Genomic DNA, 57,671 nt, shown 5'->3' with positions numbered 1-57,671 from the left:
TTCAGGAAGGACTCGAGAGCCCGCGCCGGGGCCTCGAGCAGTGCCTCGCCCTCCGGTGAGCTCAGGGCGATGCACACGACGCCCTGGCCATGACTGCGGGACGGCCAGACACGGACGTCGCCCGTGCCGGTGGGGCGGTGGAGACCTTCGGCGAGGAGGTCGCGGGCGAACACCCACTCGACGGTTTCCTCGGCTCCGGTGTGGAAGGTGGCGTGCACGGCGTAGGGGTCGGCCGTGTCGTACCGCAGGCCTGCGGGGACAGGCAGGGAGGACTCGCTCGACACAACGAGGCGCAGGTGCAGCTCGCAGCTGACCGTGGTGTTCATAAGCGCCAGGGCCTTTCGCTCAGTGTGCGCTCGGGGATTCGCACGTCGGCGAAATCGACATGCCACCTACGGTGCCGTTGTAAACCCCTCTGAGTGTTTTGCGTGTGTTTACGTAACTCTTCCGGCCGAGAGATCGCCCGGGTCGCGCGTCCATTCCGGTGACAGGTTTCGCTCCGGTAGTGTTTGGCCGTATGAACACGGGGAGTAACAAGCCCGGCGAGGCGGCCGTGGCGGCAGACCGTACGGGGACGGACGAGGCCACGGCCGAGCGAGCGCTCGGGTCGAGGGCGCCGGAATTCATCAAGGCGCGCCGCGCCCTGCACCTGAGCTGGCAGGTCGGCGTCTTCATCGTCGGACTGGCGGTCGTCCTGGCCGGCGCCGCCATGCTGGTCCTGCCGGGGCCGGGCTGGGTCGTGATCTTCGGCGGCATGGCGATCTGGGCGACCGAGTTCGTCTGGGCCCAGCTGGTGCTGCGCTGGACCAAGCGCAAGGTCACCGAGGCGGCGCAGCGTGCCCTCGACCCCAGGGTGCGTCGCCGGAACATCATCCTGACCTCGATCGGTGTCGTGATCATTGCCGTGCTGGCCGGGATCTACCTGTGGAAGTTCGGCCTGCAGATGCCCTGGAAGATCGAGGACCAGTGATCCGCGGCGGGGGCGCGACGGCCGGGTCCCCGCTGGTCACGGGCACCCCCTGACATGGGGTAATGTTCTTCCTGCGTCCGGGCGATTAGCTCAGTGGGAGAGCGCTTCGTTCACACCGAAGAGGTCACTGGTTCGAACCCAGTATCGCCCACCGGATCATCAGGCGGCCCGGCTCACGATCGTGAGCCGGGCCGCTCTGTCGTGCAGGTGTGTCCGGGCGGCCTCCCCGGGATCCGTTCGCGTGCCCGAAGCGGCCGCGCAGCCGTTCCGCTTCCGCCCGTCTTCATCCAACCGTGACCTTCCGGGCCGTCCGCGCCGGCGGGTCCGCCGATGTTCGGCGGGCCGGTCACGCCGCGCCGACCTGGGCATTCTCCGCCTCCATCGGCCGCGAGGCGAGGGCGACCGTCCACGCCGGACGCGTCCGGCACCCATGAATTCCTGTCCGAGTCATTGACGCGCCCCTGGGCCCTCCGTAGCTTGTGCCAGCAAGCGCTTACTTGAAACGATTCATGGGGCGGACGCGACGTTGCGGGGAGGCTCATATGCAGCAGGGCAGGAATGTGGAGAGGCGGACGATCCTCAAAGCGGCGGGGGCCTCGCTGGCCGTCGCGGGGCTGGGTGCGACCGCCACCGCGTGCGGTGGTGACAGCGGTTCGGGAGACGGAACGGTGACCATCCGTTACTCCTGGTGGGGTGCCGAGGACCGGGCCGAGCGCATCAACAAGACCATCGCGCTCTTCGAGAAGAAGTACCCGAAGATCAAGGTCAAGACCGACTTCCAGCAGTACACCGACTTCTGGAAGAAGTTCAACACGCAGGCCTCGGGCGGAAATCCGCCGGACGTCTTCCAGAACGCGATCGGATTTCTCCGCAAATACGACGCGAAGAACGTCCTGCTCGACCTGAGCGAGCAGGTCAAGGCTGGCAACCTCTCCATGGACGGTTTCCGGGCCGGCCTGGAGAAGTTCGGCGAGATCGACGGCAAGCTCCTGGGCGTCCCGGTCGGTTCCAACTCGATGGCCCTGGTCATCGACAAGCCCGTCTACACGCGGGCCGGCGTCACACCCGAGCAGGGCTGGACCTGGGACGACTTCGACCAGGCGATGACGAAGATCCGTGACAGGACCGGCCGGGCCGGGGACAGCGGCATGTACGGCGTCATGTACCTCTACGACCTGTACCTGCGCCAGAACGGCAAGGCGTTCTTCACCGAGGACGGACTCGGGTTCACCGAGGCCGACCTGACCCAGTGGTGGACCAAGGCGGACAAGGGCGTGAAGTCCGGCCTCTTCGCCGACGCCAAGAAGGTCGTCCAGGTCAAGCCCAAGTCAGCGCTCTCCGCGGCACTGGCCGGCAGCGAATACACCTGGGACAACTTCACCGTCCGCTACACCTCCGAGGGCAAGAGCGAGTACGGCCTCGCGCCCATTCCCACCACGGACGGCAAGAAGACCGGCCAGTACCTCGGCTCCCTGATGCTCAGCGGCTCCAAGCGCACCAAGCACCCCAAGGAAGTCGCCCAGTTCATCGACTTCATGGTGCACGACCCCGAGGTCGCCAAGATCATGGGCTACGACCGCGGTGTCCCCGCGACGCAGGCGCAGTACGACGCCTACCAGCCGACCGACCCGGTCAACAAGGCGATCGCGGCCTACGAGGAGTCCCTCGTGAAGGCGGGCGTCCTGGAGCCCATCACCCCGCACCCCGCCGGAGCCGACATCTGCGAGGCCGCGTTCCTGCGCATCGCCGAGGAGATGGCACTGGGCAAGCGGTCCGTGGACGACGCGGTCGAGCAGTTCTTCAACGAGTCGAAGACGGCTCTCGCCGGCTGATGGGAAGCGCCGTGACACACGCCCCTGCGACGGAGGACCTGACCCGGGACTCCGAGCCGCGGCACGGTCCGGTGAAGACCCCGCGCCCCGCCGCCCTGAAGCGGCGGCGGCGCCGGGACAACCTGGCCGGCTACCTCTTCATGTCCCCCTGGATCGCCGGTTTCCTGCTGCTCACGGCAGGACCGATGGTCGCCTCCCTCTACTTCGCGTTCACCGACTACGACCTGTTCGACTCGCCCCGGTGGATCGGCCTGGACAACTTCTCCGAGATGTTCGGCGACCCCCGCTGGCGCCACTCGGTCCAGGTCACGCTCTGGTACGTCGTCGTCGGCACGCCGATCAAGCTGATCGCCGCCCTCGGCGTCGCCCTGCTGCTGGCCCAGAAGCGGCGCGGGCAGGCCTTCTACCGGGCCGCCTTCTACGCGCCGTCGCTGATCGGCGCGAGTGTCTCCGTCGCCATCGTGTGGAAGGCGATCTTCTCGGACGACGCGGCCGTCGACCGTACGCAGCAGTTCTTCGGGATCGGCGCCGGCGGCTGGACCGGCGACCCGGACCTGATCATCTACAGCCTGGTGGCGCTCACCGTCTGGCAGTTCGGCGCCCCCATGGTCATCTTCCTGGCCGGCCTCAAGCAGGTGCCGCGCGAGCTGTACGAGGCCGCGAACGTCGACGGGGCGAGCAGGCTGCGGCAGTTCTGGAACATCACCCTGCCGATGATTTCCCCGGTCCTCTTCTTCAACGTCCTGCTGGAGACCATCCACTCCTTCCAGATCTTCAGCTCGGCGTACATCGTCGGCGGCGGCGCCGGGGGCAACGCCTGCGGTCCGGCCGACGGCTCGATGGTCTACACCTGCTACCTGTACGTCCAGGGCTTCGAGAACAGCCGCATGGGCCTGGCCTCCGCCATGGCGTGGATGCTGCTCGTCGCGGTCGCCCTGGTGACGGCGGTGCTGTTCTGGTCCCAGAAGCGCTGGGTGCACTACGAGGAGGGCGGCCGATGAGCGCGCAGGCCACCGACGTCACACCGGCCCCGTCCACGAGGGGGGCGCTGCGGCGCAAGCTGCCGGGCTCGCTCGCCTGGCACATCGGGTCGCTGGCGATCCTCGCGGTGATCCTCTACCCGGTGATCTGGGTCATCGGCGGCTCGTTCAAGAAGAGCGAGGACATCGTCGGCAGCCTGGACCTCTTCCCGGGCGACCCGATCATCTCCAACTACACGAGCCTCGCCGACGGCATCGCGGACATCTCGGTCTCCACGTTCTTCTTCAACTCCCTCTTCCTCGCGGTCGGCTCGGTGATCGGGATCCTGGTGTCCTGCTCGCTCACGGCGTACGCCTTCGCGAAGATCAGGTTCGCGGGCCGCAACCTGCTCTTCACGCTGATGATCGGCACGCTGCTGCTGCCCTACCACGTGCTGCTGATCCCGCAGTACGTGCTGTTCCGCAACATGGGCATGATCAACACCTACACCCCGCTGCTGCTGGGGAAGTACCTGGCCACGGAGGCGTTCTTCGTCTTCCTCATGGTGCAGTTCATGCGCAACCTGCCCAGGGAGCTGGACGAGGCGGCCCGCCTCGACGGCTGCGGCCACTTCCGCATCTACTGGTCGATCGTGCTCCCGCTGTGCCGCCCGGCGCTGATCACCAGCGCGATCTTCACCTTCATCAACTCCTGGAACGACTTCATGGGCCCGCTGATCTATCTCAACGAGCCCGGCAAGTACACCGTCTCCCTCGGCCTGAAGATGTTCGTGGACCAGGAAGGGCTGGCCAACTACGGCGGCATGATCGCCATGTCGCTCGTCGCGCTGCTGCCCGTCCTCGCCTTCTTCCTGGCCTTCCAGCGCTACCTGATCGACGGCATGGCGACGTCCGGTCTGAAGGGCTGAGGTGAGCCGATCATGACCGAGGCGCGCGCCAAGGCCCGTACGGAGCGGGGCGAGTCACGGCTGGCCGAGGGCTTCGCCCTGTTCGCCGAGTGCCTGCTCACCGGAGTGTGGATCGCGGTGGCCTCGCTGCCGCTGGTCACCTACCCCGCGGCGTTCGCGGCCGGCGCGCGGCACCTCGGGCGCCGGCTCGCCCACCAGCGCGGTGGCCGGCGGGAGTTCGCGGCCGACTTCCGGGCGGCGCTGCGCCGCGGGTGGCTCGTCGGGCTCGCCGGGTGGGCCGCCCTGGCCGCGGTGTGGGTGGACGTGCAGGCCGTACGGAACGGCCTGCCGGGCGGCCCGGTCGTGGGCGTCGTCGGGGTGCTCGCCCTGATCGGCGCGGCCGTGGCCGGGCTGCGCGCGACGGCGGCCTGGCGGCCCGGCGCCTCCTGGCGGTCCCTGCTCGCCGAGGCCGGCCGCCGCACCGTGCTCGACCCCGCCGGGTCCTTCCTGATCGTCGGCGGGCTGGCCCTGGTGGTCTGTTCCGCCTGGTTCAGCGTGCCGCTCGCGGTCGCCGTCCTGGGCGCCGTCGCGGCGGCGGCGGTCGCCGTGGAGGAGCGCTACCGGCGCCGCTGAGGGCGGTGCCCCCGCACCAGGGTCGGCGCCCGGCGTCGCACCCTCGGTCTGTCATGCCCTTGACAGTGCCATCTCCTTGCCCTGCATGCCCCTGCCCTGCCCTGCCCTGCATGCCATGCCCCCCATGCCATGCCCCCCATGTCCTTGACACCCCCCTGCAATCGCACGGAACGGAAAGGAAGGCCATGTCCCCCATCCCCCGCAGGTCCCTCCTCAAGGCGGCCGCCGTCGCCGGAGCCGCCGCCCAGTTCAGCTGGGCGCTGGGCGCGAAGAACGCCCAGGCCGCACCCGCCGCCAAGGACGGCGACGCCGACCCCGTCACCCTGACCTGGCTGGAGGACGGCGGCCTGGGCGCGGCCCCCGGCTCCACCGTCGGCGTCCCCTGGCCCAAGGGCACCTACCGGGAGGACCAGGCGTTCGCCGTCACGGACGCGGACGGCAAGGCCGTACCCGTGCAGTCCTGGCCGCTCGCGTACTGGCCGGACGGCTCCCTGAAGTGGACCGCGCACGCCGTCGGCTCGGGCAACGGCAAGCTCACGCTGGCCGCAGGCACCCCCGCCGCGCCCGCCAAGAAGGTCACCGTCGACCGGCGCGGCGGCACCATCGACATATCGACCGGCGTCATCACCGCCAGGATCGGCACCTCCGGCGCCACACTGATCAAGTCGGTCACCAGAGGATCCACCGAGATCGCGAAGAACGGCCGACTCGTGCTGCTGCGCCAGCCCGAGATCGAGGACGGCGACCAGGGCACGGTCAAGTACGAGCGCTTCGACGGCGCGATCAACGAGGTGAAGGTCGAGCAGGAGGGCCCCGTCCGCGCCGTCGTCCGCATCGACGGCAAGCACCGCAAGGGAGACCGGAGCTGGCTCCCGTTCTCCATCCGCCTCTACTTCTACGCGGGCGCCGACTCCTTCCGCATGGTGCACACCATCACGTTCGACGGGAAACAGGAGCCCGGCAAGGCGAGCGGCGACTTCATCCGCGGCCTCGGAATCCGCTTCACCGTGCCCATGCGCGACGAGTCCTACGACCGTCACATCCGCATCGGCGGCGAGGGCACCGGCCTCCTGCGCGAGGCGGTCAAGGGCATCACCGGGCTGCGCCGCGACCCGGGGGCGGCCGTGCAGGCGGCGCAGTTCGCCGGCGAGAAGCTGCCCGACCCCGCCACCTGGGACCAGCGGGTCACCACCCGCCTCCAGTACATCCCCGAGTGGGGCGACTACACCCTCTCCCAGCTCTCCGCCGACGGCTTCACCCTGCGCAAGCGCACCAAGAAGGGCCACGGCTGGATCGGCGCCGGCGGCGGCCGGCGCGCCTCCGGATTCGGCTACGTCGGCGGGGCGAGCGGCGGCCTCTCCTTCGGACTGCGCGACTTCTGGGAGAAGTTCCCCGCCCAGCTCGACATCCGCGACGCCCACACCGACGAGGCCGAGGTCACCCTCTGGCTGTGGTCGCCCGAGGCACAGCCCATGGACCTGCGCTTCTACCACGACGGCATGGGCCAGGACACCTACGCGGAACAGCTCGAAGGCCTCAACATCACCTATGAGGACTACGAGCCCGAGTTCGGCACCCCCTACGGCATCGCCCGCACCTCCGAGCTGCTGTTCTGGGCCAACGCCACCACCCCGAGCGCCGAGAGGCTCGCCGAACAGGTCGAGGCGGTGCGCGTCCTGCCGCAGCTCGCCGCCCCGCCGGGACAGCTCATCAAGGCCGGGGTCTTCGGACCCGGCCTCTACTCCGAGCCCGACCGCTCCACGCCCGCCAAGGCCAGGATCGAGGACCACCTCGACTTCCTCTTCACCTACTACAAGGACCAGGTGGAGAGGAACCGTTGGTACGGCTTCTGGGACTACGGCGACATCATGCACACCTACGACGCGGCCCGGCACGTGTGGCGGTACGACATCGGAGGCTACGCCTGGGACAACTCCGAACTCTCCCCGGACCTCTGGCTCTGGTACGCCTACCTGCGCTCCGGCCGCGCCGACATCTTCCGCTTCGCCGAGGCCATGACCCGGCACACCGGCGAGGTCGACGTCTACCACCTGGGCCAATGGGCCGGCCTCGGCACCCGGCACGGCGTCCAGCACTACGCCGACAGCGCCAAGCAGCAGCGCATCGCCAACACCACCTACCGCCGCTTCTACTACTTCCTCACCGCCGACGAACGCGTCGGCGACCTCATGCACGCCAACGTCGACTCCGACGAGACCTTCCTCGTCCTCGACCCGACCCGCAAGATCCGCACCGAGCCGTACACCCCCGACCGGAACGCCCTGTCGGTCGGCTTCGGCACCGACTGGAGCGGCCTGGTCTCGGCGTGGCTGACCGAGTGGGAGCGCAAGGGCCCCCAGTGGGAGAAGGCCAAGGCCCGCGTGCTGTCCACGATGGAGACCATCGCGGCGCAGCCCAACGGCTTCGTCCAGGGCAGCGGCCTGTACGACCTGGACACCGGGAAGTTCGCCGTCGCCGACGCCCCGAAGGTCGAGGTCTCCCACCTGTCGGCCGTCTTCGGACTGAACGAACTGTGCGCGGAGCTCATCGACCTCGTCGACATGCCGAAGTTCAACGAGGCGTACTACGACTACTGCCGCTACTTCAACGCCTCCAAGACCGAGCAGGCGGCACGGTACGGCGCCAACTTCGGCAGCCTGATCCTCTTCCAGGGCCACTCGCGCCTCGATGCCTACGCGGCCGTCCAGACCGGGGACGAGAAGCTCGCCAAGCGCGCGTGGGACAAGTTCTACAACTCCGACGGCTACAAGGAGTCCGCGCCCTGGAGGACGGAGAAGCTGAGCGGTCCCACCACGCTGGTGCCGGGCAGCGAGGCGAGCTGGGTGTCCACCAACGACACCGCGCTCTACGGCCTCGCCGCCATCGAGAACCTGGCACTCGTGGGGGACAGGATGCCGTAGTCGGCACGTGACGGACGCGGGTACGGGCACACTCCCCGGGTGGACTGGAACCATTACCGATTCCGCAGCCTGTGGACCCTGCCCGCGCCCGCCCCGGACGTCTACCGCTCGCTGGAACGGATCGAGGACTACCCCCGCTGGTGGCCCCAGGTGCGCGAGGTCACCCGGCTCGACGACACCAGCGGGGTCGTCCGGTTCCGCTCGCTCCTCCCGTACGACCTGACCGCGACCCTGCGCGACGGACGGCGCGACCCGGCGGCGGGGGTGCTGGAGGTCGTGCTGAGCGGGGACATGGAGGGCTGGGCACGCTGGACGATCACCCCGCGCGGCTCCGGCGCCCTCGTCCGCTACGACCAGGAGGTCGACGTACGCAAGCCGCTGCTGCGCCGGCTCGCGGTGCCGGGGCGGCCCCTGTTCCGGGCCAACCACCGGCTGATGATGCGGGCGGGACGGCGTGGGCTGGCCGCCCATCTGCAAGCGGTTTGATGGAAACGCGCGGGGGCCTGTATTGTTCAGTGCGTTCCCGGGCGATTAGCTCAGTGGGAGAGCGCTTCGTTCACACCGAAGAGGTCACTGGTTCGAACCCAGTATCGCCCACGCTCGGGAAAGCGACGTGTGTCCGCAGACCATGCGGACACCGTCGCTTTCTTCGTTTCTGCGCGGCTCCGTTTCACGCCGCCGCCGGCAGGTTCGGCCGCAGGGGCCAGGCCGGGTCCACCGGCTCCTCCGTCCCGTTGAGCGCGAACCACGCCTGCAGCCCCCGTGCCTGCCCCGCGTGCCACACCGCCTGGAGCGTGTGCAGCTCGGCGGGGGACAGGCGCTCCAGCCGGCCCGCGAAGCGGCGCCCCACCGCCCGTACGACCTCCAGCGCGGCCTGCGCGTCGGCCGCCGCGTCGTGCGCGCCCTCCAGCTCGACCTCGTAGTGCGCGCACAGGTCGGTGAGGGTGCGGCGACCCTTGCGGTACCGGTCGAGGTGCTTGTCGAGCACACGTGGATCGAGGACGTTCAGCGGCGTCCGCTCCAACCAGCGGGCCAGGGGCGAGGCGCGGTGCCGGCGCAACTCCCGGTCCAGCAGCGTCAGGTCGAACGGCGCGTTCATCACCACCAGCGGGCGCCCGACACGGGCCTGCTCGGCGAGCGCCTCGGCCATCTCCCACATCACCGGTGCCGGCCAGCGGCCGAGGCGCTGCAGATGCTCGTCCGTCAGCCCGTGCACCGCCGTCGCCGCCTGAGGCACCGGCACGCCCGGGTTCACCAGCCACCGGGTCACCCGCGGCCTGAGGCCCGCGGCGTCCTGGACGACGAGGGCCGCCGACACGATCCGGTCGGTCTCGACGTCCACACCCGTCGTCTCCGTGTCGAAGGCGGCCAGCGGCCCCTCGATCCAGTTCGTCATAGGGCACTCAACTCCTCGTCCCGCCCCGGCTGCTGACGCGCCGTCTTCTGTCCCGGTTCGGTGATACCCGGGCTGTTTGCGGCGTACGCCGGAAGGAGACAACAGGAGTACGGGTCTTTGCAGTTCAGGGACCCGCAGTGCAGACACACCAGTTCTGGAAGGCTGTTGGCCATGGCCATAGCGCAGCCCGAACGGGGCGGGCTGCTGCCCGAGCGCACGGCGCCCTCACGCGGCTCTCTCGCCACCACCGCCTGCATGGAGACCCTGCAGGTCGGCTACCTCCACGCGGTCGCCGCGGCGGCGGGCTGCTCGCTCTCCCAGCCCTTCCCGGACAACGGCATCGACTGGCACGTCAGCCACAGCGCCCCCGGGCACACGGTTGACGACGAGGTCACCATCAAGGTGCAGCTCAAGGCGACGTACCAGATCCCGCCGAACCCGCCGGGCCGCTTCTTCTCCTTCACGCTCGACAACGACCACCTGGCGAAGCTCGCCCGCACCCCGGTCTCGGTGCACAAGATCCTGGTCGTGATGATCGTCCCCCGGTCCCGGGACCAGTGGCTGCGCGCCGGCCACGACCGGCTCGACCTCAGGCACTGCTGCTACTGGACCAACCTCGCCGGACAACCGGTCACCGGCCGGCGACGCACCACCGTGCGGATACCGACCGCGCGTGTCTTCGACGACCGGGCGCTGTGCGAGATCATGACGCGGGTCGGGACGGGAGGGAAACCATGACGCACCGCCCGACCGGCGAGCCCCTTCGCCCGGTCCGCCCGCACTCCGTCCACCCGCCCGGCCGCACCGGCGCCGACAGCGGCCCGCCCGAGCCCGGCACCGTCGACCCGGCCGTGCTGACCGCGCTGCTCCACCGGCACGGCTGGCAGCGGCGCGGCGGCGCCCCCGGACGCTACGGCCGCTGGACCCCGCCCGGCCCGGACGGCGGAGCCATCAGCCTGCTGGTGCCCGTCAGCCGCGCCTTCCCCGACAGCGACGACCTGCTCGGCGAGGCGCTGGCCGCCCTGTCCCGCAGCGGCGTGCCCCGCGCCCGCGAGATCCTCGTCTCCCTCGCCGTACCGAGCGACGAGATCCGCTGGGCACGCGACGTACCGGCAGGGCCCGGCGGCAGCGCGTCCTGGACCGGCGAGGAACAGCTGCGCTCCGCGGCCCGCCGGATGCTGCTCGCCGGAGCGCTCGCCACGCGCGCCCGTGCCGGCTACTACGGCGCCCGGCACCGGCGCGCCGCCACCGCGGCCCTGGAGAACGTGCTGGTCGGCCCCGCCCCCGGCGGCCGCCACCTCACCGCGTTCGTGCCCGTCACCACCGGCCGCCCCCTCGCCGTACGCCTCCACCAGGCCCTCTTCGCCGCCCGTGAGGCCGTCGACTACCGGCGGGCCACCGGCCGCATGGACGCCTTCGACGCGGCCGTCACGGCGGGCGTCAGCCACGAACTCACCGACGCGCTCGTCGCCCTGGTCCGGGGCACGGAGGGCGCCCGCGTCGGCGTCGACTGGGCGCCGGCCGCCGGAGTCCCCGAGGGGTGCGCCGCCCTCGCCGAACCGGTCGAGTTCTCACCCGGCGACCTGCCCGCCCTGCGCGAGGCCGCCGCCCGCTACCTGCGCGCGGAACCCTCCGTACCGGTGCGGATCACCGGCACCGTCGTCCGGATGCGCCGGACCGGGCCGCGGGGCGCGGGCAGCGTACGGCTCCGCGTGCTGGCCGGTGCGGAGGTCCCACAGGTGCGGATCACGCTGGACGAGGAGGCCTACCGGATCGCCGGGCACGCGCACCTCGTCGGGCTGCCGGTGCGGGTCCTCGGCCGGCTGGAGAGCCGGGGCGGGTTCCGCCGGCTGACCGGCGCCTGCGAGATCGCGCCCGTGCAGGTCGACGACGCGGAGCGGGACCGGCTGCTGAAAGCGGTCCAGGAGCACATGGAGGTGGCGGCCTTCTTCGAGGAGGCCTGCGGAGGGGACTGCGGGGGCTGCGGGGACTGAGCACGGGGACCGGTCGCGGGGAATGATTTCGCGGTGGGCGGGCCGGGGTCGGTACGATCGCCCTCATGCGTGCGCTCCGGTATGGCGCCGCGGCCCCACTTCAGTCAGGAGAGACCGGTGTCAGACGTCCGTGTGATCATCCAACGCGATTCCGAGCGGGAAGAACGCGTGGTGACGACGGGCACCACGGCCGCCGAGCTCTTCGCCGGCGAGCGCGCGATCGTCGCCGCCCGCGTCGACGGCGAGCTCAGGGACCTCGCGTACGAGTTGGTGGACGGCGAGACCGTCGAGGGCGTCGAGATCTCCTCCCAGGACGGCCTCGACATCCTGCGCCACTCCACCGCGCACGTCATGGCCCAGGCCGTCCAGGAGCTGTTCCCCGAGGCCAAGCTCGGCATCGGCCCGCCCGTCAAGGACGGCTTCTACTACGACTTCGACGTCGAGAAGCCCTTCCACCCCGATGACCTCAAGGCCATCGAGAAGAAGATGCAGGAGATCCAGAAGCGCGGCCAGCGCTTCTCGCGCCGCGTGGTGACCGACGACGAGGCCCGTGAGGAGCTCGCCGACGAGCCGTACAAGCTGGAGCTGATCGGCCTCAAGGGCTCCGCCTCCCACGACGACGGCGCGGACGTCGAGGTCGGCGCCGGCGAGCTGACGATCTACGACAACCTGGACGCCAAGACCGGCGAGCTGTGCTGGAAGGACCTCTGCCGCGGTCCCCACCTGCCCAGCACCCGGAACATCCCGGCGTTCAAGCTCATGCGCAACGCCGCCGCCTACTGGCGCGGCAGCGAGAAGAACCCGATGCTCCAGCGCATCTACGGCACCGCCTGGCCGACCAAGGACGAGCTGAAGGCGCACCTGGAGTTCCTCGCCGAGGCCGAGAAGCGCGACCACCGCAAGCTCGGCAGCGAGCTCGACCTGTTCTCCATCCCGGAGCAGATCGGCTCCGGCCTCGCCGTCTTCCACCCCAAGGGCGGCATCATCCGCCGGGTCATGGAGGACTACTCGCGGCGCCGCCATGAGGAGGAGGGCTACGAGTTCGTCTACACCCCGCACGCCACCAAGGGGAAGCTCTTCGAGACCTCGGGCCACCTGGACTGGTACGCCGACGGCATGTACCCGCCCATGCAGCTCGACGAGGGCGTGGACTACTACCTCAAGCCCATGAACTGCCCGATGCACAACCTGATCTTCGACGCGCGCGGGCGTTCGTACCGTGAACTGCCCTTGAGGCTCTTCGAGTTCGGCACGGTCTACCGCTACGAGAAGTCGGGCGTCGTGCACGGCCTGACCCGGGCCCGCGGCTTCACCCAGGACGACGCGCACATCTACTGCACCCGCGAGCAGATGTCCGAGGAGCTCGACAGGACGCTCACCTTCGTGCTGGGCCTGCTGCGCGACTACGGTCTGACCGACTTCTACCTGGAGCTGTCGACCAAGGATCCGGAGAAGTTCGTCGGCTCGGACGAGGCCTGGGAAGAGGCCACCGAGACGCTGCGCCAGGTCGCCGAGAAGCAGAACCTGGAGCTCGTGGCGGACCCGGGCGGCGCCGCCTTCTACGGCCCGAAGATCTCCGTGCAGGCCAAGGACGCCATCGGCCGCACCTGGCAGATGTCGACCATCCAGCTCGACTTCAACCTGCCGGAGCGCTTCGGCCTCGAGTACACGGCCGCGGACGGCACCAAGACCCGCCCGGTCATGATCCACCGCGCGCTGTTCGGCTCCATCGAGCGGTTCTTCGCGGTGCTCCTCGAGCACTACGCGGGCGCCTTCCCGGCGTGGCTGGCGCCGGTGCAGGCGGTGGGTGTCCCGGTGGGCGACGCCCACGTCGAGTACCTGGAGAAGTTCGCCGCGGAGGCCAAGCAGAAGGGCCTGCGGGTGGAGGTCGACTCCTCCTCGGACCGTATGCAGAAGAAGATCAGGACGGCCCAGAAGCAGAAGGTCCCGTTCATGATCATCGTGGGTGACGACGACATGAACGCGGGCACGGTGTCGTTCCGCCACCGCGACGGCTCGCAGGAGAACGGCATCCCGCGTGACGAAGCGCTGGCGAAGCTCGTTGACGTCGTGGAACGCCGCGTACACGTGTGATTGCTCCCCGCGACAGCGGGGATGATCCCAAGATGCGCAAGGCCCACAAGCGCACGGTGCCGTGCTCCCCGCTGAAGCGGGACTCCAGGCCCCCGGGACCTTCCCGGGGGCCTTTCTCCGTCACCGCACGCGACGCCATATGCTGCACGTATGACGAGTGAGCCGGAGCAGCAGTTGGGAGTGGGGACGCAGGACGCGTTCCAGCGCCTGTGGACGCCTCACCGGATGGCCTACATCCAGGGCGAGAACAAGCCGAGCGGCCCCGGCGCCGACGACGGCTGCCCCTTCTGCTCGATCCCGGCCAAGTCCGACGAGGACGGGCTGGTCATCCGGCGGGGCGAGCACGTGTACGCGGTGCTCAACCTCTACCCGTACAACGGCGGCCACCTGATGACCGTGCCGTACCGGCACGTCGCCGACTACACCGACCTGACCGGCGCGGAGACCGCGGAGCTCGCCGAGCTGACCAAGCAGGCGATGAGGGCGCTGCGCACCGCCTCCGGCGCCCATGGCTTCAACATCGGCATGAACCAGGGCTCGGTGGCCGGCGCGGGCATCGCCGCCCACCTCCACCAGCACATCGTGCCCCGATGGGGCGGCGACACGAACTTCATGCCGGTCGTCGGCCACACGAAGGTGCTGCCGCAGTTGCTGGGGGACACCCGCAAGATGCTGGCGGAGGCGTGGCCGACGGGCTGATGCTCGGCTCGCGCCGCGTCGATCAGCCCGTCCGGCGCGACGGTCATGCCGGCCGCGCCCGCACGCCTCCGGCCGAACCGCCGGAGGCCTACGCGTCGTACAGGTCGGCCTTCCGCGGCGACGGATCCTGCACAGCCGTACTGAGGAACGCCGACCGCGACCCGAACTTCTCCGTGTCCACGCCGTTCTCCCCCAGCACCTTGATCGCCGCCGAGTGCACCACCCGGAGCACCGGCGCGGCCGCCCGCAGCGCGTCGTCGGCCATGAAGCGGTGCCGCCACGGCTGGTCCGCCCAGGCGTGCCGCAGTCCGAACGGCTCCGGCAGTCCGATCGTGCCGCCGAGCCAGTTCAGCAGCGGCGGGTACCAGGTGAGCGGGGCGCGGACGGCCAGGCGTACCACCTCGTTGGCGGTGACCAGCGGGAGCATCACCTTGCGCGTCTCCCACGGCTTGAACGACTTGGCGACCTCCTTGGAGGGAGCCTCCGGCTTGGTGGTGAAGAGGGAGTTCACCGGACCCAGGGCGTGACCGGTGACCTCGATGCGCAGCGTCGAGTGCAGCACGGTCACGGTGATCAGCATGGTGATGACCAACTGGCCGTCCCACAGCGTCCACTGGACGCCCAGGTAGTGCCGGTCGCCCGCGCCGAACTGCTGCTTGTTGCAGATGTCCTGTATCGCGTGCGACTTGACCTGGTACGCCTCGACGTCCGTGCCCTCCGGCCGGGACACCGCCTTGGCGTTCTCCCCGATCGGCGTGACGATCCAGTGCCGTATGGAGGGCTTCGTGAAGCCGCCGGTGTGCAGTGGTCCGCGTTCCAGCATGCGCAGTTGGTCGTGGATGGAGCGGATGACGTCCCAGCTGCGGAACGGGTGGATCTCCCGGGTGGGGTCGGCCGGCACCAGCTCCTCGGCGAGCTGCCAGCTGCCCCAGCGCGTGCCCATGCCGAGTATGCCCTTGGGGCCGGCGTAGAAGACGGAGTTGGACTGCTGCTCGGCGCCGAGCTTCGCCAGGGACTGGCGCAGCTTCTCGGCCGCGGTCTCGCCCGGGTTGCTGGGCACCGCCTCCGGCACCTTGGCGCCGACGCCGCTGCCCGACAGGAGGCCGTCCCAGCGCTCCCGCAGGTCCTTCGCCGTGCTCTCGCAGATCCGCTTGGCCCAGAACCAGCCGATGACGGGCATCACGACCGCGGCTCGCGCGTACCAGGCCCAGAAGCCGGAGAAGGGCATCTTGACGAGGAACAGCACGGCCAGCGCGGCGATCGCCACGAGTACGGCGGTGCCCAGCGCCCCGGCCTGCTTGTTCTCCGCCTTGGCGACGGTGGTGCGGATCTGGAAGCCGAGCAGCCAGACCAGCATGCCGGGCAGGAACAGCAGGCCGCACAGCACGATCACCATGGACAGCCGGGCGTCGCGTGCCTTACGGATGCCGTTGGCCGCCAGGCAGTGTTCGACGACCACCTGCGGCTCGGCCCCGAAGGACTGGATGAGTGGCTTGCGGTCACCGCCCAGCATGCGGTCGGCCACCGCGCGGGAGAAGGCCTCGCCGAGGTTGGGGCGGAAGATCGTGGCCCAGGACCGGCCCGCGTTGACGGCCGTCTGGTGCCACTCGTTGTCGGCCTTCTTGATCTCCTCCATCGGGTTGTCCCGGTAGGCGGCCGAGGCCAGCGCGAAGGTGGCCGTCTGCCCCCCGTCGTCCGTACGCGGCACCTGCGGTCCGAAGAAGTCCGCGTAACCGCCGTCAACGGTCATTCCCGCCCCCGATCGCCACCACTGTCGCTCCTGCGGGCCTTCCCGACTTGCCTGCCCCGCACACCTGTTGATCAGGTCATCAGCGTATCCGCCGGGAACGGCGTGCGTCACCGGACGCCCAAAGGCGCCTCTGCGTGCGCGGGTTGCCCGCGCGGTGCGCCGTCGCGCGCCGGGGGTGCGCGTCCGGCGCGGGTGGCCCCGCGCCGGTCCGCGAGGCGCCGCTACGACGCCGTCCGCACCTCCTCGCGCAGCCGTTCCGCGATCTGTGCGGGCATCGGCTCGTGCCGAGCGTAACGGCGGTCGAAGCGTGCGGTGCCGTGCGAGAGGGAACGCAGGTCCACCGCGTACCGGCCGATCTCGATCTCGGGCACCTCGGCCCGGATCAGGGTCCGCCCGCCGTTCGTCTGCTCGGTGCCGAGGACCTTGCCGCGCCGTCCGGACAGGTCGCTCATCACGGCGCCCACGTAGTCGTCGCCGACCAGGACGCCGACCTCGGCCACCGGCTCCAGCAGGTGGATCCTCGCCCCGGCAGCGGCTTCCCGCAGGGCCAGCGCGCCGGCCGTCTGGAAGGCGGCGTCGGAGGAGTCCACCGAGTGCGCCTTGCCGTCGAGCAGCGTGATCCGCACGTCGATCAGCGGATGGCCGGCGGCGACGCCCTTGGCGGCCTGTGCGCGGACGCCCTTCTCGACCGACGGGATGAACTGCCGGGGCACCGCGCCGCCGACCACCTTGTCCACGAACTCGATGCCCGAGCCGCCCGGCAGCGGCTCCACCTCGATCTCGCAGATGGCGTACTGCCCGTGCCCGCCGGACTGCTTGACGTGCCGGCCGCGTCCGGCCGCCCTGTTCCCGAACGTCTCCCGCAGGGAGACCCGGTGGGGTACGACGTCGACCTGGACGCCGTACCGGCTGCGCAGCCGTTCCAGTGCGACGTCGGCGTGGGCCTCGCCCAGGCACCACAGGACGACCTGGTGCGTGTCCTGGTTCTGTTCCAGGCGCATGGTCGGGTCCTCGGCGACCAGTCGGGCCAGGCCCTGGGAGAGCTTGTCCTCGTCGGGTTTGCTGTGTGCCTGGATGGCGAGCGGCAGCAGGGGGTCGGGCATCTCCCAGGGGGCCATGAGCAGGGGGTCGTCCTTGGCCGAGAGGGTGTCGCCGGTCTCCGCGCGGCTGAGCTTGGCCACGCACGCCAGGTCGCCCGCGATCACGTGCGTGACCGGCCGCTGCTGTTTGCCGAACGGTGTCGACAGGGCGCCGATCCGTTCGTCGACATCGTGGTCCTCGTGGCCCCGGTCGGCCAGCCCGTGCCCGGAGACGTGCACGGTCTGGTCGGCGCGCAGGGTGCCGGAGAACACGCGGACCAGCGAGATCCGGCCGACGTACGGGTCGGAGGACGTCTTGACGACCTCCGCGACCAGTGACTCGTCCGGATCGCACATCCGCAGTTCGCGCGCGGCGCCCTCGGGCGTGGTCACCCGGGGTGCCTCCCGCTCCAGGGGCGTCGGGAAGCCGCGTGTGACCAGCTCCAGCAGCTCGACCGTGCCCAGTCCTTGCCGGGCGCCCTCGGCGGCGGGGGCGGCGGCCAGGACGGGGAAGAACGCGCCGCGTGCCACGGCTCGCTCCAGGTCCTCGACGAGCGTCTTGACGTCGACCGGCTCGCCGCCCAGGTACCGCTCCATGAGGGTCTCGTCCTCGCTCTCCGAGATGATCCCCTCGATGAGCAGGCCGCGGGCCTCGTCGATCAGCGGCAGCCGGTCCTCGTCCGGCTCCGACTCCTTGCGCTCGCCGGAGGCGTAGTCGAACAGCCTCTGCGACAGCAGTCCGATGAGCCCCGTCACGGGCGCGTGCCCGTCGGGGGCCTGCGGTCCGCGCAGCGGCAGGTACAGCGGCAGTACGGCGTCGGGGTCGTCCCCGCCGAAGGCCTCCGCGCAGATCCGTGTCATCTCCTCGAAGTCCGCGCGGGCGGACTCCAGGTGCGTGATCACGATGGCGCGCGGCATGCCGACGGCGGCGCACTCCTCCCACACCATGCGGGTCGATCCGTCCACCCCGTCGGAGGCCGAGACGACGAAGAGGGCCGCGTCCGCCGCGCGCAGACCGGCCCTCAGTTCACCGACGAAGTCGGCGTACCCCGGGGTGTCCAGGAGGTTGATCTTGATGCCGTCCCATGCGACCGGCACCAGGGAGAGCTGTACGGAGCGGTGCTGCCGGTGCTCCATCTCGTCGTAGTCCGAGACGCAGCCGCCGTCCTCCACGCGGCCCGCCCGGTTCACCGCCCCCGCTGTCAGCGCGAGGGCTTCCACCAAAGTCGTCTTGCCCGCCCCGGAGTGGCCGACCAGCACCACATTCCGTACGGACGTGGGACGGTCGGCCGCCGTTGCCCTTCCGGCGGCTCCGGGATGGGTGTGTGTCTTGTCGCCCATGTCCTTGCCTCCCGTGCACGGTGAGGTCACTGTGGGCGCGGACACGCGGGACCGCGTGCACTGGCGGCTCCGGCGACGCCCGCGGTCCTTCGAGCTTTCCACTCCCGTCACGCCGCGTCCATACGACGGGTCCGATCCCGGCGCCCACCGGCCCCTCCGCGAGGGGGGGCAGGGTGCCCGGCCGTCACCCACGCGCGCGCGTGACTACGATGGGCCAGCCGGTGGCCAGCAGGGGCCGCGCGGCCACACCGACCGTCGGGAAGGCCATGCTGAACAAGTACGCGCGTGCATTTTTCACGCGTGTCCTCACACCGTTCGCCGCGTTTCTCATCCGCCGGGGGGTCAGCCCCGACACGGTCACGCTCCTCGGCACCGCCGGTGTCGTCGCGGGTGCGCTGGTCTTCTACCCCATGGGTGAGTTCTTCTGGGGCACGGTGGTGATCACGCTCTTCGTCTTCTCCGACCTCGTCGACGGCAACATGGCCCGCCAGCTCGGTCGCTCCAGCCGCTGGGGCGCCTTCCTGGACTCCACGCTGGACCGGGTCGCCGACGGAGCGATCTTCGGCGGCTTCGCCCTCTGGTACGCGGGCGGTGGCGACGACAACGTGCTGTGCGCCGTGTCGATCTTCTGCCTGGCCAGCGGCCAGGTGGTGTCGTACACCAAGGCGCGCGGCGAGTCGATCGGCCTGCCGGTCGCCGTCAACGGACTGGTCGAGCGCGCCGAGCGCCTCGTCGTCTCGCTGGTCGCGGCCGGTTTCGCGGGGCTGCACAAGTTCGGCGTGCCGGGCATCCAGTACCTGCTGCCGATCGCTCTGTGGATCGTCGCCGTCGGCAGCCTCGTCACGCTGGTCCAGCGCGTCGTCACGGTCCGCCGGGAGGCCGCCGAGGCGGATGCCGCCGCGCATCGGAGCCAGGGCTCCGAGGCGGCCAAGTGAGCGTTCAGGAGCGGCTGGCCGACACCCTGTACGGGGTCGGCTGGAGCACTGTGAAGAAGCTCCCCGAGCCGGTCGCCGTGCGTCTCGGCCGCACCGTCGCGGACCTCGCCTGGAAACAGCGCGGCACGGGCGTGCGGCGGCTGGAGGGCAACTACGCGCGCGTGGTGCCCGGTGCGAGCCCGCAGCGGCTCGCGGCGCTCTCGCGCGCGGGCATGCGTTCGTACCTGCGCTACTGGATGGAGTCCTTCCGGCTCCCGGCGTGGAGCGCCGAACGCGTCAGGGCGGGCTTCGCCCCCAAGGACCTGCACCACCTGACCGACGGCCTGGACGCGGGCAAGGGCGTGATCCTCGCCCTCCCGCACCTGGCCAACTGGGACCTCGCCGGCGCCTGGGTCACCACGAAGCTGGGCATCCCGTTCACGACGGTCGCCGAGCGCCTGAAGCCGGAGACCCTCTACGACCGCTTCGTCGCCTACCGCGAGGGCCTCGGCATGGAGGTCCTGCCGCACAGCGGCGGCTCGGCGTTCGGCACGCTGGCCCGGCGGCTGCGCGACGGCGGCCTGGTCTGCCTGGTCGCCGACCGCGACCTGTCCGCCTCCGGCGTGGAGGTCGACTTCTTCGGCGAGACGGCCCGCATGCCGGCCGGCCCCGCACTGCTCGCGCAGCAGACCGGCGCGCTGCTGCTGCCGGTGACACTCTGGTACGACGACTCGCCCGTCATGCAGGGCCGGGTGCATCCGCCGGTCGGGGTTCCCGAGTCGGGCACGCGGGCCGAGAAGACGTCTGCCATGACACAGGCGCTGGCCGATGCCTTCGCCACGGGGATCGCCGACCACCCGGAGGACTGGCACATGCTGCAGCGCTTGTGGCTGAAGGACCTCGACCCGGCCAAGGCACCCGCCGCCGGCGAGCGGGGCGCCCCGTGAGGATCGGCATCGTCTGCCCGTACTCCTGGGACGTGCCGGGTGGCGTCCAGTTCCACATCCGCGACCTCGCCGAGTACTTCATCGGCCTCGGTCACGAGGTGTCCGTCCTCGCACCCGCCGACGACGACACCCCGCTGCCCCCGTACGTCGTCTCGGCCGGCCGCGCGGTGCCGGTGCCGTACAACGGCTCGGTGGCCCGCCTGAACTTCGGCTTCCTGTCGGCGGCCCGGGTGCGCCGCTGGCTGCACGACGGGTCGTTCGACGTCATCCACATCCATGAGCCGACCTCGCCCTCCCTCGGCCTGCTGACCTGCTGGGCGGCGCAGGGCCCGATCGTGGCCACCTTCCACACGTCCAACCCGCGCTCCCGCGCGATGATCGCCGCGTACGCGATCCTCCAGGCCGCCCTGGAGAAGATCAGCGCCCGGATCGCGGTGAGCGAGTACGCCCGCCGCACGCTCGTCGAGCATCTCGGCGGGGACGCGGTCGTCATCCCCAACGGCGTCGACGTCGGCTTCTTCGCCGACGCCGAGCCCAAGCCCGAGTGGCAGGGGGACACGATCGGCTTCATGGGGCGCATCGACGAGCCCCGCAAGGGCCTGCCGGTGCTCATGCGGGCCCTGCCCCGGATCCTCGCGGCCCGCCCGCAGGCCCGGCTGCTGGTCGCCGGGCGCGGCGACGAGGTGGAGGCCGTGGAGAGCCTGCCGAAGGAGCTGCGCTCCCGGGTGGAGTTCCTCGGCATGATCAGCGACGAGGACAAGGCCCGCTTCCTGCGCAGCGTCGACCTGTACGTGGCGCCCAACACCGGCGGCGAGAGCTTCGGGATCATCCTCGTCGAGGCGATGTCGGCGGGCGCCCCCGTGCTCGCCTCCGACCTGGACGCCTTCGCCCAGGTCCTCGACCAGGGGGCGGCCGGTGAACTGTTCCCCAACGAGGACGCCGACGCGCTGGCGGACGCGGCGGTACGGCTGCTGGCGGACCCGGAGCGCAGGGCCGCGCTGCGGGAGCGGGGCAGCACCCACGTACGGCGCTTCGACTGGTCCACGGTCGGCGCGGACATCCTGTCGGTCTACGAGACGGTGACGGCGGGCGCGGCGGCGGTGGCCACGGACGACCGCGCGACAGGGCTGAGGGCACGATTCGGACTGGCCCGGGACTGACCGGGCAGCCCGTCCGGCGTTCGAGGACGAGGGCGTCCGGGCCGAAGGGCGGCCCGGCGGGCGCAGCCCCCGACGAGGCACCCGACCACCCCGGCGGAGCGCCCCCGTAGGCTTGCGGCCCGTGACCGCAACCCTGATCTGGATCCTGGTCGTCCTCGTCGCGATCGGCCTGTACCTGAGCTGGACGGCGGGACGGCTGGACCGGCTGCACGCCCGGATCGACGCCGCCCGCGCCGCGCTCGACGCGCAGCTGCTGCGCAGGGCGTCCGTGGCCCAGGAACTGGCCACCTCGGGGGTCCTCGACCCGGCCGCGTCGATCGTCCTGTACGAGGCCGCGCACGCCGCCCGGCAGTCGGAGGAGGAGCAGCGGGAGGTCGCCGAGAGCGAGCTGAGCCAGGCCCTGCGCGCCGTGCTCGCCGATCAGCAGCAGGTGGACGCCCTCCGTGAGGCGCCCGGGGGCGAGGAGGCGGCCCACGAGCTGGCCGAGGCCGTACGGCGCGTGCCGATGGCCCGGCGCTTCCACAACGACGCCGTGGGAGCCGCGCGCCGGCTGCGCGAGCACCGCAAGGTCCGCTGGTTCCGCCTCGCCGGTCACGCCCCGTTCCCGCTGGCCTTCGAGATGGACGACGAGCCGCCGACGGCCCTGGTGGAGCGGGCCGCGTAGGGCGCCGGCGGCGGGTCTCGCGCCGAAAAGGATCCACCGCCTTCCCATTGGCCCTTGCTGTGGCCTGGCCCCCTCGCGTTTCCTCGGTGCTGCAGAAACCCCCCTTTTCCCTCAGCGAGGTACCCGTGTCCAGCACGTTCTCCGAAAACCAGAACCCCGAGACCGGCACCGCCCGGGTGAAGCGCGGCATGGCCGAGCAGCTCAAGGGTGGCGTGATCATGGACGTGGTCACGCCGGAGCAGGCGAAGATCGCGGAGGACGCGGGCGCCGTGGCCGTCATGGCCCTCGAGCGGGTCCCGGCCGACATCCGCAAGGACGGCGGCGTCGCCCGTATGTCCGACCCGGACATGATCGAGGGCATCATCGACGCGGTGTCGATCCCGGTGATGGCCAAGTCCCGTATCGGTCACTTCGTCGAGGCCCAGGTCCTGCAGTCCCTCGGCGTCGACTACATCGACGAGTCCGAGGTCCTCACCCCGGCCGACGAGGTCAACCACAGCGACAAGTTCGCCTTCACGACCCCCTTCGTGTGCGGTGCCACCAACCTCGGTGAGGCCCTGCGCCGCATCGCCGAGGGCGCGGCGATGATCCGCTCCAAGGGCGAGGCCGGCACCGGCAACGTCGTCGAGGCCGTCCGGCACCTGCGTCAGATCAAGAACGAGATCGCCCGGCTGCGCGGCTACGACAACAACGAGCTGTACGCCGCCGCCAAGGAGCTGCGCGCCCCCTACGAGCTGGTCAGGGAGGTCGCCGAGCTGGGCAAGCTCCCGGTGGTCCTCTTCTCCGCCGGTGGCGTCGCCACTCCGGCCGACGCCGCGCTCATGCGCCAGCTCGGCGCCGAGGGCGTCTTCGTCGGTTCCGGCATCTTCAAGTCCGGCGACCCGGCCAAGCGCGCCGCCGCCATCGTGAAGGCGACCACCTTCTACGACGACCCGAAGATCATCGCGGACGCGTCCCGCAACCTCGGCGAGGCCATGGTCGGCATCAACTGCGACACCCTGCCCGAGGCCGAGCGCTACGCGAACCGCGGCTGGTAGGACGAGGAAACCGAGAAGGACACCGAAACGATGAGCGACACCCCCGTCATCGGCGTCCTGGCCCTCCAGGGCGACGTACGGGAGCACCTCGTCGCCCTGGCCGCGGCCGACGCCGTGGCCAGGCCGGTCAGGCGCCCCGAAGAACTCGCCGAGGTCGACGGCCTGGTCCTGCCCGGCGGCGAGTCCACCACCATCTCCAAACTGGCCGTCCTGTTCGGGGTGATGGAGCCCCTGCGTGCGCGCGTGCGCGACGGCCTGCCCGTCTACGGCACCTGCGCCGGCATGATCATGCTGGCCGACAAGATCCTCGACCCGCGCTCGGGGCAGGAGACCGTCGGCGGCATCGACATGATCGTGCGCCGCAACGCCTTCGGCCGGCAGAACGAGTCCTTCGAGGCGGCCGTCGGCATCAAGGGCGTCGGGGGCGGTCCCGTGGAGGGCGTCTTCATCCGCGCCCCCTGGGTGGAGTCCGTGGGCGCCCGGGCCGAGGTGCTCGCCGAGCACGACGGCCACATCGTCGCGGTCCGCCAGGGCAACGCGCTGGCCACGTCGTTCCACCCGGAGCTGACCGGCGACCACCGGGTGCACCGTCTCTTCGCCGACATGGTGCGCGCGAAAGGGACGGCGGAGTCCTTGTAGGATTCCTGCGTTCGTTCAAAGACGGGTTACGCGAAGGAGACAGGCAGATGTCCGGCCACTCTAAATGGGCCACGACGAAGCACAAGAAGGCCGTCATCGATGCCAAGCGCGGCAAGCTCTTCGCGAAGCTGATCAAGAACATCGAGGTCGCGGCCCGCATGGGTGGTGCCGACATCGACGGCAACCCGACGCTGTACGACGCCATCCAGAAGGCGAAGAAGCAGTCGGTGCCGAACAAGAACATCGACTCCGCGGTCAAGCGCGGCGCCGGCCTGGAGGCCGGTGGCGCCGACTACGAGACGATCATGTACGAGGGCTACGGCCCCAACGGTGTCGCGGTGCTCATCGAGTGCCTCACCGACAACCGCAACCGCGCCGCCTCCGACGTACGCGTCGCCATGACCCGCAACGGCGGCTCCATGGCCGACCCCGGCTCGGTGTCGTACCTGTTCAACCGCAAGGGTGTCGTGATCGTCCCCAAGGGCGAGCTGGGCGAGGACGACGTCCTCGGCGCCGTCCTGGACGCGGGCGCCGAGGAGGTCAACGACCTCGGCGAGACCTTCGAGGTCATCAGCGAGGCCACCGACCTCGTCGCGGTCCGCACCGCCCTCCAGGACGCCGGCATCGACTACGAGTCCGCCGACGCCAACTTCGTCCCGACCATGCAGGTCGAGCTGGACGAGGAGGGCGCCCGGAAGATCTTCAGGCTGATCGACGCGCTGGAGGACAGCGACGACGTGCAGAACGTCTTCGCGAACTTCGACGTGAGCGACGAGATCATGGAGAAGGTCGACGCGTAACGCGTCCCCTGCGCAGCGGGCCGACGGGGGCACCCCCGTCGGCCCGTCGCTTTGTCAGTGGCACCCGATAGCCTGCACAAACAGGTGATCGACGGGAGGGCGTGGGCGTGCGCGTACTGGGGGTGGACCCGGGGCTGACCCGCTGCGGGGTCGGTGTCGTGGAGGGCGTCGCGGGCCGACCGCTCACCATGGTCGGCGTCGGGGTCGTCCGCACACCCGCGGACGCCGACCTCGGCCACCGCCTCGTCGCCGTCGAACAGGGCATCGAGCAGTGGCTGGACGAGCACCGCCCGGAGTACGTCGCGGTGGAGCGCGTCTTCAGCCAGCACAACGTGCGTACGGTCATGGGCACCGCCCAGGCCAGCGCCGTGGCGATCCTGTGCGCCTCCCGCCGTGGCATCCCGGTCGCCCTGCACACCCCGAGCGAGGTCAAGGCCGCCGTCACCGGCAGTGGCCGAGCGGACAAGGCGCAGGTCGGCGCCATGGTCACCCGCCTGCTGCGGCTGGCCGCGCCCCCGAAGCCCGCCGACGCCGCCGACGCCCTCGCGCTCGCCATCTGCCACATCTGGCGCGCCCCCGCGCAGAACCGGCTCCAGCAGGCCGTGGCCCTGCAGGCCGCGAGAGGCACCCGGGCCCACCGAGCCCCACAGGCTTCGAAACCACCGCAAGCACCGAAAGGCCGTACGGCATGATCGCTTTCGTCAGCGGCACCGTCGCCGCCCTCGCCCCCGACACCGCGGTGGTCGAGGTCGGTGGCGTCGGCATGGCCGTCCAGTGCACGCCCGACACGCTCTCCACCCTCCGTGTCGGCCGGCCCGCCAAGCTCGCCACCTCGCTCGTCGTCCGCGAGGACTCGCTCACCCTGTACGGATTCGCCGGCGACGACGAGCGCCAGGTCTTCGAGCTCCTCCAGACCGCCAGCGGCGTCGGCCCCCGCCTGGCCCAGGCGATGCTCTCCGTGCACAGCCCCGACGCCCTGCGCAGAGCCGTCTCCACCGGCGACGAGAAGGCGCTCACCGCCGTCCCCGGCATCGGCAAGAAGGGCGCGCAGAAGCTGCTCCTGGAGCTGAAGGACCGCCTCGGGGAGCCGGTCGGCGCCCCCGCGGTCGGCTCCCCGGTCAGCACCGGCTGGCGCGACCAGCTGCACGCCGCCCTGATCGGTCTCGGGTACGCCACCCGCGAGGCCGACGAAGCAGTCTCCGCCGTGGCGCCCCGGGCGGAGGCCGCGGAGGGCACGCCGCAGGTGGGGCAGCTGTTGAAGGCGGCCCTGCAGACCCTCAACCGCGCCCGCTGACCCGCGCCCGCTGACCCGCGCCCGCCGACCCGCGCCCGCCGACCCGCCACCCACCGACCCGAGGCACACGACATGAACTGGGACGACACGACCGACACCGGTGCCGCCGCCGAGCGGCTGGTGGGCTCCGCCGCCGACGGCGAGGACCAGGCCGTGGAGGCCGCCCTGCGCCCCAAGGACCTGGGCGAGTTCATCGGCCAGGAGAAGGTCCGCGAGCAGCTCGACCTCGTCCTGCGCGCCGCACGCGCGCGCGGGGCCACGGCCGACCACGTCCTGCTCTCCGGAGCCCCCGGCCTCGGCAAGACCACCCTCTCCATGATCATCGCGGCCGAGATGGACGCCCCCATCCGCATCACCTCCGGCCCCGCCATCCAGCACGCCGGTGACCTCGCGGCGATCCTCTCCTCCCTGCAGGAGGGCGAGGTCCTCTTCCTCGACGAGATCCACCGCATGTCCCGGCCCGCCGAGGAGATGCTCTACATGGCGATGGAGGACTTCCGCGTCGACGTCATCGTCGGCAAGGGCCCGGGCGCCACCGCTATCCCCCTGGAACTGCCCCCGTTCACCCTGGTCGGCGCCACCACGCGCGCGGGCCTGCTGCCGCCCCCGCTGCGCGACCGCTTCGGCTTCACCGCACACATGGAGTTCTACGGACCGGCCGAACTGGAACGCGTCATCCACCGCTCGGCGGGACTGCTCGACGTCGAGATCGACGCCGCCGGCGCCGCCGAGATCGCCGGCCGCTCCCGTGGCACGCCCCGCATCGCCAACCGTCTGCTGCGCCGGGTCCGGGACTACGCGCAGGTCAAGGCCGACGGCCGGATCACCCAGGAGATCGCGTCCGCCGCCCTCGCGGTCTACGAGGTCGACGCCCGGGGCCTGGACCGCCTGGACCGGGGCGTGCTGGAGGCCCTGCTCAAGCTGTTCGGCGGCGGTCCGGTCGGCCTGTCCACGCTCGCCGTCGCCGTGGGGGAGGAGCGTGAGACAGTGGAAGAGGTCGCCGAACCCTTCCTCGTCCGGGAGGGCCTCCTGGCCCGCACCCCGCGCGGACGGGTCGCGACCCCGGCGGCATGGGCGCATCTCGGCATGACCCCGCCGCGTTCGCAGAGCGCCGGAAACGGACAAGCGGACTTGTTCGGGGCGTGACACACCCGGGACGGCCCCGTCACGGCGAGCACATTCGCCGGTGCAGGAACCCCGGTGCGATGCTGAGCGTTGTTCCATGCGCGCGGACTCGCTTAGACTCCGCCGATGCCGCCCTTGTCGGCGGCGTACACACCCCCAACCATCAGGCCGCTCACCACCGCGGTCGTGTGAAGGAAGTACCGACCCGTGAGTCTCGTGACCCTCCTCCCGTTCATCGTGCTCATCGGGGCCATGTTCCTGATGACCCGGTCGGCGAAGAAGAAGCAGCAGCAGGCCGCCGACATGCGGAACCAGATGCAGCCCGGTTCCGGTGTCCGCACCATCGGGGGCATGTACGCCACGGTCAAGGAGGTCAACGAGGACACGGTCCTCCTCGACGCCGGCCCTGGCGTCGAGCTGCTCTTCGCCAAGAACTCCATCGGTGCCGTCCTCACCGACGACGAGTACAACCGCATCGTCCACGGCGTCGAGCACGACCTGAAGTCCGACGCCGACATCGTCCCCGACGATGCCTCCTCCCTCACCGAGACCGACGCCTCCGCCGACGACGCTGCCGACGCCCCCGACTACAAGCCCGTCGACCTCGGCAAGAAGGACGCGGACGACGAGCCGACGGTCGACGCCGCTCCCGCCGAGGCGAAGACGGACGAGCAGGCGAAGAAGTCCGACGGCGGTTCCGAGGCGAAGTAGCCGTGCCCCGGGGGCGTGGGCCGTTCCCGCGCCCCCCGTGTGACGCGCGGCGCGCACGGATCTCCGACACCATGTGATGGCCGCCGGTGACGCCTACCCGGCGCGAAGCGGCCCGAGAGGGAGTACGCAAAGGTGGTAGCACCTAAAAAGGGAAAGAATGCGAGCGCTCAGAGTAAGCCCGGGCGCTCGCTGGCCCTGATTCTGATCGCCATCGTGGCGCTCACCGGAGGCATGTACGCCTCCGGTCACACGACTCCGCGTCTCGGCATCGACCTGGCCGGCGGCACCAGCATCACGCTCCGGGCGGTGCCCGAGGCGGGCCAGGAGTCCGCGATCAACAAGACCAACATGGACACCGCGGTCGAGATCATGAACCGCCGTGTCAATGGTCTGGGTGTTTCCGAGGCCGAGGTACAGACCCAGGGCGACCGGAACATCATCGTCAACATCCCCAAGGGGACGAACTCGAAGGAAGCGCGGCAGCAGGTCGGCACCACCGCCAAGCTCTACTTCCGTCCGGTCGTCGCCACCGAGCTCTCCGGTGCCGCGGCGACGGGCAGCCCCTCGCCGAGCGCCACCGGCGACGCCTCGGACAAGGCGACCGACGAGGCCACGGACAAGGCCACGGACCAGGCGGGCGACAAGGCCACCGACAAGGACGAGGCGAGCTCCTCCCCGTCCGGCTCCGCCTCGGCGAGCTCCACCACCCAGGGCCGCGCCGCCAGCGACGCCCTGAAGGCCGACCCCAGCCCGTCCGCCACCGCCTCCGACGGCGCCTCCCCGTCCCCGAGCGCCAGCGCCTCCGGCGACGACGCGACCGCCAAGCTCCAGGCCCAGTACGCGGCACTGGACTGCACCGACAAGGCGGCCCGCGCCAAGGCCGGCGACGGCTCCAAGCCCGGCGACTCGATGGTGGCCTGCGGCCAGAACTCCCAGGGCCAGTGGCAGAAGTACATCCTCGGCCCCGCCGAGGTCGACGGCACGGACGTCGACAAGGCCGACGCCGTCTTCAACACGCAGACCGCCGCCGGCTGGACCGTGACGATGGACTTCACGGACAAGGGCGCGAAGAAGTTCGCGAGCATCACCGGCAAGCTGGCGCAGAACCAGTCCCCGCAGAACCAGTTCGCCATCGTCCTGGACAACGAGGTCGTCTCCGACCCGTACGTCAGCCAGGCGCTCACCGGCGGCAACGCGGAGATCTCCGGCAACTTCGACCAGGAGGAGGCCCAGGGCCTCGCCAACATGCTGTCCTACGGCGCTCTGCCGCTGACCTTCAAGGAGGACAGCGTCACCACCGTCACCGCCGCGCTCGGCGGTGAGCAGCTCAAGGCCGGTCTGATCGCCGGCGCGATCGGCCTCGCCCTGGTCGTCCTCTACCTGCTGGTCTACTACCGAGGCCTGTCGTTCATCGCCGTCGCCTCGCTGCTGGTCTCCGCGGGTCTCACGTACGTGATCATGTCGCTGCTCGGTCCGACCATCGGCTTCGCGCTGAACCTGCCGGCCGTGTGCGGTGCCATCGTCGCCATCGGCATCACGGCGGACTCGTTCATCGTGTACTTCGAACGCGTCCGGGACGAGATCCGCGAGGGCCGCTCGCTGCGACCCGCCGTCGAGCGGGCCTGGCCGCGCGCCCGGCGCACCATCCTGGTCTCCGACTTCGTGTCCTTCCTCGCCGCCGCGGTGCTCTTCATCGTCACCGTCGGCAAGGTGCAGGGCTTCGCGTTCACCCTGGGTCTGACGACCCTGCTCGACGTGGTGGTGGTGTTCCTCTTCACCAAGCCGCTGCTGACGCTGATGGCCCGGCGCAGGTTCTTCGCGAGCGGTCACAAGTGGTCCGGCCTCGACCCGAAGGCCCTGGGTGCCAAGCCGCCGCTGCGCCGCACCCGCCGTCCGTCCCGTCCTGCCGCCGGCCCTGTCGACCCGAAGGAGGCGTGAGAGATGTCGAAACTCGGCAACCTCGGCGCCCGACTGCACCACGGTGAGGTCGGCTACGACTTCGTCAAGAACCGCAAGCTCTGGTACGGCATCTCGATCCTCATCACCATCACGGCCATCGTCGGCCTGGCGGTGCGCGGCCTGCACATGGGCATCGAGTTCCAGGGCGGCGCGGTCTTCACCACCCCGAAGAACATGTCCGCCTCCGTGTCCCAGGCGGAGACCTACGCGGAAGACGCCTCCGGCCACGACGCGATCGTCCAGAAGCTCGGCGACGGCAGCCTCCGCATCCAGATCGCGGGCACCGACACCGATGCGTCGGACCAGATCAAGGACCAGCTCTCCAAGGACCTGGACGTCCCGGCGGAGAAGATCAACGCCGACCTGGTCGGCCCCAGTTGGGGTGATCAGATCGCGAACAAGGCCTGGCAGGGCCTCGGGATCTTCATGGTGCTCGTGGTGATCTACCTGGCGATCGCGTTCGAGTGGCGCATGGCGCTCGCCGCGTTCGTCGCGCTCATCCACGACATCACCATCACGGTCGGCATCTACGCCCTCGTCGGCTTCGAGGTCACGCCGGGCACGGTGATCGGTCTGCTGACCATCCTCGGTTACTCGCTCTACGACACGGTCGTCGTCTTCGACAGCCTCAAGGAGCAGACCAGGGACGTCACCAAACAGACCCGCTGGACCTACGCCGAGATCGCCAACCGCTCGATCAACAGCACCCTGGTCCGCTCCGTCAACACCACCGTGGTCGCCCTGCTGCCGGTGGGCGGCCTGCTGTTCATCGGTGGTGGTGTCCTCGGTGCCGGCATGCTCAACGACATCTCGCTGTCGCTGTTCGTCGGCCTCGCCGCGGGCGCGTACTCGTCGATCTTCATCGCCACGCCGCTCGTCGCCGACCTCAAGGAGGCCGAGCCGCAGATGAAGGCCCTCAAGAAGCGCGTTCTCGCCAAGCGCGCCCAGGCCGCGGCCACGGGCGAGCCGGTGGAGTCCGCCGCCGACGAGCGGCCGTACGCCGACGACGAGCCCGAGGACGAGGCCGCCGCGGTCGTCGGTCCCCGCAACCAGCCCGCGTCCCGTGGCAGGGGCCGCGGCCGACCTTCGGGGAAGCGCCGATGACCGAAACGACCGACATCACGGAGCTGCTGCTCAGCCGGATCCGGGACGTGGCCGACTACCCGGAGCCGGGCGTGGTGTTCAAGGACATCACCCCGCTCCTGGCGGACCCCGCGGCGTTCACCGCGCTCACCGAGGCTCTCGCCGAGGTCGCCGCACGCACCGGCGCCACCAAGATCATCGGTCTGGAGGCCCGGGGATTCATCCTCGGCGCCCCGGTCGCCGTCCGGGCCGGGCTCGGGTTCGTCCCGGTGCGCAAGGCGGGCAAGCTCCCCGGAGCCACCCTCAGCCAGGCCTACGACCTGGAGTACGGCTCCGCCGAGATCGAGGTGCACGCCGAGGACCTGACCGCCGACGACCGCGTGCTGGTCGTCGACGACGTCCTCGCCACCGGCGGCACCGCCGAGGCGTCGCTGGAGCTCATCCGCAGGGCCGGCGCGCAGGTGGCCGGCCTCGCGGTCCTGATGGAGCTGGGTTTCCTCGGCGGGCGTGCCCGCCTGGAGCCGGCCCTGGCCGGGGCACCGCTGACGGCGCTGCTCACGGTCTGACCGCTCTCGTCGCACAGCGGAGGCGGGCCCGGAGGAATCCGGTGCCCGCCTCAGGCGTTTGTCGGGTTGACGGCCCTCAGAGTGGCCTGAAGGCGTTCCTGGGGTGCAGGATCGCTACCATGGGGTTTCCGGAGCCTGACCGGGGGACCCGGATCGCGCACGAGGAGTCCTCTTGCCAGACGAGGCCCAGCCACTGACCGCCGCAAAGCCCGAGTCCGCCTCGGCGTCCGCGGCGAAGCCCGCGCCGAGCGCGCCGCAGGCGAAGAACGACACGCACGGGCCGATCCAGCACGCCCCGGCCGCGCCCGTCGACAAGCCGGCCGAGCAGCAGTCGCGTCCCAAGCCGCTGCCGGCGGAGCGCCCCCAGAACGCCCCCGTGGTCCGCACGCCCGCCGGGCCCCCCGTCCGTTCCGGCTCCTCGAACCGTGTGCGCGCCCGCCTCGCCCGCCTCGGCGTGCAGCGCGCCAACCCCTACAACCCGGTCCTGGAGCCGCTGCTGCGGATAGTGCGCGGCAACGACCCCAAGATCGAGACGGCGACGCTGCGCCAGATCGAGCGCGCCTACCAGGTCGCCGAACGCTGGCACCGCGGCCAGAAGCGCAAGAGCGGCGACCCGTACATCACGCACCCCCTCGCCGTCACCACCATCCTGGCCGAGCTGGGCATGGATCCGGCCACGCTGATGGCAGGCCTGCTGCACGACACCGTCGAGGACACCGAGTACGGCCTGGAGGACCTGCGCCGCGACTTCGGCGACGTGGTCGCCCTGCTCGTCGACGGCGTCACCAAGCTGGACAAGGTCAAGTTCGGCGAGGCCGCGCAGGCCGAGACCGTGCGCAAGATGGTCGTCGCCATGGCCAAGGACCCGCGCGTCCTGGTCATAAAGCTCGCCGACCGCCTGCACAACATGCGCACCATGCGCTACCTCAAGCGCGAGAAGCAGGAGAAGAAGGCGCGCGAGACCCTGGAGATCTACGCGCCGCTCGCCCACCGGCTGGGCATGAACACCATCAAGTGGGAGCTGGAGGACCTCGCCTTCGCGATCCTCTACCCCAAGATGTACGACGAGATCGTCCGCCTGGTCGCCGAGCGCGCCCCCAAGCGCGACGAGTACCTCGCCATCGTCACCGACGAGGTCCAGCAGGACCTGCGCGCGGCTCGCATCAAGGCGACCGTCACCGGCCGCCCCAAGCACTACTACAGCGTCTACCAGAAGATGATCGTCCGCGGCCGTGACTTCGCGGAGATCTACGACCTGGTGGGCATCCGCGTCCTCGTGGACACCGTCCGCGACTGCTACGCGGCCCTCGGCACGGTCCACGCCCGCTGGAACCCGGTTCCGGGGCGGTTCAAGGACTACATCGCGATGCCCAAGTTCAACATGTACCAGTCGCTGCACACGACGGTCATCGGGCCCAACGGCAAGCCGGTCGAGCTGCAGATCCGCACCTTCGACATGCACCGCCGCGCCGAGTACGGCATCGCCGCGCACTGGAAGTACAAGCAGGAGGCCGTCGCCGGCGCCTCCAAGGTGCGTAGCGACGCGCCCAGGTCGTCCGGCAAGGGCAAGGACGACCACCTCAACGACATGGCCTGGCTGCGCCAGCTGCTGGACTGGCAGAAGGAGACCGAGGACCCCGGCGAGTTCCTGGAGTCCCTGCGCTTCGACCTGTCCCGCAACGAGGTCTTCGTCTTCACCCCCAAGGGCGACGTCATAGCGCTGCCCGCGAGTGCCACCCCCGTCGACTTCGCGTACGCGGTGCACACCGAGGTCGGTCACCGCACCATAGGGGCACGTGTCAACGGGCGTCTCGTCCCGCTGGAGTCCACCCTCGACAACGGCGACCTGGTGGAGGTCTTCACCTCCAAGGCGGCCGGCGCGGGCCCCTCCCGCGACTGGCTGGGCTTCGTGAAGTCGCCGCGCGCCCGCAACAAGATCCGTGCCTGGTTCTCCAAGGAGCGACGCGACGAGGCGATCGAGCAGGGCAAGGACGCCATCGTCCGTGCCATGCGCAAGCAGAACCTGCCGATCCAGCGCATCCTGACCGGCGACTCCCTGGTGACGCTGGCGCACGAGATGCGCTACTCGGACATCTCCGCCCTGTACGCGGCGATCGGCGAGGGCCATGTCTCCGCACAGAACATCGTGCAGAAGCTGGTCCAGGCGCTCGGCGGCGAGGAGGCCGCCACCGAAGAGATCGACGAGTCGGTACCACCGTCCCGGGGTCGCGGCCGCAAACGCCGTACCAGCGCCGACCCGGGCGTCGTCGTCAAGGGCGTCGAGGACGTGTGGGTCAAGCTGGCCCGCTGTTGTACGCCCGTCCCCGGCGACCCCATCATCGGCTTCGTCACCCGCGGCAGCGGCGTATCCGTTCACCGCAGCGACTGCGTGAACGTCGACTCGCTGTCCCGCGAACCGGAGCGCATCCTCGAGGTCGAGTGGGCGCCCACCCAGTCGTCGGTCTTCCTGGTCGCCATCCAGGTCGAGGCACTGGACCGCTCCCGGCTGCTGTCGGACGTCACGCGCGTGCTGTCCGACCAGCACGTCAACATCCTCTCGGCGGCCGTCCAGACCTCCCGCGACCGCGTCGCCACCTCCCGCTTCACCTTCGAGATGGGCGACCCCAAGCACCTCGGGCACGTCCTGAAGGCGGTACGGGGCGTGGAGGGCGTCTACGACGTGTACCGGGTGACGTCGGCGCGCAGGCCCTCGTAGGCACGCGCTCACAAGCGCGGAGAGACGCACACGAAAGGGGCTCCCGTACGCACCGTACGGGAGCCCCTTCGCCAGGAGTCGCGGGGTCAGCCGCCGAACTCGTGCAGACCCTTGAGTGCCTGGTCCAGCAGCGCCTGCCGGCCCTCCAGCTCACGCTCGAGCTTGTCGGCCTTGGCGTTGTTGCCCTGGGCGCGGGCCTGCTCGATCTGGGACCGCAGCTTGTCCACGGCGGCCTGCAGCTGACCGGTCAGCCCCTCGGCACGCGCGCGTGCCTCCGGGTTCGTCCGGCGCCACTCGGTCTCCTCGGCCTCCTGGAGCGCCCGCTCGACCGCGTGCATCCGGCCCTCGACCTTCGGCCGGGCGTCGCGCGGCACGTGGCCGATGGCCTCCCAGCGCTCGTTGACCGAGCGGAACGCGGCGCGCGCCGCCTTGAGGTCGGTGACCGGCAGGAGCTTCTCGGCCTCCTCGGCCAGCTCCTCCTTGAGCTTCAGGTTCTCGGCCTGCTCGGCGTCCCGCTCGGCGAAGACCGAGCTGCGGGCGGCGAAGAACACGTCCTGGGCGCCGCGGAAGCGGTTCCACAGGTCGTCCTCGTGCTCCCGCTGGGCGCGGCCCGCGGCCTTCCACTCGGACATCAGGTCGCGATAGCGCGCGGCCGTCGGACCCCAGTCCGTCGAGCTCGACAGCGCCTCGGCCTCGGCGACCAGCCGCTCCTTGGTCCGGCGAGCCTCCTCGCGCTGGGAGTCGAGCTGCGCGAAGTGCTGCTTGCGGCGCTTGGAGAACGCCGAGCGCGCGTGCGAGAAGCGGTGCCACAGCTCGTCGTCGGACTTGCGGTCCAGGCGCGGCAGGCCCTTCCAGGTGTCGACCAGGGAGCGCAGCCGCTCACCGGCCGCCCGCCACTGGTCGGACCGCGCCAGCTCCTCGGCCTCGGCGACCAGTGCCTCCTTGGCGCCGCGCGCCTCGTCGGACTGCTTCGCCCGCTGTGCCTTGCGCTCCTCGCGGCGCGTCTCCACCAGGGCGACGAGCTTGTCCAGCCGGGCCCTGAGGGCGTCGAGGTCGCCGACCGCGTGGTGCGCGTCGACCTGTTCACGCAGGTGGTCGACGGCGGCCTGGGCGTCCTTCGCCGACAGGTCGGTGGTCTTCACCCGCTTCTCGAGGAGGCCGATCTCGACAACCAGGCCTTCGTACTTGCGTTCGAAATAGGCCAGCGCCTCCTCGGGGGAGCCTGCCTGCCAGGAACCGACGACCTTCTCGCCGTCGGCCGTACGCACGTACACGGTCCCCGTCTCGTCGACGCGGCCCCACGGGTCGCTGCTCACAGCGCCTCCTCCACATGATGCCTGCGGAGGGCTTCGCTACCCCCGGGCATCGTCCACAGTTTCGTCACGGCCAACATAGGCGACCGGCGGGGGGCCTGTCCGCATCCCGCGCGACCGAACTTCGCTGATGAGGGTCAGGATTTCGTGACGGTGGCCTTGTCGATCACGACCGTCGCGTTGGGCGCTCCGTCTCCCGCGCCGGTGCTCTCGCCCGCCGCGGCGATCTTCTTCAACACCGTCATGCCCTCGTCCGAGATGGTGCCGAACGGCGTGTAGCTGGGCGGCAACGGGCTGTTCTGGTACACGAGGAAGAACTGGCTGCCGCCGGAGCCCGGCTGGCCGGTGTTCGCCATCGCCACCGTGCCCGCCGGGTACGTGTTCTCCTTCAGGCTCTTGTCCTTCAGGTTCTCGTCCGGAATGGTGTAGCCGGGTCCGCCGTTGCCCTGGCCGGTCGGGTCGCCGCACTGGAGCACGTAGATGCCGTTGGTGGTGAGCCGGTGGCACGGCGTGTGGTCGAAGAAGCCCTTGCCGGCCAGGAAGTCGAACGAGTTGACGGTGTGCGGCGCCGCCGACGCCTTCAGGGCGATGTCTATGTCGCCGCAGGTCGTCGCCAATTTCATCGTGTACTTCGCCGACTTGTCGATGGTCATCGCAGGTTCCTTCTTCCAGGTCTGCGTCTTGACCTCGCCCTTGGCGGGCTTCTCGCACGGGTCCGGCGCCTTGCTGCTCGCCGAGGCGCTCGGCGTGACCTCCGCGCTCGCGTTCGTCTTGTCGTCGTCCCCGAGGACCACTCCGGTCGTGTACAACGCGACACTGCCGATCACGATCACGCCGACCACCGACGCGACCGCGGCGTTGCGCATGCGCGCCTTGCGTCGCGCGGAGGTACGTCGCTGCTGCTGCCGCAAGAACTTCTCCCGGGCGAGCTGACGCCGCCGCTGCTCCTGGGTGACCACCGGGCTCTCTCCTCATGCGTCTTCGTGTGCCGACCGGTACGCGGGGGCGCGATGACCGACCGTCTGCGTGTAGCCCCGTACCGTATATGGGTTCGCTGAGGAATCGGCACCGCCGGTAGGCTCTGGGGATGGGCGCGGCCCGTTCGCAAGCCCACCCGTACCGACACAAACGAAGGACGATCGTGCTCATTGCCGGGTTCCCCGCCGGGGCCTGGGGGACGAACTGCTACCTCGTCGCCCCCGCCGCCGGTGAGGAGTGCGTGATCATCGACCCGGGCCATCAGGCCGCCCAGGGAGTCGAGGAGGCACTCGCCAAGCATCGGCTCAAGCCCGTCGCCGTCGTCCTCACCCACGGCCACATCGACCACGTGGCCTCGGTCGTCCCCGTGTGCGGCGCGCACGGCGTACCGGCGTGGATCCACCCCGACGACCGGTACATGATGAGCGACCCCGAGAAGGGGATCGGCCGCACCATCGGGATGCCGCTCATGGGCGAGCTGACCGTGGGGGAGCCGGACGACGTCCGCGAGATGACCGACGGCGCGAAGCTGGAGCTGGCGGGCCTGGAGCTGACGGTCGCGCACGCGCCGGGCCATACCAAGGGGTCGGTGACCTTCGGCCTGCCCGAGGCGGCGGACATCCCGCCGCTCCTCTTCTCGGGCGACCTGCTGTTCGCCGGCTCCATCGGACGCACCGACCTGCCCGGCGGTGACATGGCCGAGATGCTCGACTCGCTGGCCCGCGTGTGCCTGCCGCTCGACGACTCGACCGTGGTGCTGTCCGGCCACGGCCCCCAGACGACCATCGGCCAGGAGCGCGCCACCAACCCGTATCTGCGGCAGGTGGCGGCGGGCCGCCAAGAGCACGGCGCCCCCGAGGCTCCCCGACGACGAATGTGACGAGAGACTTTCCGTGAGCACCTTCAAGGCCCCCAAGGGCACGTACGACCTGCTGCCGCCGGACTCCGCCAAGTACCTGGCCGTCCGCGAGGCGATCGCGGCCCCGCTGCGCAACTCCGGCTACGGCTACATCGAGACGCCCGGTTTCGAGAACGTCGAGCTCTTCGCGCGCGGTGTCGGTGAGTCGACCGACATCGTGTCCAAGGAGATGTACGTCTTCGAGACCAAGGGCGGCGACCGGCTCGCCCTTCGCCCGGAGACCACCGCTCCCGTACTGCGCGCGGTCCTGGAGGCCAACCTGCACAAGGCGGGCAACCTGCCGGTGAAGGTCTGGTACTCGGGCTCGCAGTACCGCTACGAGCGCCCGCAGAAGGGCCGTTACCGCCACTTCTCCCAGGTCGGTGCCGAGGCGATCGGCACCGAGGACCCGGCACTGGACGCCGAACTGATCATCCTGGCCGACCAGTCGTACCGCGCGCTGGGCCTGCGGAACTTCCGCATCCTGCTCAACTCCCTGGGCGACAAGGAGTGCCGCCCCGTCTACCGGGCCGCCCTCCAGGACTTCCTGCGCGGCCTCGACCTGGACGAGGACACGCTGCGCCGCGCCGAGATCAACCCGCTGCGGGTCCTGGACGACAAGCGTTCCGAGGTGCAGAAGCAGTTGACCGACGCGCCGCTGCTGCGCGACTACCTGTGCGACGCCTGCAAGGCGTACCACGAGCAGGTCCGCGAGCTGATCACGGCGGCGGGCGTCGTCTTCGAGGACGACCCGAAGCTGGTGCGCGGCCTGGACTACTACACGCGCACGACGTTCGAGTTCGTCCACGACGGCCTCGGCTCCCAGTCCGCGGTGGGCGGCGGCGGCCGCTACGACGGCCTGTCCGAGATGATCGGCGGCCCGTCCCTGCCGTCCGTGGGCTGGGCCCTCGGTGTCGACCGCACCGTCCTCGCCCTGGAGGCGGAGGGCATCGAACTGGACATCCCGTCCGCGACCTCCGTCTTTGCGGTCCCGCTCGGCGAGGAGGCCCGCCGGATCCTGTTCGCCAAGGTCACCGAACTGCGCAAGAACGGCGTCGCCGCCGACTTCTCCTACGGCGGCAAGGGCCTGAAGGCCGCGATGAAGGCCGCCAACCGCTCGGGCGCCCGCTACGCCCTGGTGCTCGGCGAGCGCGACCTCGCCGAGGGCGTCGTCCAGCTCAAGGACATGGAGTCCGGCGAACAGACCGCGATCGGCGTCAACGAGGTCGTCGCGGAGCTGGAGTCGAGGCTCGGCTAGCAGGCCGCAGGCCCCGCCCGCCCTCGGGGGGCCGCGCGTATTCGTTCACGCGTGCCCCCGGGGAACGGGAACCGTCCGGAACCACCCGTTCGGGGCCATCGGCGGTGCGCTCTTATGCTCATCCAACGGTGGCTGTACAGGGTGGTGCGGCACAATGGCCCTGCCCGAAGCAGGTCCGACTCTCCAGTGACGGAATCGGCGTGATGAGCAAGACGACAGTGAAGGACGTCTCCACCGTGGCAGAGTCCGCGCCGGAACCCACCGCCCGAGCACCGCGCACCGAGGGCGGCAGCCGGGCCCTCGCGTTGCTGCTGGTGATCACGGGCGCGGCCGGCCTGCTCGCCGCGTGGGTCATCACGATCGACAAGCAGAAGCTGCTCGAGGCCAAGATCGCCGGCACGACGTTCACGCCCGGCTGCAGCCTCAACCCCGTCGTCTCCTGCGGCAGCGTCATGGAGAGCGACCAGGCCACCGTCTTCGGCTTCCCCAACCCGATGCTGGGCCTGGTCGCCTACGGCATGGTGATCTGCGTCGGGATGAGCCTGCTCGCCCGGGCGAGCTTCCCGCGCTGGTACTGGCTCACCTTCAACGCCGGCTGCCTGTTCGGCGTCGGGTTCGTGACGTGGCTGCAGTTCCAGTCCCTGTACCGGATCAACGCGCTGTGCCTGTGGTGCTGCCTGGCCTGGGTCGCCACCATCCTGATGTTCTGGTACGTGACGTCGTTCAACGTCCGCAAGGGCTTCCTGCCCGCGCCGAACTGGCTCAAGGGCTTCTTCGGCGAGTTCACCTGGGTGCTGCCGGTGCTGCACATCGGCATCATCGGGATGATGATCCTGACCCGCTGGTGGGACTTCTGGACCAGCTGAGGGGCCGCCCGGCGGGCGGGCTGCGGCCGCGTCCGCCGCGTTGTCAGTGCGGTGCTGTGCTCGCTGGGGGGCAACCCCCGGACCCCCGGTAGGGTTCTTGCGTGGAGCCCGACCTGTTCACCGCCGCAGCAGAAGAACGCCAGGAGAAGGACCCGACCGGCAGCCCTCTCGCCGTGCGGATGCGCCCGCGCACCCTCGACGAGGTCGTCGGTCAGCAGCACCTCCTCAAGCCGGGGTCACCGCTGCGCAGACTGGTCGGCGAGGGCGCCGCCGGACCCGCCGGACCCTCCTCCGTGATCCTCTGGGGCCCGCCGGGCACCGGCAAGACCACCCTCGCGTACGTCGTCTCCAAGGCCACCAACAAGCGGTTCGTGGAGCTGTCGGCGATCACCGCGGGCGTCAAGGAGGTCCGCGCGGTCATCGACGGCGCCCGCCGCGCGGTCGGCGGGTACGGCAAGGAGACCGTCCTCTTCCTCGACGAGATCCACCGTTTCAGCAAGGCCCAGCAGGACTCCCTGCTCCCGGCCGTCGAGAACCGCTGGGTCACCCTGATCGCCGCCACCACCGAGAACCCGTACTTCTCGGTGATCTCCCCGCTGCTCTCCCGCTCCCTCCTCCTCACCCTCGAACCCCTCACCGACGACGACGTCCGGGGCCTGCTCCGCCGCGCCCTGACGGACGAACGCGGCCTGGGGGAGGCCGTCACGCTCCCCGAGGACGCCGAGAACCACCTGCTGCGCATCGCCGGCGGCGACGCCCGCCGCGCGCTGACCGCCCTGGAGGCCGCCGCCGGGGCCGCGCTCGACAAGGGCGAGGCCGAGGTCACCCTGGCCACGCTGGAGGAGACCGTCGACCGGGCGGCCGTGAAGTACGACCGCGACGGCGACCAGCACTACGACGTCGCCAGCGCCCTGATCAAGTCCATCCGCGGCTCCGACGTGGATGCCGCCCTGCACTACCTGGCCCGGATGATCGAGGCCGGCGAGGACCCCCGGTTCATCGCGCGGCGCCTGATGATCTCCGCCAGCGAGGACATCGGCCTCGCCGACCCGAACGCGCTGCCCATCGCCGTCGCCGCCGCCCAGGCCGTCGCCATGATCGGCTTCCCCGAGGCCGCCCTCACCCTCAGCCACGCCACCATCGCCCTGGCCCTCGCCCCGAAGTCCAACGCCGCGACCACCGCCATCGGCGCCGCCCTGGACGACGTGCGCAAGGGGCACGCCGGGCCGGTCCCGGCCCATCTGCGCGACAGCCACTACAAGGGCGCGGGCAAGCTCGGACACGGCCAGGGGTACGTGTACCCGCACGACCTGCCGGAGGGCATCGCCGCCCAGCAGTACGCCCCGGACGAGCTGAAGGAGCGGACGTACTACGCCCCGACCCGGCACGGCGCCGAGGCGCGGTACGCCGACGCCGTCGCGTGGACCCGGGGACACCTCGGTCGCAAGGGGTCGTGAGCAGCCTGTAGAATCGCCCGAAGTGCTGAGTCCCGTGCAGTCAGAACGGGACAACCAGCCGGAACCCCCAGCGGGTTCCAGGAGCGTCGCGCACCGTCGAACGGTGTCGCGGGCAGCCCACCACCACCCGGAATCCCGGTAACGGTCGGTGGGCCACTCGCGTGCTGCACGTATGTGCCCAGACCAGGGGAGCGGCTGCCCGGCAGGTCCCACGCGGACCCGGCGGGTTTTCCCGGCTGCGGATGCGACCTCCCTCAACCCTGACAAGCCGGAAACCAGGAAAGAGACACAGACAGTGGCGAACCAGTCCCGCCCCAAGGTCAAGAAGTCGCGTGCCCTCGGCATCGCGCTGACGCCGAAGGCCGTCAAGTACTTCGAGGCCCGCCCCTACCCGCCGGGCGAGCACGGCCGCGGCCGCAAGCAGAACTCGGACTACAAGGTCCGTCTGCTCGAGAAGCAGCGTCTGCGCGCGCAGTACGACCTGAGCGAGCGCCAGCTCGTCCGCGCCTACGAGCGTGCCTCCAAGACCAACATGAAGACCGGCGAGGCCCTGGTCATCGAGCTCGAGCGCCGTCTCGACGCGCTGGTCCTGCGTTCGGGCATCGCCCGCACGATCTACCAGGCCCGCCAGATGGTCGTGCACGGCCACATCCAGGTCAACGGCCAGAAGGTCGACAAGCCGTCCTTCCGCGTCCGCCCGGACGACGTCGTGCAGGTGCGCGAGCGCTCCAAGGAGAAGACCCTCTTCACGATCGCCCGTGAGGGTGGCTTCGCCCCCGAGGGCGAGACCCCGCGCTACCTCCAGGTGAACCTCAAGGCCCTGGCGTTCCGCCTGGACCGCGAGCCGAACCGCAAGGAGATCCCGGTGATCTGCGACGAGCAGCTCGTCGTCGAGTACTACGCCCGCTGACCCCAGCCCCGGCGCAGTACTGCACCAGCGGTACCTCAGCCCGCCGTCTCCCCGCCCTTCCGGGTGGGCGAGCCGGCGGGCTTCGCCGTACGCGCGCCCGCCGTGGCACGCCTCCCGGCCCCGCGCGGCGCCGGCAGCGAGGCCGGCACCCCGGGCCGCCGCAGCGCCCGCGACACGGCCTCCCGGCGGCCGAGCCGCGCCCCGTGCCCCGCGCACTCCTCGTACCGCTCGTCGCCCAGCTGTTCCCGGGCGGCCGTCTCGCACAGCTCGTGCGGCGCGTTGTAGTGCGCCGAGCCGAACAGCGGCAGCCCCACCGACGGCCACATCCGTCCGGCGGCACCCTGGAGCACCGCCGCCTCCGCCGCGTCACCCTCCGCCAGCGTGACCAGGGCCAGCAGCTCCACTGCCAGCACCGAGCCCAGCTGGTCCCGGAAGCGGTGCGCACTGCCCAGGCAGTCCGCCAGCAGCTCGCGGGCGCGCACCGGCTCGCCGTCGTTCCAGGCCGCGTAGGCCAGCACGTACAGCGCGTACCCCCGGGCCCAGCGCTCGCCGTGGTCCTCGCACACCTGGCGCACGTCCTCGCACAGCCGCACCGCGTCCGGCAGATCGCCCTGGAACGCCCGTGTCATCGCCAGCTCCACCTGGCCCATCAGGACGTTGCTGTTGAGCTCGCCGATCTCGTGGTAGCGCTCCAGCGCGGAGCGCAACAGCGACTCCGCGCGCGGTATGTCGTCCGCGACCAGCGCCAGACAGCCGGTGCGGTGCTCCGCGTAGGCCACCGCCGTGGGGTTGGCCGACCGCTCGGCCTTCTCCCGGCACTCCTGGAGCGCCGCCAGCGCGGGCACCGTGTCCCCCTGCAGGATCGCCACGTGGCCGAGCACCCACAGCGCCTTCAGCCGGGACTGCTCGCCCGCCGTCCGCTCCGTGTCCAGGCGCACCGCCTGCTCCAGCCAGCGCCGCCCCTCCGACAGCCGTCCGCAGCCGACCCAGTGGAACCACAGGGCGCCCGCCAGGTACTGCCCCAGGTGCGCCTCGTCCGGCTCGGCCAGGCACTGCTCCAGGGCGCTGCGCAGATTGGGCAGCTCCGCCTCCACCCGCGCGGCGACCTCGCGCTGGCGCGGCGAGAACCACTCCAGCTCGCACCAGGTGGCCAGACCCACGTACCAGTCCCGGTGCCGCCGCCGCAGCCGCGTCGCGTCGCCCATCGCCTCCAGCCAGTCGGCGCCGTACGCCCGCACGGTGTCGAGCATCCGGTAGCGCACCCCGGCCGGAGTCTCCTCGCGGGTCAGCACGGACTGGGCGAGGAGCGCGGACAGCACGTCGAGCACGTCGTCGGCGGACAGCCCGCCGCCGCTGCACACGTACTCGGCGGCCTCCAGGTCGAACGGTCCCGCGAACACCGACAGCCGCGCCCACAGCAGCCGCTCCGCCGGCGTGCACAGCTCGTGGCTCCAGCCGATGGCCGTGCGCAGCGTCCGGTGCCGGGGCAGCGCGGTGCGGTCCCCGCCGGTCAGCAGGCGGAAGCGGTCGTCCAGCCGTTGCAGCACCTGCCTCGGCGACAGCGCGCCCAGCCGTCCCGCGGCCAGCTCGATCGCCAGCGGGATCCCGTCCAGACGCCGGCACAGCTCGCGCAGCTCCCCGCGGTCCTCGTCCAGGTCGTCGTCGTACCCGAGCGTCACCTGCCGCTGCGCCGCCCGGACGGTCAGCAGCTCCACCGCCTCCTCGGGGGTCAGCGGCGTCAGCGGAACCAGCCGCTCCCCGGCCACGCCGAGTGGTCTGCGCCCCACCGCCAGGATCCGCAGCCCCGGGGCGCGGCCCAGCAGGTCGGCCGCCAGCGCGGCGCACGCGTCCACGAGGTGCTCGACCCCGTCGAGGACCAGCAGCAGCTCCCGCTCGGCGAGGTGCGCGAGCAGTGTCTCGCGCGGCAACCGTGCCGTGTGGTCGGTCAGGCCCAGCGCCTCGACGACCGCGTAGTCGACGAACTCCTCGTCGCGCACCGGCGCCAGCTCCACCCGCCACACCCCGTCCCGGGGCGTGCGTCGCGCGGCCGCCCGCGCCGCCAGCCGCGACTTCCCGACCCCGCCGGCCCCGGTCACGGTCACCAACCGTGCGGAATCCAGTGCCCGGGCCAGCGCGGCGAGTTCCGACGCCCGCCCCACGAAGGTGTCGAGTTCCAGCGGGAGGTTGCCGTGCGGGGTGCCGTCGCGCCGAAGGTCTCGCATGGAACACGCAGCGTACTCAACCGTATTCATTCCGTACAATCGCTGCGCGCGACTCCACCGCGCGCGGAGGGTAATCCGGTACGGAGCTCCACGCCCGGCGCGATAGGCTCGGTGCACGACTTTCTCGATGTTCAGGCACGTCTTTCAGGGGAGCGGGTGCACACAGTGTCCGGTGGCGAGGTGGCCGGGATCCTGGTGGCCGTCTTCTGGGCGATCCTGGTCTCCTTCCTCGCCGTCGCGCTGGCGAGGCTGGCCCAGACGCTCAGGGCGACCACCAAGCTCGTGGCGGACGTGACCGACCAGGCCGTCCCGCTGCTGGCCGACGCCTCCTCGGCGGTGCGCTCCGCGCAGACCCAGATCGACCGGGTCGACGCGATCGCCTCCGACGTCCAGGAGGTCACGTCGAACGCCTCCGCGCTGTCGACCACCGTGGCCTCCACCTTCGGCGGCCCCCTGGTCAAGGTCGCGGCGTTCGGGTACGGCGTGCGACGGGCACTCGGCGGCCGCAAGGAGGACCTGCCGGCCAAGGACCCGCGGCGCACCGTGATCGTCGGCCGTACGATCCCGGCCGCGCGGCGGACGAAGCGGAAGAAGGACTGATCCAGCGATGTTCCGCCGTACGTTCTGGTTCGGGACCGGCGTCGCCGCCGGCGTCTGGGCCACCACCAAGGTCAACCGGAAGCTCAGGCAGCTGACGCCGGACAGCCTCGCCGCGACCGCGGCGAACAAGGCGCTCGACGCGGGCACCCGGCTCAAGGACCGAGCGGTGGGCTTCGCGCTCGACGTCCGCGACAACATGGCCCAGCGAGAGGCCGAACTGGACGACGCGCTCGGGCTGAACGCGCCCGTCGACGGCGAACTCCCCGCACCCCGGCGCCTCGCCGCCATCGAGAACCGCACCATCGAGAACCGCAACAACCCGAAGTCCGTCGTCGACGTCAGGACGACGTACTCGTACAACCGGAATGAGGACCACTGATGGAGTCGGCCGAGATTCGTCGCCGCTGGTTGAGCTTCTTCGAGGAGCGCGGTCACACCGTCGTCCCTTCGGCGTCGCTCATCGCGGACGACCCGACTCTGCTGCTGGTCCCGGCCGGCATGGTGCCGTTCAAGCCCTACTTCCTCGGGGACGTCAAGCCGCCCTTCGACCGCGCCACCAGCGTGCAGAAGTGCGTGCGCACGCCCGACATCGAAGAGGTCGGCAAGACCACGCGGCACGGCACGTTCTTCCAGATGTGCGGCAACTTCTCCTTCGGCGACTACTTCAAGGAAGGCGCCATCAAGTACGCCTGGGAGCTGCTCACCAGCCCCCAGGACAAGGGCGGTTACGGCCTCGACCCCGAGCGTCTGTGGATCACCGTGTACCAGGACGACGACGAGGCCGAGCGCATCTGGCACGACGTCGTCGGCGTCCCGTCCGAGCGCATCCAGCGCCTCGGCAAGAAGGACAACTACTGGTCCATGGGCGTCCCCGGCCCCTGCGGCCCGTGCTCCGAGATCAACTACGACCGCGGCCCCGAGTTCGGCGTCGAGGGCGGCCCCGCCGTCAACGACGAGCGGTACGTGGAGATCTGGAACCTCGTCTTCATGCAGTACGAGCGGGGCGAGGGCATCGGCAAGGAGGACTTCGAGATCCTCGGAGACCTGCCGAGCAAGAACATCGACACGGGCCTCGGCCTGGAGCGCCTCGCCATGATTCTGCAGGGCGTGCAGAACATGTACGAGATCGACACCTCCATGGCGGTCATCAAGAAGGCCACCGACCTGACCGGCGTGGCCTACGGCGACGCCCACGCCTCGGACGTCTCCCTGCGCGTGGTCACCGACCACATGCGCACCTCCGTGATGCTCATCGGCGACGGCGTCACCCCCGGCAACGAGGGCCGCGGCTACGTCCTGCGCCGCATCATGCGCCGCGCCATCCGCAACATGCGCCTGCTCGGCGCCACCGGCCCGGTCGTCAAGGACCTGATCGACGTCGTGATCGAGATGATGGGGCAGCAGTACCCCGAGCTGATCACCGACCGCGAGCGGATCGAGAAGGTCGCCCTCGCCGAGGAGAACGCCTTCCTGAAGACCCTGAAGGCCGGCACCAACATCCTCGACACCGCCGTCAGCGACACCAAGGCCGCCGGCGGCAGCGTCCTGGCCGGCGACAAGGCCTTCCTGCTCCACGACACCTGGGGCTTCCCGATCGACCTCACCCTGGAGATGGCCGCCGAGCAGGGGCTCTCCGTGGACGAGGACGGGTTCCGCCGCCTGATGAAGGAGCAGCGGGAGCGCGCCAAGGCCGACGCCCAGGCCAAGAAGACCGGGCACGCCGGCGTCGGCGCCTACCGCGAGATCGCCGACCAGGCCGGTGCCACCGACTTCGTCGGGTACACGGACACCGAGAGCGAGTCCACGATCGTCGGCATCCTCGTCGACGGCGTCTCCTCCCCGGCCGCCACCGAGGGCGACGAGGTGGAGATCGTCCTCGACCGCACCCCGTTCTACGCCGAGGGCGGCGGCCAGATCGGCGACACCGGCCGGATCAAGATCGACACCGGTGCCGTGATCGACGTCCGGGACTGCCAGAAGCCGGTTCCGGGCGTGTACGTCCACAAGGGCGTGGTCCAGGTCGGCGAGGTCACCGTCGGTGCCAAGGCCCAGGCCTCCATCGACGACCGGCGCCGCAAGGCCATCGCCCGCGCCCACTCGGCCACCCACCTCACCCACCAGGCCCTGCGCGACGCCCTCGGCCCGACGGCCGCCCAGGCCGGTTCCGAGAACCAGCCCGGCCGCTTCCGCTTCGACTTCGGTTCGCCCTCCGCCGTGCCGACGGCCGTGATGACCGACGTGGAGCAGAAGATCAACGAGGTGCTGGCCCGCGACCTGGACGTGCGCGCCGACGTCATGGGCATCGACGAGGCCAAGAAGCAGGGCGCCATCGCCGAGTTCGGCGAGAAGTACGGCGAGCGCGTGCGCGTCGTGACCATCGGCGACTTCTCCAAGGAACTGTGCGGCGGCACCCATGTGCACAACACCGCCCAGCTCGGTCTGGTCAAGCTGCTCGGCGAGTCGTCCATCGGCTCCGGGGTGCGCCGCATCGAGGCCCTGGTCGGCGTGGACGCCTACAACTTCCTCGCCCGTGAGCACACGGTCGTCGCCCAGCTCCAGGAGCTGATCAAGGGCCGCCCGGAGGAGCTTCCGGAGAAGGTCTCCGCCATGCTCGGCAAGCTGAAGGACGCCGAGAAGGAGATCGAGAAGTTCCGCGCCGAGAAGGTCCTCCAGGCCGCCGGCGGCCTCGCCGACTCCGCCAAGGACGTACGCGGCGTCGCCCTGGTCACCGGCCAGGTCCCGGACGGCACCACCGCCGACGACCTGCGCAAGCTGGTCCTCGACGTGCGCGGCCGCATCCAGGGCGGCCGGGCCGCGGTCGTCGCCCTGTTCACCACGGTCAACGGCAAGCCGCTGACCGTCATCGCCACCAACGAGGCCGCCCGCGAGCGCGGTCTCAAGGCCGGTGACCTGGTCCGTACCGCCGCCAAGACCCTCGGCGGCGGCGGTGGCGGCAAGCCGGACGTCGCCCAGGGCGGCGGCCAGAACCCGGCCGCCATCGGCGACGCCGTCGACGCCGTCGAGCGGCTCGTGGCGGACACCGCCAAGTGAGCGCCGACCAGCAGGACACTCCGGCGCTGCGCCGGGGCCGCCGCCTCGCCGTCGACGTCGGGGACGCCCGTATCGGGGTCGCTTCGTGCGACCCCGACGGGATCCTCGCCACGCCGGTGGAGACCGTCCCCGGACGGGACGTCCCGGCGGCGCACCGCCGTCTGAAGCAGCTCGTCGACGAGTACGAGCCGATCGAGGTCGTCGTCGGCCTCCCTCGCTCCCTCAAGGGGGGCGAGGGCCCGGCGGCGGTCAAGGTCCGTGGCTTCGCGCAGGAGCTGGCCAGGGGCATCGCGCCCGTCCCGGTGCGTCTGGTCGACGAGCGGATGACGACCGTGACCGCGAGCCAGGGACTGCGTGCCTCCGGAGTGAAGTCCAGGAAGGGCCGGTCCGTCATCGACCAGGCGGCCGCTGTGATCATCCTCCAGCAGGCACTGGAATCCGAACGGGTGTCAGGCAGAGCCCCCGGTGAGGGCGTCGAAGTGGCCGACTGATCGCGATACGGTAACGTTCCGCGCGATGCGGAGGCATTCGAACAGCCACCGCACAGCAAGAGGCGGAACGGAAGCCGGCCCCCATGACAGGCCGCGCGCACCACCTCCTCGCGGCACAAGGGGATCGATGACCGAGTATGGCCGGGGCCCAGGCTCCGAACCGTGGCATCCGGAGGACCCGTTGTACGGGGACGGCGGATGGGGCGGACAGCAGGCCCATACGGGTCAGCAGCCCCCCTATGGCGGCCAGCCACAGCAGTATCCGGAGCAGCAGCCCCAGCAGCCGCAGTACGGCGAGTGGGGCGACGGTGGCCAGCCCTCGTACGGTCAGCAGCCGCAGTACGACCAGTACGGTCAGCAGCAGTCTGGGCCGCAGTACGACCAGTACGGTCAGCAGCAGCACCCTGAGCCGCAGTACGACCAGTACGGTCAGCAGCACCCTGAGCCGCAGTACGACCAGTACGGTCAGCAGCACCCTGAGCCGCAGTACGACCAGTACGGTCAGCAGCATCCCGGGCCGCAGCACGACCAGCACGGTCAGCAGGGGTACGACCACCAGCAGTACGACCAGCAGCACGGCTCCCAGCCGCAGCCCCAGCAGGGCTACGACAACACTGGCTGGGGCACCGGCGGACAGCCCGACGCCCAGTACCCCTCCGACCCGTCGGACCCCTATGGCCGGCAGACACCCTCCTACGGAGGCGAGCAGCCCGACCTGTACGGCACTCCGGAGGCGTACCCGCCGCCGGAGCCCCCCGCCCGCCGGCGCGCCGAACCCGAGCCGCAGCGCACCGACCGGGACCCTGGCCCCGACGAGGGCGAGCACGCCTTCTTCGCCGGCGGGGACTCCGAAGCCGACGCCGCCGCCGACGACGACAAGGGCGATGACGGCGGGCGCGGAGAACGCAGGGGCCGGGGCGGCAAGCCGCCCAAGAAGCGCCGCAACGGATTCGCCTGCCTCGTGGTCTGCCTGGTGCTGGGCGGCGGCGTGGCCGGGGTCGGGTATTTCGGTTACCAGTTCTACCAAGATCGTTTCGGCCCGGCCCCGGACTTCGCGGGCGACGGCAACGGCGAGGCGGTGACCGTCACCATCCCGAAGGGTTCGGGCGGCTCGACCATCGGACAGGAGCTCAAACGCCAGGGCGTGGTGAAGAGCGTCGACGCCTTCATCGCTGCCCAGCAGAGCAATCCGCGCGGCAAGAGCATCCAGGACGGCGTGTACACGCTGCAGAAGGAGATGTCGGCCGCGAGCGCGGTCGAACTCCTGCTCAACCCCAAGAGCCGCAGCAACCTGATCATCGCCGAGGGCAAGCGCAACGTCGACGTCTACAAGCTCATCGACAAGCGCCTCGAGGTGGCCGAGGGCACCACGGCGAAGGTCGCCAAGGCCCAGTGGAAGAGCCTCGGCCTGCCCGACTGGGCGATGAACCACAAGAACGTGAAGGACCCCCTGGAGGGCTTCCTCTACCCGTCCAGCTACTCGGCGGCCAAGGGCCAGAAACCCGAGGACGTGCTGAAGCAGATGGTGGCACGCGCCAACGAGCAGTACGAGAAGGTCGGACTCGAGGAGAAGGCGGAGGGCCTCGGCCTCGACGGGCCGTGGCAGCTGCTCACCGTGGCGAGCCTGGTGCAGGCCGAGGGCAAGACCCACGAGGACTTCCGCAAGATGTCCGAGGTCATCTACAACCGGCTCGAGCCCACCAACACCGAGACCAACCAGGAGCTCCAGTTCGACTCGAGCTTCAACTACCTGATGGGCCAGAGCGAGATCCGCATCAGCGAGTCCGAGATCAACAACAACCCGGACCCGTACAACACCTACACCAACAAGGGCCTGCCGCCCGGACCCATCGGCAACCCCGGCGAAGAGGCGATCCAAGCGGCGTTGAACCCCACGGAGGACGGCTGGATGTACTTCGTGGCCACCGACGGCGTGAAGAAGACCGAGTTCGCCAAGACGCACGACGAGTTCCTGAAGCTGAAGGACAAATTCGATGCCAGCTCCGGCAACTGACCGTCGCAAAGCCGCCGTCCTCGGCTCGCCGATCGCCCACTCCCTCTCCCCGGTGCTGCACCGCACCGCCTACGCCGAGATGGGCCTGGAGAACTGGACGTACGACCGCTTCGAGGTCGACGAGGCGGCGCTGCCGGGCTTCTTCGAGAAGCTGGGCGCCGAGTGGGCGGGACTGTCGCTGACCATGCCGCTCAAGCGGGCGGTCATCCCGCTGCTGGACGGGATCAGTGAGACGGCGGCCTCCGTGGACGCGGTGAACACCGTGGTCTTCACCGAGGACGGCCGCAGGACCGGCGACAACACCGACATTCCCGGCATGATCGCCGCCCTGCGCGAGCACGGCATCGAGAAGGTCGAGACCGCCGCGGTTCTCGGCGCCGGCGCCACCGCGTCCTCCGCGCTGGCCGCGCTGGCCCGGATCTGCACGGGCGAGGTCGCCGTCTACGTACGCAGCGAGGCACGCGCCGCCGAGATGCGGGGCTGGGCCGAGCGGCTGGACGTCGAGGTGCGCATCGCGGACTGGGCGGACGCCGAGGAGGCGCTGCGCGCCCCGCTGGTCGTGGCCACCACGCCGGCCGGCACCACCGACGCCCTCGCCGCCGCCGTGCCCGAGATGCCGTCGGCCCTCTTCGACGTGCTCTACGACCCCTGGCCGACCGCGCTCGCCGCCCGCTGGTCGGCGTACGGCGGTGCGGTGGTCGGCGGACTCGACCTGCTGGTTCACCAGGCGGTGCTCCAGGTGGAGCAGATGACGGGCCGCGCTCCGGCCCCGCTCGCCACCATGCGCGAAGCCGGAGAGCGAGCCCTCGCGAACCGGTAGGAACACGAGCGCGGGATCGTCCTTCGACGGGCGGTGCGGCGGGGAGCCCATGCCCGGCCTCAGCGGGGAGCGGCCGCCCGTCCGTCAGATGGACCGGCGATCGAGCCCGGTGGTCGTCGTGGGAGGATCGGAGGTGGCGGACCGGGGCCGCGCACCCGGTACACGCCGTCGCCGTACGCGCAGGAGACGCGTACGCAGGGCATAACCCGGGCGCGAGCACTGAGGAGCACCGTTGAGCAGGTTGCGCTGGCTGACCGCGGGGGAATCCCACGGTCCCGCACTGGTTGCGACGCTGGAGGGTCTGCCCGCCGGCGTGCCGATCACCACGGACATGGTGGCGGACCATCTGGCGAGGCGGCGCCTGGGCTACGGGCGCGGTGCACGGATGAAGTTCGAGCGGGACGAGGTCACCTTCCTCGGCGGCGTCCGGCACGGCCTCACCCTCGGCTCCCCGGTCGCGATCATGGTAGGCAACACCGAGTGGCCCAAGTGGGAGCAGGTCATGTCCGCCGACCCGGTGGACCCGGAGGTGCTCTCCGGCCTCGCCCGCAACGCGCCGCTGACCCGCCCCCGCCCCGGCCACGCCGACCTCGCGGGCATGCAGAAGTACGGCTTCGACGAGGCCCGGCCGATCCTGGAGCGTGCCTCCGCGCGCGAGACGGCCGCCCGGGTCGCCCTGGGCGCCGTGGCGCGGTCGTACCTCAAGGAGACGGCGGGCATCGAGATCGTCAGTCACGTCGTCGAGCTGGCCGCCGCCAAGGCGCCCTACGGCGTGTACCCGACGCCGGCGGACGTCGAGCGGCTGGACGCCGATCCGGTGCGCTGCCTGGACGCGGACGCCTCGAAGGCGATGGTCGCGGAGATCGACCAGGCCCACAAGGACGGGGACACCCTCGGCGGTGTGGTCGAGGTGCTGGCGTACGACGTCCCCGTGGGCCTCGGCTCGCACGTGCACTGGGACCGGCGCCTGGACGCCCGGCTGGCCGCCGCCCTCATGGGCATCCAGGCCATCAAGGGCGTCGAGGTCGGCGACGGCTTCGGTCTCGCGCGGGTGCCGGGTTCCAAGGCGCACGACGAGATCCTGACCGGCCCCGACGGCATCAAGCGGGCCACCGGCCGCTCCGGCGGCACCGAGGGCGGCCTCACCACCGGCGAGCTGCTGCGCGTGAAGGCGGCGATGAAGCCCATCGCGACCGTGCCGCGGGCCCTGCAGACCGTGGACGTCGCCACCGGCGAGGCCGCGCAGGCCCACCACCAGCGCTCCGACGTGTGCGCGGTGCCGGCCGCCGGCATCGTCGCCGAGGCCATGGTCGCTTTGGTCCTGGCGGACGCGGTGGCGGAGAAGTTCGGCGGCGACAGCGTGCCGGAGACCCGGCGCAACGTGCGGTCGTACCTCGACAACCTGGCCATCCGATGAGCAGGCCGCTGGTCGTCCTGGTCGGCCCCATGGGCGTCGGCAAGTCCACGGTCGGGCAGCTGCTGGCCGAGCGCCTCGGCACCGGCTACCGGGACACCGACGAGGACATCGTCCGTGTGCGGGGGCGATCCATCGCCGAGATCTTCGTGGACGAGGGCGAGCCCGCCTTCCGTGTCCTGGAGAAGACGGCCGTGCACACGGCCCTCGCCGAGCACGACGGCGTCCTCGCCCTCGGTGGCGGCGCGATCCTGGACGCGGACACCCGCGGCCTGCTCGCCGGGCAGCGCGTCGTCTACCTCTCGATGGACGTCGAGGAGGCGGTCAGGCGCACCGGCCTGAACGCCGCGCGCCCGCTGCTGGCGGTCAACCCGCGCAAGCAGTGGCGCGAGCTGATGGAGGCCCGCCGGCACCTCTACGAGGAGGTCGCCACGGTCGTCGTGGCCACCGACGGCCGCACGCCGGAAGAAGTCACCCAAGCCGCTCTCGACGCAGTGGAGCTGAAGGAAGCATGAGCGAGGCAGTCACCCGTATCCAGGTCGGCGGCACGGCGGGATCCGAGCCGTACGAGGTCCTGGTGGGCCGTCAGCTGCTGGGCGAGCTCGGCGGCCTGATCGGCGCGAAGGCCAAGCGGGTCGCGGTGATCCACCCCGAGGCGCTCGCCGAGACCGGGGACGCGCTCCGCGCCGACCTCGCCGAGCAGGGCTACGACGCGATCGCCATCCAGGTGCCCAACGCCGAGGAGGCCAAGACCGCCGAGGTCGCCGCCTACTGCTGGAAGGCGCTCGGCCAGTCAGGGTTCACCCGCACCGACGTCATCGTCGGTGTCGGCGGCGGCGCCAGCACCGACGTGGCCGGGTTCGTGGCCGCGACCTGGCTGCGCGGGGTGCGCTGGATCGCCGTCCCCACCACCGTGCTGGCCATGGTCGACGCGGCCGTCGGCGGCAAGACCGGCATCAACACCGCCGAGGGCAAGAACCTCGTAGGCGCCTTCCATCCGCCGGCCGGCGTCCTGTGCGACCTCGCCGCCCTGGACTCCCTCCCGGTCAACGACTACGTCTCCGGCCTCGCCGAGGTCATCAAGGCCGGCTTCATCGCCGACCCGGCGATCCTGGACCTGATCGAGTCCGACCCCCAGGCCGCGCGCACCCCGGCCGGGCCGCACACCGCCGAGCTGATCGTGCGCTCGATCAAGGTCAAGGCGGAGGTCGTCTCCTCCGACCTGAAGGAAGCGGGCCGCAGGGAGATCCTGAACTACGGTCACACGCTCGGCCACGCCATCGAGAAGAACGAGCGCTACAAGTGGCGCCACGGGGCCGCGGTCTCCGTCGGCATGCACTTCGCCGCCGAACTGGGCCGCCTCGCGGGCCGGTTGGACGACGCCACCGCCGACCGCCACCGGAGCATCCTCGAAGCGGTCGGCCTGCCGCTCCACTACCGCTACGACCAGTGGCCCAAGCTGGTGGAGAACATGAAGGTCGACAAGAAGTCCCGCGGCGACCTGCTGCGCTTCATCGTCCTGGACGGGCTGGCCAAGCCCACCGTCCTGGAGGGACCCGACCCGGCCGTCCTCCTCGCCGCCTACGGCGAGGTGGGCGAGTAGTACCCCGGCGTACCTTCCGTCCGATTCGCCTTGCGGGACGGGCACTTCGGGCCGCCCCCGGCCGTTCACCAAACGACGGCCGGGGGCGGTACCGTTCGGGCGGGGGTCCCCACACGCCCTTTAGGCTGTGGGGGAAAGCGGGCGGCTGACCGTCCACCGTCAGCGCCCATCGCCTGTACGAGACGGAGTGGCACCGGATGCAGCACGCAGTGGGTTCTCCGCTGCCGCCGCCCCCTCAGCCGGGGCACGGACCGGCCGTCGGCTGGTCCCCGGCCGCGCACCACCCGGGTCCGCCGCACCACGGCTCCGCCCCCGTGCCGCCGCCGGGGGCGCAGGGGTACCCCGCGCGGGCCCCGCACCCCGTGGCCCCGCAGCAGACGCCCGAACCGCGGCAGGTCACGGGACCGCAGCAGGTTCCGGGCCGGCACCCGGTGGCCCCTGTCCCGCCCGTGCCGGAAGCCACCGGCCATGTACCGCTGCCGCCGGGCGGTCCCGTGGCCGTGCCCAGTGCGCCCCCCGCCGCGGTCGCCGCGCCCGACCCCACCACGACCACCCTCGCGGTGCTGCTCATCGGTCCCGCGGGCGCCGGCAAGACCAGCGTCGCCAAGTACTGGGCGGACCATCGCCGGGTCCCCACCGCGCACATCAGCCTCGACGACGTCCGCGAATGGGTCCGCTCAGGCTTCGCCGACCCCCAGACGGGCTGGAACGAGAACTCCGAGGCCCAGTACCGTCTCGCCCGCCGCACCTGCGGCTTCTCCGCGCGCAACTTCCTCGCCAACGGCATCTCCTGCATCCTTGACGACGCGGTCTTCCCGGACCGCCCGGTCGTCGGCCTCGGCGGCTGGAAACGGCACGTCGGACCCGGCCTGCTCCCGGTCGTCCTCCTGCCGGGCCTGGACGTCGTCCTGGAGCGCAACGCCGAACGCAGCGGGAACCGGCGGCTCACCGACGAGGAGGTCGCCCGCATCCACGGCCGCATGGCCGGATGGTACGGCTCGGGCCTCCCCATCATCGACAACTCCCAGCTCGACGTACCGGAAACGGCCCAGGTCCTGGACGAGGTCCTGTCCCGCTCCATAGCCAGCCCGCCGAACTGGTAGACGCCCTTCGGGGCAGCGCCCCCCAAGGGGCGCGGGGAACGGCGCGACAAGCCCCCACCGGTGGGTCGCACGCCGTACAACGACAAGCCCCACCCCCCGGTCGGCGCACCCGGCGTTCCCCGGCCCCGCCCACTCGGCCCACCCGAGCGGCGCCCCCCGAGCGGAGCTCTTACGCTCGGCTCATGTCAGAGGTGTACGCGGCCCGCCGGACGTGCCTACGAGAACGCTGCAACGCGGGCGGCAGCGCGGCGGCGCTCGTCTCCCGGCCCGCCAACGTGCGCTATCTCGCGGGCGCCGCCCCGCACGGCGCCGTGCTGCTGCTCGGCAAGACCGAGGACCTGCTGGTCTGCGCCGGACCTCCGGGCGACCGGCCGACGGAGGGACGGCCCGACGAGTTGCTGTCGGTGCGGGTCCTGCCCGGCCCCGGCGGCGATCCCGCCGTCGCGGCCACCGGACTCGCCGTGGCGCAGGGCGCCGAGTCCCTCGCCGCGGAGGACCACCACCTCACCGTGGTCCGGCACCGGGCCATGCGCTCGGTGGCACCCCGGCTGCGCCTGACCGACCTCGGTCAAGCGGTCGAGCAGCTCCGGGTGGTCAAGGACGAGGAGGAGATCTCCTGCCTGCGCATCGGCGCGGAGATCGCGGACCAGGCCCTCGGCGAGCTCCTGGAGTCCATCCTGGTGGGCCGTACCGAGCGGCACCTCGCCCTGGAGCTGGAGCGCCGTCTGGTCGACCACGGCGCCGACGGCCCCGCCTTCCCGACGTCCGTCGGCACCGGCCCCCACGCGGGGCGCCGCGGTCACCGGCCCACCGACCGGCGTGTGGAGGAGGGCGACTTCCTCTCCGTCTGCCTGGGCGCGACCTACCGCGGCTACCGCTGCGAGATCGGCCGCACGTTCGTCATCGGTACCTCGCCGGCCGACTGGCAGATCGAGCTGTACGACCTCGTCTTCTCCGCGCAGCGGGCCGGCCGGGAGGCCCTGGTACCCGGCGCCGCCTGCCGCGATGTGGACCGTGCCGCCCGCCAGGTACTGGACTCCGCCGGGTACGCGGAGAACCTTCCGACCCTCACCGGTCACGGTGTCGGACTCGAAATCGACGAGGACCCGCAGTTGGCCCCCGCGGCCATGGGTAAACTGGACGCTTGTGTGCCGGTCACCGTCGAACCGGGGGTCCACCTCCCGGGCCGGGGCGGTGTCCGGATCGATGACACGCTCGTCGTGCGCCCCGAGGCGGACGGCGGACCCGAGCTACTCACCATCACGACCAAGGAGCTGCTCGCGCTCTAGCCTCGCGCTGTGCGCAGGCCCCGGGGTCGTCCACGTCAGTCCAGTCCAGGAGATTCCGCAACCGTGGCTTCCACGAACGACCTCAAGAACGGCCTGGTGCTCAAGCTCGAAGGCGGCCAGCTCTGGTCCGTCGTCGAGTTCCAGCACGTCAAGCCCGGCAAGGGCCCGGCCTTCGTGCGCACCAAGCTCAAGAACGTGCTTTCCGGCAAGGTGGTCGACAAGACCTTCAACGCCGGCGTCAAGGTCGAGACGGCCACTGTCGACAAGCGTGACATGCAGTTCTCGTACATGGACGGCGACTACTTCGTCTTCATGGACATGGAGACCTACGACCAGCTGATGATCGACCGCAAGGTCGTCGGCGACGCCGCCAACTTCCTGGTCGAGGGCTTCGAGGCCACCGTCGCGCAGCACGAGGGCGAGGTGCTCTTCGTCGAGCTGCCCGCCGCCGTCGAGCTGACCGTCCAGGAGACCGAGCCGGGCGTCCAGGGTGACCGCTCCACCGGCGGCACCAAGCCGGCCACGCTGGAGACCGGCCACCAGATCCAGGTCCCGCTCTTCATCACCACCGGCGAGAAGATCAAGGTCGACACCCGCACGAGCGACTACCTCGGCCGGGTGAACAGCTAACCGTGGCTGCCCGCAACACGGCCCGCAAGCGCGCCTTCCAGATCCTCTTCGAGGGTGATCAGCGCGGCGCGGACGTCCTGACGGTCCTCGCCGACTGGGTCCGGCACTCCCGGTCCGACACCCGGCAGCCGCCGGTGAGCGAGTACACGATGGAGCTGGTCGAGGGCTACGCCGAGCGCGCCAAGCGCATCGACGAGCTCATCGCCCAGTACTCGGTCGGCTGGACGCTCGACCGCATGCCGGTCGTCGACCGCAACATCCTGCGTCTCGGCGCGTACGAGCTGATCTGGATGGACGCGACCCCGGACGCCGTCGTCCTCGACGAGATGGTGCAGCTGGCGAAGGAGTTCTCCACGGACGAGTCGCCCGCGTTCGTCAACGGCCTGCTCGGCCGGCTGAAGGAGCTCAAGCCTTCTCTGCGCCGCGACGAGGCCTGACAGACCCGCACATGCCGGAGGGCCCGCAGCCTGGATTCACGCTGCGGGCCCTCCGGCATGCGTCGGGGGGTGCCGGGCGCACGCCAGGCCCGTACAACAGCGCCGGGGTGGGCGGAACCGTTTGGT

Annotated in this window: 51 protein-coding genes and 2 tRNA genes (1 of these 53 running past the window's edge); 46 read left to right on the top strand and 7 right to left on the bottom strand. The window is 70.9% G+C overall.

Going from position 1 to position 57,671, the window contains the following annotated elements:
• Positions 1–326, bottom strand: the 5' portion of a protein-coding gene (locus RM812_RS27810; protein WP_004002642.1) for an SsgA family sporulation/cell division regulator. The gene continues 88 nt to the left of window position 1, outside the view; only the first 326 of its 414 coding nucleotides appear in the window; its start codon is at positions 324–326; its stop codon lies off the left edge, out of view.
• Positions 327–517: 191 nt separating this feature from the next.
• On the opposite strand from RM812_RS27810, the gene RM812_RS27805 reads away from it, so the two are divergent.
• From RM812_RS27805 to RM812_RS27765, 9 genes are all read left to right on the top strand, one after another.
• Positions 518–970, top strand: a complete 453-nt coding sequence (locus RM812_RS27805; RefSeq protein ID WP_311577725.1) for a TIGR02611 family protein — start codon at positions 518–520, stop codon at positions 968–970.
• A gap of 79 nt (positions 971–1,049) precedes the next feature.
• Positions 1,050–1,121: transfer RNA gene (locus tag RM812_RS27800), tRNA-Val, on the top strand.
• 391 nt (positions 1,122–1,512) lie between these two features.
• Entirely contained in the window at positions 1,513–2,802 is a 1,290-nt protein-coding gene (locus RM812_RS27795; protein WP_311577722.1) for an ABC transporter substrate-binding protein, read from the top strand.
• On the top strand, positions 2,802–3,803 hold the full coding sequence (locus RM812_RS27790) for a carbohydrate ABC transporter permease (protein ID WP_311577719.1): 1,002 nt from the start codon (positions 2,802–2,804) through the stop codon (positions 3,801–3,803). Before RM812_RS27795 ends, RM812_RS27790 begins: the two co-directional genes overlap by 1 nt.
• Positions 3,800–4,690 (top strand): carbohydrate ABC transporter permease, encoded by an 891-nt coding sequence (locus RM812_RS27785; RefSeq protein ID WP_311577715.1) that lies wholly within the window; start codon positions 3,800–3,802, stop codon positions 4,688–4,690. Before RM812_RS27790 ends, RM812_RS27785 begins: the two co-directional genes overlap by 4 nt.
• A gap of 12 nt (positions 4,691–4,702) precedes the next feature.
• A complete protein-coding gene (locus RM812_RS27780) occupies positions 4,703–5,302 on the top strand; it encodes a hypothetical protein (RefSeq protein ID WP_311577712.1) in 600 nt (199 codons plus the stop codon).
• Between the two features lie 185 nt (positions 5,303–5,487).
• Positions 5,488–8,223 (top strand): exo-rhamnogalacturonan lyase family protein, encoded by a 2,736-nt coding sequence (locus RM812_RS27775; RefSeq protein WP_311577710.1) that lies wholly within the window; start codon positions 5,488–5,490, stop codon positions 8,221–8,223.
• 39 nt (positions 8,224–8,262) lie between these two features.
• Positions 8,263–8,709: an SRPBCC family protein gene (locus RM812_RS27770; protein ID WP_311577707.1), complete on the top strand. Its 447-nt coding sequence runs from the start codon at positions 8,263–8,265 to the stop codon at positions 8,707–8,709.
• 39 nt (positions 8,710–8,748) lie between these two features.
• Positions 8,749–8,820 (top strand) — tRNA-Val (locus tag RM812_RS27765).
• Positions 8,821–8,893: 73 nt separating this feature from the next.
• Here the strand turns inward: RM812_RS27765 and RM812_RS27760 are convergent.
• Entirely contained in the window at positions 8,894–9,619 is a 726-nt protein-coding gene (locus RM812_RS27760; protein ID WP_311577704.1) for a 3'-5' exonuclease, read from the bottom strand.
• A gap of 171 nt (positions 9,620–9,790) precedes the next feature.
• Here RM812_RS27760 and RM812_RS27755 point away from each other — a divergent pair, with 171 nt between their 5' ends.
• From RM812_RS27755 to RM812_RS27740, 4 genes are all read left to right on the top strand, one after another.
• Positions 9,791–10,357 carry a DUF4365 domain-containing protein gene (locus RM812_RS27755; protein WP_311577702.1) on the top strand — a complete coding sequence of 189 codons (567 nt, stop codon included), beginning with the start codon at positions 9,791–9,793 and terminating at the stop codon, positions 10,355–10,357.
• A complete protein-coding gene (locus RM812_RS27750) occupies positions 10,354–11,613 on the top strand; it encodes a hypothetical protein (protein WP_311577701.1) in 1,260 nt (419 codons plus the stop codon). Before RM812_RS27755 ends, RM812_RS27750 begins: the two co-directional genes overlap by 4 nt.
• A 117-nt stretch (positions 11,614–11,730) precedes the next feature.
• Entirely contained in the window at positions 11,731–13,707 is a 1,977-nt protein-coding gene (thrS, locus tag RM812_RS27745) for a threonine--tRNA ligase (protein ID WP_311577699.1), read from the top strand.
• Between the two features lie 150 nt (positions 13,708–13,857).
• A complete protein-coding gene (locus RM812_RS27740; protein ID WP_311577696.1) occupies positions 13,858–14,406 on the top strand; it encodes an HIT family protein in 549 nt (182 codons plus the stop codon).
• 88 nt (positions 14,407–14,494) lie between these two features.
• Here the strand turns inward: RM812_RS27740 and RM812_RS27735 are convergent, their stop codons facing one another.
• Together RM812_RS27735 and RM812_RS27730 are read right to left on the bottom strand one after the other, a co-directional pair.
• Positions 14,495–16,156 carry a hypothetical protein gene (locus tag RM812_RS27735; protein WP_311577694.1) on the bottom strand — a complete coding sequence of 554 codons (1,662 nt, stop codon included), beginning with the start codon at positions 16,154–16,156 and terminating at the stop codon, positions 14,495–14,497.
• A gap of 221 nt (positions 16,157–16,377) precedes the next feature.
• Positions 16,378–18,576 (bottom strand): elongation factor G-like protein EF-G2, encoded by a 2,199-nt coding sequence (locus RM812_RS27730; RefSeq protein WP_311577691.1) that lies wholly within the window; start codon positions 18,574–18,576, stop codon positions 16,378–16,380.
• Between the two features lie 209 nt (positions 18,577–18,785).
• Here RM812_RS27730 and pgsA point away from each other — a divergent pair, with 209 nt between their 5' ends.
• The 15 genes from pgsA (at position 18,786) to relA (ending at position 34,191) form a co-directional block, all read left to right on the top strand.
• On the top strand, positions 18,786–19,511 hold the full coding sequence (gene pgsA, locus RM812_RS27725; protein WP_311577891.1) for a phosphatidylinositol phosphate synthase: 726 nt from the start codon (positions 18,786–18,788) through the stop codon (positions 19,509–19,511).
• A complete protein-coding gene (locus tag RM812_RS27720; RefSeq protein ID WP_311577689.1) occupies positions 19,508–20,437 on the top strand; it encodes a phosphatidylinositol mannoside acyltransferase in 930 nt (309 codons plus the stop codon). The genes pgsA and RM812_RS27720 overlap by 4 nt, the downstream gene beginning before the upstream one ends.
• Positions 20,434–21,597 (top strand): glycosyltransferase family 4 protein, encoded by a 1,164-nt coding sequence (locus tag RM812_RS27715; RefSeq protein ID WP_311577686.1) that lies wholly within the window; start codon positions 20,434–20,436, stop codon positions 21,595–21,597. Before RM812_RS27720 ends, RM812_RS27715 begins: the two co-directional genes overlap by 4 nt.
• Before the next feature lie 121 nt (positions 21,598–21,718).
• A complete protein-coding gene (locus RM812_RS27710) occupies positions 21,719–22,261 on the top strand; it encodes a LemA family protein (protein WP_311577683.1) in 543 nt (180 codons plus the stop codon).
• Between the two features lie 125 nt (positions 22,262–22,386).
• Entirely contained in the window at positions 22,387–23,298 is a 912-nt protein-coding gene (pdxS, locus tag RM812_RS27705; RefSeq protein WP_311577681.1) for a pyridoxal 5'-phosphate synthase lyase subunit PdxS, read from the top strand.
• A 30-nt stretch (positions 23,299–23,328) separates the two neighbouring features.
• On the top strand, positions 23,329–23,937 hold the full coding sequence (gene pdxT / locus RM812_RS27700) for a pyridoxal 5'-phosphate synthase glutaminase subunit PdxT (RefSeq protein ID WP_311577678.1): 609 nt from the start codon (positions 23,329–23,331) through the stop codon (positions 23,935–23,937).
• Positions 23,938–23,984: 47 nt separating this feature from the next.
• Complete coding sequence (locus tag RM812_RS27695) at positions 23,985–24,737, top strand: YebC/PmpR family DNA-binding transcriptional regulator (protein ID WP_311577675.1); 753 nt, start codon at positions 23,985–23,987, stop codon at positions 24,735–24,737.
• Positions 24,738–24,844: 107 nt separating this feature from the next.
• Entirely contained in the window at positions 24,845–25,429 is a 585-nt protein-coding gene (gene ruvC, locus RM812_RS27690; protein WP_311577672.1) for a crossover junction endodeoxyribonuclease RuvC, read from the top strand.
• The gene (gene ruvA / locus RM812_RS27685) at positions 25,426–26,031 is read left to right on the top strand and encodes a Holliday junction branch migration protein RuvA (RefSeq protein ID WP_311577670.1); all 606 of its coding nucleotides are present in this window, start codon (positions 25,426–25,428) and stop codon (positions 26,029–26,031) included. The genes ruvC and ruvA overlap by 4 nt, the downstream gene beginning before the upstream one ends.
• A gap of 72 nt (positions 26,032–26,103) precedes the next feature.
• Positions 26,104–27,177: a Holliday junction branch migration DNA helicase RuvB gene (ruvB, locus tag RM812_RS27680; RefSeq protein WP_311577667.1), complete on the top strand. Its 1,074-nt coding sequence runs from the start codon at positions 26,104–26,106 to the stop codon at positions 27,175–27,177.
• Positions 27,178–27,363: 186 nt separating this feature from the next.
• Positions 27,364–27,867, top strand: a complete 504-nt coding sequence (gene yajC / locus RM812_RS27675; RefSeq protein WP_311577665.1) for a preprotein translocase subunit YajC — start codon at positions 27,364–27,366, stop codon at positions 27,865–27,867.
• Between the two features lie 132 nt (positions 27,868–27,999).
• Entirely contained in the window at positions 28,000–29,805 is a 1,806-nt protein-coding gene (secD, locus tag RM812_RS27670) for a protein translocase subunit SecD (RefSeq protein ID WP_311577662.1), read from the top strand.
• A 3-nt stretch (positions 29,806–29,808) separates the two neighbouring features.
• Entirely contained in the window at positions 29,809–30,930 is a 1,122-nt protein-coding gene (gene secF, locus RM812_RS27665) for a protein translocase subunit SecF (protein WP_311577659.1), read from the top strand.
• Positions 30,927–31,475 carry an adenine phosphoribosyltransferase gene (locus tag RM812_RS27660; RefSeq protein WP_311577656.1) on the top strand — a complete coding sequence of 183 codons (549 nt, stop codon included), beginning with the start codon at positions 30,927–30,929 and terminating at the stop codon, positions 31,473–31,475. The genes secF and RM812_RS27660 overlap by 4 nt, the downstream gene beginning before the upstream one ends.
• Before the next feature lie 172 nt (positions 31,476–31,647).
• Complete coding sequence (relA, locus tag RM812_RS27655) at positions 31,648–34,191, top strand: GTP pyrophosphokinase (protein WP_311577653.1); 2,544 nt, start codon at positions 31,648–31,650, stop codon at positions 34,189–34,191.
• Between the two features lie 86 nt (positions 34,192–34,277).
• Here relA and RM812_RS27650 read toward each other — a convergent pair whose 3' ends face one another.
• Positions 34,278–35,507: a DUF349 domain-containing protein gene (locus RM812_RS27650; protein ID WP_311577650.1), complete on the bottom strand. Its 1,230-nt coding sequence runs from the start codon at positions 35,505–35,507 to the stop codon at positions 34,278–34,280.
• A 134-nt stretch (positions 35,508–35,641) separates the two neighbouring features.
• Positions 35,642–36,463 carry a peptidylprolyl isomerase gene (locus RM812_RS27645; protein ID WP_311577647.1) on the bottom strand — a complete coding sequence of 274 codons (822 nt, stop codon included), beginning with the start codon at positions 36,461–36,463 and terminating at the stop codon, positions 35,642–35,644.
• Between the two features lie 182 nt (positions 36,464–36,645).
• Here RM812_RS27645 and RM812_RS27640 point away from each other — a divergent pair, with 182 nt between their 5' ends.
• The 5 genes from RM812_RS27640 to rpsD all read left to right on the top strand — a co-directional run bounded on the left by RM812_RS27640 (position 36,646) and on the right by rpsD (position 41,871).
• On the top strand, positions 36,646–37,362 hold the full coding sequence (locus RM812_RS27640) for an MBL fold metallo-hydrolase (RefSeq protein WP_311577645.1): 717 nt from the start codon (positions 36,646–36,648) through the stop codon (positions 37,360–37,362).
• Between the two features lie 13 nt (positions 37,363–37,375).
• Complete coding sequence (gene hisS, locus RM812_RS27635; RefSeq protein WP_311577642.1) at positions 37,376–38,638, top strand: histidine--tRNA ligase; 1,263 nt, start codon at positions 37,376–37,378, stop codon at positions 38,636–38,638.
• Positions 38,639–38,841: 203 nt separating this feature from the next.
• Complete coding sequence (locus RM812_RS27630) at positions 38,842–39,504, top strand: vitamin K epoxide reductase family protein (protein WP_311577639.1); 663 nt, start codon at positions 38,842–38,844, stop codon at positions 39,502–39,504.
• A 101-nt stretch (positions 39,505–39,605) separates the two neighbouring features.
• Positions 39,606–40,961: a replication-associated recombination protein A gene (locus tag RM812_RS27625; protein ID WP_311577636.1), complete on the top strand. Its 1,356-nt coding sequence runs from the start codon at positions 39,606–39,608 to the stop codon at positions 40,959–40,961.
• 295 nt (positions 40,962–41,256) lie between these two features.
• Complete coding sequence (gene rpsD / locus RM812_RS27620) at positions 41,257–41,871, top strand: 30S ribosomal protein S4 (RefSeq protein ID WP_030973190.1); 615 nt, start codon at positions 41,257–41,259, stop codon at positions 41,869–41,871.
• A gap of 35 nt (positions 41,872–41,906) precedes the next feature.
• Here the strand turns inward: rpsD and RM812_RS27615 are convergent, their stop codons facing one another.
• Positions 41,907–44,093 carry an ATP-binding protein gene (locus RM812_RS27615; protein ID WP_311577630.1) on the bottom strand — a complete coding sequence of 729 codons (2,187 nt, stop codon included), beginning with the start codon at positions 44,091–44,093 and terminating at the stop codon, positions 41,907–41,909.
• 156 nt (positions 44,094–44,249) lie between these two features.
• On the opposite strand from RM812_RS27615, the gene RM812_RS27610 reads away from it, so the two are divergent.
• The 13 genes from RM812_RS27610 to nusB all read left to right on the top strand — a co-directional run bounded on the left by RM812_RS27610 (position 44,250) and on the right by nusB (position 57,545).
• Positions 44,250–44,693, top strand: a complete 444-nt coding sequence (locus RM812_RS27610) for a DUF948 domain-containing protein (RefSeq protein ID WP_311577627.1) — start codon at positions 44,250–44,252, stop codon at positions 44,691–44,693.
• Between the two features lie 7 nt (positions 44,694–44,700).
• Positions 44,701–45,072, top strand: a complete 372-nt coding sequence (locus tag RM812_RS27605; RefSeq protein ID WP_311577624.1) for a hypothetical protein — start codon at positions 44,701–44,703, stop codon at positions 45,070–45,072.
• Entirely contained in the window at positions 45,072–47,744 is a 2,673-nt protein-coding gene (gene alaS, locus RM812_RS27600; protein ID WP_311577622.1) for an alanine--tRNA ligase, read from the top strand. Before RM812_RS27605 ends, alaS begins: the two co-directional genes overlap by 1 nt.
• Positions 47,741–48,235: a Holliday junction resolvase RuvX gene (ruvX, locus tag RM812_RS27595; protein WP_311577619.1), complete on the top strand. Its 495-nt coding sequence runs from the start codon at positions 47,741–47,743 to the stop codon at positions 48,233–48,235. Before alaS ends, ruvX begins: the two co-directional genes overlap by 4 nt.
• A 127-nt stretch (positions 48,236–48,362) precedes the next feature.
• Positions 48,363–50,249 (top strand): endolytic transglycosylase MltG, encoded by a 1,887-nt coding sequence (gene mltG, locus RM812_RS27590; RefSeq protein WP_311577616.1) that lies wholly within the window; start codon positions 48,363–48,365, stop codon positions 50,247–50,249.
• Entirely contained in the window at positions 50,230–51,069 is an 840-nt protein-coding gene (locus RM812_RS27585; RefSeq protein WP_311577611.1) for a shikimate dehydrogenase, read from the top strand. The genes mltG and RM812_RS27585 overlap by 20 nt, the downstream gene beginning before the upstream one ends.
• Before the next feature lie 232 nt (positions 51,070–51,301).
• Positions 51,302–52,486: a chorismate synthase gene (gene aroC, locus RM812_RS27580; RefSeq protein WP_311577609.1), complete on the top strand. Its 1,185-nt coding sequence runs from the start codon at positions 51,302–51,304 to the stop codon at positions 52,484–52,486.
• Positions 52,483–52,998, top strand: coding sequence for a shikimate kinase (locus RM812_RS27575; protein ID WP_311577606.1), 516 nt, complete (start codon positions 52,483–52,485; stop codon positions 52,996–52,998). The genes aroC and RM812_RS27575 overlap by 4 nt, the downstream gene beginning before the upstream one ends.
• Entirely contained in the window at positions 52,995–54,086 is a 1,092-nt protein-coding gene (gene aroB, locus RM812_RS27570; protein ID WP_311577603.1) for a 3-dehydroquinate synthase, read from the top strand. Before RM812_RS27575 ends, aroB begins: the two co-directional genes overlap by 4 nt.
• A 197-nt stretch (positions 54,087–54,283) precedes the next feature.
• On the top strand, positions 54,284–55,189 hold the full coding sequence (locus RM812_RS27565) for a Pro-rich N-terminal domain-containing protein (RefSeq protein ID WP_311577600.1): 906 nt from the start codon (positions 54,284–54,286) through the stop codon (positions 55,187–55,189).
• A gap of 182 nt (positions 55,190–55,371) precedes the next feature.
• Complete coding sequence (locus RM812_RS27560) at positions 55,372–56,478, top strand: aminopeptidase P family protein (RefSeq protein WP_311577598.1); 1,107 nt, start codon at positions 55,372–55,374, stop codon at positions 56,476–56,478.
• A 63-nt stretch (positions 56,479–56,541) separates the two neighbouring features.
• Positions 56,542–57,108 (top strand): elongation factor P, encoded by a 567-nt coding sequence (gene efp / locus RM812_RS27555; protein ID WP_311577595.1) that lies wholly within the window; start codon positions 56,542–56,544, stop codon positions 57,106–57,108.
• A 2-nt stretch (positions 57,109–57,110) separates the two neighbouring features.
• Positions 57,111–57,545, top strand: a complete 435-nt coding sequence (gene nusB, locus RM812_RS27550; protein ID WP_311577592.1) for a transcription antitermination factor NusB — start codon at positions 57,111–57,113, stop codon at positions 57,543–57,545.
• Positions 57,546–57,671: the final 126 nt, after the last annotated feature.

Origin of the sequence: Streptomyces lancefieldiae, from assembly GCF_031845825.1 — a bacterium.
Classification (GTDB): domain Bacteria; phylum Actinomycetota; class Actinomycetes; order Streptomycetales; family Streptomycetaceae; genus Streptomyces; species Streptomyces lancefieldiae.
Note: the sequence above shows the minus strand (reverse complement) of the source record. Positions and strands in the feature narration are given on the sequence as shown.

What these genes read in the sequence shown, in the direction of transcription:
- ruvB (WP_311577667.1), top strand. Translation starts at nt 26,104, where the DNA reads ATGAACTGGGACGACACGACCGACACCGGTGCCGCCGCCGAGCGGCTG.
- RM812_RS27760 (WP_311577704.1), bottom strand. Translation starts at nt 9,619, where the DNA reads ATGACGAACTGGATCGAGGGGCCGCTGGCCGCCTTCGACACGGAGACG.
- RM812_RS27735 (WP_311577694.1), bottom strand. Translation starts at nt 16,156, where the DNA reads ATGACCGTTGACGGCGGTTACGCGGACTTCTTCGGACCGCAGGTGCCG.
- ruvA (WP_311577670.1), top strand. Translation starts at nt 25,426, where the DNA reads ATGATCGCTTTCGTCAGCGGCACCGTCGCCGCCCTCGCCCCCGACACC.
- RM812_RS27790 (WP_311577719.1), top strand. Translation starts at nt 2,802, where the DNA reads ATGGGAAGCGCCGTGACACACGCCCCTGCGACGGAGGACCTGACCCGG.
- RM812_RS27660 (WP_311577656.1), top strand. Translation starts at nt 30,927, where the DNA reads ATGACCGAAACGACCGACATCACGGAGCTGCTGCTCAGCCGGATCCGG.
- RM812_RS27775 (WP_311577710.1), top strand. Translation starts at nt 5,488, where the DNA reads ATGTCCCCCATCCCCCGCAGGTCCCTCCTCAAGGCGGCCGCCGTCGCC.
- RM812_RS27780 (WP_311577712.1), top strand. Translation starts at nt 4,703, where the DNA reads ATGACCGAGGCGCGCGCCAAGGCCCGTACGGAGCGGGGCGAGTCACGG.
- pgsA (WP_311577891.1), top strand. Translation starts at nt 18,786, where the DNA reads ATGGGCCAGCCGGTGGCCAGCAGGGGCCGCGCGGCCACACCGACCGTC.
- mltG (WP_311577616.1), top strand. Translation starts at nt 48,363, where the DNA reads ATGACCGAGTATGGCCGGGGCCCAGGCTCCGAACCGTGGCATCCGGAG.
- RM812_RS27805 (WP_311577725.1), top strand. Translation starts at nt 518, where the DNA reads ATGAACACGGGGAGTAACAAGCCCGGCGAGGCGGCCGTGGCGGCAGAC.
- RM812_RS27750 (WP_311577701.1), top strand. Translation starts at nt 10,354, where the DNA reads ATGACGCACCGCCCGACCGGCGAGCCCCTTCGCCCGGTCCGCCCGCAC.
- RM812_RS27785 (WP_311577715.1), top strand. Translation starts at nt 3,800, where the DNA reads ATGAGCGCGCAGGCCACCGACGTCACACCGGCCCCGTCCACGAGGGGG.
- RM812_RS27740 (WP_311577696.1), top strand. Translation starts at nt 13,858, where the DNA reads ATGACGAGTGAGCCGGAGCAGCAGTTGGGAGTGGGGACGCAGGACGCG.
- RM812_RS27565 (WP_311577600.1), top strand. Translation starts at nt 54,284, where the DNA reads ATGCAGCACGCAGTGGGTTCTCCGCTGCCGCCGCCCCCTCAGCCGGGG.
- RM812_RS27615 (WP_311577630.1), bottom strand. Translation starts at nt 44,093, where the DNA reads ATGCGAGACCTTCGGCGCGACGGCACCCCGCACGGCAACCTCCCGCTG.
- pdxT (WP_311577678.1), top strand. Translation starts at nt 23,329, where the DNA reads ATGAGCGACACCCCCGTCATCGGCGTCCTGGCCCTCCAGGGCGACGTA.
- RM812_RS27695 (WP_311577675.1), top strand. Translation starts at nt 23,985, where the DNA reads ATGTCCGGCCACTCTAAATGGGCCACGACGAAGCACAAGAAGGCCGTC.
- RM812_RS27730 (WP_311577691.1), bottom strand. Translation starts at nt 18,576, where the DNA reads ATGGGCGACAAGACACACACCCATCCCGGAGCCGCCGGAAGGGCAACG.
- RM812_RS27755 (WP_311577702.1), top strand. Translation starts at nt 9,791, where the DNA reads ATGGCCATAGCGCAGCCCGAACGGGGCGGGCTGCTGCCCGAGCGCACG.
- RM812_RS27605 (WP_311577624.1), top strand. Translation starts at nt 44,701, where the DNA reads ATGTTCCGCCGTACGTTCTGGTTCGGGACCGGCGTCGCCGCCGGCGTC.
- secF (WP_311577659.1), top strand. Translation starts at nt 29,809, where the DNA reads ATGTCGAAACTCGGCAACCTCGGCGCCCGACTGCACCACGGTGAGGTC.
- RM812_RS27795 (WP_311577722.1), top strand. Translation starts at nt 1,513, where the DNA reads ATGCAGCAGGGCAGGAATGTGGAGAGGCGGACGATCCTCAAAGCGGCG.
- alaS (WP_311577622.1), top strand. Translation starts at nt 45,072, where the DNA reads ATGGAGTCGGCCGAGATTCGTCGCCGCTGGTTGAGCTTCTTCGAGGAG.
- RM812_RS27575 (WP_311577606.1), top strand. Translation starts at nt 52,483, where the DNA reads ATGAGCAGGCCGCTGGTCGTCCTGGTCGGCCCCATGGGCGTCGGCAAG.
- RM812_RS27560 (WP_311577598.1), top strand. Translation starts at nt 55,372, where the DNA reads ATGTCAGAGGTGTACGCGGCCCGCCGGACGTGCCTACGAGAACGCTGC.
- aroB (WP_311577603.1), top strand. Translation starts at nt 52,995, where the DNA reads ATGAGCGAGGCAGTCACCCGTATCCAGGTCGGCGGCACGGCGGGATCC.
- RM812_RS27585 (WP_311577611.1), top strand. Translation starts at nt 50,230, where the DNA reads ATGCCAGCTCCGGCAACTGACCGTCGCAAAGCCGCCGTCCTCGGCTCG.
- RM812_RS27630 (WP_311577639.1), top strand. Translation starts at nt 38,842, where the DNA reads ATGAGCAAGACGACAGTGAAGGACGTCTCCACCGTGGCAGAGTCCGCG.